Raw genomic sequence first — 43,461 nt, forward strand, 5'->3', positions numbered from 1 at the left:
GAATGCGATGTTAGCTCGCGGGTGGTAGCCCTCCACTCGCAGCCGCCACGCCGGCGCTGCTAGCATCCGCTCGCACCACCGGGCAAACTTTGCGCAGGAATACCAAGGAATACCGTTGCTAAAACCGGGGAGTACCTATTCTCATGAGTTCCACGACGCCGTCCGCCGCCGCTCCTAACCCCGCGGCTGTACCTGTCCCCGCGGCTGTACCTGCCCCCGCGGCTGCACCTGCCCCCGCGGCTGCACCTGCCCCCGCAGCTACGCATACCCCCGCGAGCGGGCCACATTGTTTTCTAGCCTTAGACATAGGGGGCACAAAAATTGCTGGCGGCCTAGTAGTTTTGCCGGCTCCGGACGTGCCCGAAGTACATCTACTCAGTTCGGTTGCCACGCAGGCAAGCCGCGGCGGGGCGGCAGTATTGGAAACCGTGGTGGATTTTGCGCAAGATCTACTCGTGCAAGCTCGGCAGGCCGGGCTAGAGCCGCAGGGCATTGGAGTTTCTTCCGCCGGAGTAATCGCGGAAGCAGACGGGGCGATCGCTTCGGCCACGGATACCATGCCCGGCTGGGCCGGCCAACCCCTGGGCGCGGCCTTGCGCGAAGCTTGCCACTTGCCCGTGGCGGTACTCAATGATGTGCACGGGCACGCATTAGGAGAGGCCAGTTTCGGGGCCGCACGCGGCGCTCGCACCGCGCTGGTTTTTGCCATCGGCACCGGCATGGGCGGGGCAGCCGTATTCGACGGCCAAGTACATCGCGGGGCGCGCGGAGTATCCGGCCATTTTGGGCACGTCTACCACCCCTTGGCCGCCGGGCTTACCTGTTCTTGCGGGCGCGAATCCCACATAGAATCAGTGGCCTCCGGCTCCGGCCTGGCCCGGCTCTGGGCCAAACGCGCCGCCGCGCAAGACCCGGCCGCACAGGACCCCGCCGCACAGAACCCCACTGCACAGGACCCGGCGAACGCTTTGGCCGCAGCGCCCTGGCGGGCCGCTAGCTATACCGGCCGCGCTGCGCCTGCTGAACCGGAGGCATCGGCTGAACCGGCCACCCCGCAGTCGAGTACCACGAGTGCGGCGCCTGAGCAGCCGGCACCCGAGCAACCGGTCCCTGGTCACCAGGCAGACTATCCGCGGGAAGTGAGCGGCGGGGGCGAAGTAGCGGCGCGAGCCGCTGCCGGAAGCAAGTTCGCAGCCGCGGTCTTACAGGATTCTGCCCGAGCTCTCGGGCAGGTTATTGCCGGTTTGGCAAACTGTTTAGATCCAGACGTAATCGTTCTATCCGGTTCGGTAACTCAAGCCGGCACGGTGTGGAGAGAGGCACTAGCCGCGGGCTTTGCCGAATCCGCAATGACTCCGGTGCGTGAAGTGCCTTTGGCACGCGGCACGCTCGGCGGCAAAGCGCCCTTGATTGGCGCGGCCATCCACTGCTACCAGCAGTATTTCCAGCATCACTAAAGGAGCAAGAAAATGCATCCAGTAATCGCGGCGATCAAAGGAAAACTCGTCGTTTCCTGCCAAGCCTATCCGGGCGAGCCCCTACGCCACCCAGAAACCATGGCCCAGATGGCACTCGCGGCAGAACGCGGCGGAGCGGCCGCTATTCGCTGCCAAGGCCTCGCTGATATTGCGGCAATCAAAGGGCAGGTGGAAGTACCCGTTATTGGCCTGTGGAAAGAAGGCCACGAAGGTGTTTACATCACTCCCAGCGTGCGCCACGCGCTGGCTTGCGTGAATGCGGGGGCCGACGTCGTCGCCATTGACGCCACCACCCGGAAACGCCCCGATGGTTCCACGTTCGCGGAAACTATCGCCCCCGTACACGCGGCCGGGGCGCTCGTAATGGCAGATTGCGGTTCCCTGGAAGATGCTCTATATGCAGCCGAATCCGGGGCGGATCTGCTTGGTACTACGCTGGCCGGCTATACGCCTTCCCGGCCGAAAACTTCCGGCCCCGATTTTGAACTTTTGGCGCAAATGGTGGAAGCCGTACCGCATTTACCCGTGGTTTGTGAAGGGCGTATCCATACTCCGGAAGATGCGCGCCAAGTGATGGCGGCCGGGGCGTGGGCGGCAGTGGTCGGCACCGCGATCACCCACCCCACCACGATCACCACCTGGTTCCGGGACGCTGTGGAAGGCTAAGCCCGCCTTCCACACACGCGCACCACAAAACGCAAAACATAAAACACAGACCACTAGGCCACCAGGCCACCAGGCCACCAGGCCACCAGGCCACCAGGCCACTAGACCACTAGACCACTAGGCCGCTAGACCATTAGACCACTAGATACATAGATACACGGAAGGGAAGTATCGCAGTGAAAATCGGAATTTTTGAAAGTGAACCAGCCGCTTCGCGGGCCGCAGCAGACCTTATTATTGAGCATTTCGCTGCCCACCCGGGCGCCACTTTGGGGGTGGCTACCGGCAGCTCGCCGCTCGGCATCTACCAGGTATTGCGCGAAGCACATGCGGAAGGGCGGTTCACGCTCGCCGATTCGCAAGCCTTTGCGCTAGACGAATACGTTGGCATTGCGCAGGACCACCCGGAATGCTATCGCAATGTGTTGCGCGCCCAACTGGTTGGGGAAGATAAAACCGGTTTGCGGGAAGAAAACCTGCACACCCCGGATGGGCAAGATCCAGATCCGCAGGCTGCAGCGGTCCGCTACGATGCGTCTATAGCGGAAGCTGGCGGAGTGGACCTGCAAATCTTGGGCATTGGCGCCGATGGGCATATTGCCTTCAATGAACCCGGTTCCTCCTTGGTTTCCCGCACCCACCACGAAGCCCTCGCCCAGCAAACCATTGCTGATAATGCGCGGTTCTTCGGCGGCAACCTCGACCTGGTTCCTACCTCGGCTCTCACCCAAGGGCTCGGCACGATTATGGAAGCTCGCAAAATCGTGCTCACTGCCTTTGGGGAAGGGAAAAAGGAAGCCGTAACGCAGCTCGTAGAAGGAGCGATTTCCGCGCGGTGGCCCTGCACTATCCTGCAACTGCATCCGGACGTAACCGTGCTTACCGACGCCGCCGCCGCTGCCGATCTGGAACTCACCGAGCTCTACCAGGCGCGGTGGGAAATGCGGCAAAAGCTCGGGTAGGAACTCATCCCGCGCGATAGTTTTTAGGCCGGACCGAGCTCCGGCCTAAGCTTCCCGACGCCTCTTGGTGCTTCAAGTGCCCTCGCCAGTTTTACGAACCGGCGAGGGTGACTACCTTAAATACCGTTGATAAGGCCTTCTAAGCTCGGCACAACTTCACAGCGGATGCTCTGCGCCCGCTCATAGGCCACCAGCAAATCCGTTGTTCCGGGCAGGTAAACGGCGTCCGCGTAACCAAATTCGCCGGGCGCAAAGCGATAGTGAACCCTACCCTCGTAATCAACCAGGGCCCCATTTTCCCGCGCTCCCAAAAGCTCGGAATTAGTTTCGGGTGGAGCCACCGCGGGGCCCGCCGGTTCGGGTGAAGCTACCGCCAAACCCGCAGGTTCGGGTGGTGCCGCCGCGGGAAGCAAGGAGCCGGATGGTTGGGGATCTCCCGCCGTGGACGCAGCCGGTTCGGGATGCGCCGATCCGGTTTCTGGGAATCCGGTGGTATGCGGGTGAATCAGTAATAGTGGCGCGCACGAACCTGAATTCGGCGCTGGGGCGAGCAAGATTTTGGCATTGCAACCCGGATCGGAAAGGTCGAGCGGGCGCGGCTGCGACCAGGAAAGCCCATCCCGGGAATACGCGACCCACCGGCCGCCCCGGCCCTGCGCCCGAAAATTAGCATGTACATATTCTCCGTCCCAGGCCAAAGTAGTTTCGTCGAGATAAATACCGGCACTGTTATCAGCAGTAATTGGGTCGCTAATCGCCCGGATTTTCCCTTCCTGCACATGCACAATCCGGATATGCGCTTCCGTTCCCGTGCGGACCACGTACGGGAGCAACGCCGTCGTCCCCATGCAAACCGTGGAACCAGAAGTGGCAAACAGGCCATCGCAACGCAATTCTGTATACAACTCGGTGGCTGGCATGTGCTGCAACTGCGTTACGGAAGGGCCGTAGGCGATATAGGGTTCCAAGCGCGGGCCTGCGTATTGGGAACCGAAATAACCGATTTCGGTGGAAGAACCATAAGCCAAGGTGAGGTTGTGCCCGTCGGAAGCGACGCACGCGTCTGAACAAACCGCGGGAGCGCCCGGCACCGGTTGCGCCGGCGTCCACCTCCCATCGTATGTGCGCACATTTTCATTTTCCTGCGCACTGAGATTCGCGCCCACAGCGGGCGGGCACGACGCCGTAACCGGTTCCGCTTCCGCCTGGCCCGGGGCAGCAAGCTCAAGTTCGCAAAATAGGATCCTATTCGGATTGGGCAGGTCATCCGCCATGGCGCCACCTGCGCCCAACCACCCCGAACCGGCGCGCGGATGTGGACGTTCGTCGAAGAAAGCTAATACCCGGCCGCGGTGATTAATCAACGCAGGAATGCGGTAATTATGCGTCGCGGTTGGGTGGGCAAGGTCGGCTACGTTATACCGGGGCGAATTGGCCATACCCAAAAGTATAGGAGAAGCACCGAAAGAATACCGGGGCATCGAAATAATGTTGGTTGCTCGAAAAGGAGCCGGGGCACGAGGCCGCACGCCGCCCTGCACCCCACCCCGCAGTATGTGGCGGCGGGTAGCGGCGACAGGCTATGACGGGCCCGGCGCGTGCGCAATAAATATGTGCACGCATGACGCGAATCTTACTCAGGTGACTTTTATCGCACCCGCTCCATCACCTTGCGCAACCCCCGAGTTTCCCTGGGTGAAATTTTGATTTCACCCTAGTAAACGTGACGATGTCACTTTTTTGCTTTATGCTGAATTTGACGTGTTCGTCAACACTTTCTGCCGCATGGGCATAATTTTCAAATAATTCGTGAGTAAAGAAGCTCACGCCTCACAGGCTTATTCGCACAATGTTAGGAATATTTATATATGTCAGATAGCTCGAAAGATGTGGCTGTCGAACCGGCCTCCGCGAAGGCTAATGCTTCGACGGCCCACCGAACAACTGGCGATCTTGTAAAGGCCGCGGTTTCAGGATGGCTCGGTACCGCGCTTGAGTTCATGGATTTCCAGCTCTATTCGCTTGCTGCCGCGCTGGTTTTCAAAGATCTCTTCTTCCCTGCCGGCGACCAAGCCACCGCAATTCTCGGCGCCATGGCAATTTACGGGGTTGGCTACATAGCCCGCCCGCTCGGCGCCTGGTATTTCGGCCGCCTCGGGGACCGAATCGGCCGCACAAAAATCCTTTACATCACCATCGCCCTAATGGGTGTTGCCACCACCTTAATTGGCTTCTTGCCTACATATCAGCAGGTAGGCCTGCTTGCACCCCTTCTTCTCGTGGTGCTCCGCCTAGCTCAGGGATTTGGTGCTGGCGCAGAAATTTCCGGGGCGTCGGTTATGCTGGCCGAATACGCACCCGAGGGCCGCCGCGGGCTTATTTCCTCCCTGGTTGCGCTCGGTACAAACTCCGGAACGCTCGGAGCTGGCCTTATCTGGGCAATCCTGTTGGGCGTTGTTGGCACCGATGGTGTAATTGCATGGGCCTGGCGTATTCCGTTTATCGGATCTATCGTACTTCTTGGACTAGCGCTCTTCGTTCGTGCGCACCTCAAGGAATCTCCCGTTTTCGTCAAGGTGCAGCAGGCGGGGATGGAAGAAGTCCTCAGCGATGAAGAGCTTTTGGAAGAATACGATAAGCCTCTTCCTTCCAAGAAGGAGCGCCGCGCCCAGCTTAAGGCTGACAAGAAGCGCGAACGCGAGGAAGCGAAGCGAGTGGCCGCGTCTGAGCGGATGAAGGTTAAGCGTTCGTGGAAGGCATTCCTTGCTGCCTGCTTGCTGCGCTTCGGTCAGTCCGGAAACTCTGGCATGGTCCAGACCTTCCTTATTACCTTCCTTACCGCTTACTGGCTAGTTTCGAAGGACGTCGCGTCAAACGTCGTCGTCTACTCCTCGTTAGTAGGTTTCATCACCGTCCCGATTATCGGAATAATTGGTGACAAGATTGGGCGCGAGCGTACTTACACGATCATCACCGGCATTGGACTTTTGCTCATTATCCCCTGCTTCCTGGCGATGATGAACAACCGCGGAGTGGCAGACACACCCGAATTGGTTGACGGAGTAAGCATTCCCCACTTCGGCAACCCAGACCTAATGTTCTTTATCGGTTACATAGTTCTCCACAACATTACGGTTCTGGCATTGTTCTCCCTTGAGAACATTTCGATGGCCGAATGCTTCGGCTCAGCCCACCGATACGAACAACTCGCTCTCTCGAAGGAAATCCCCAACCTCATCACCGCAGGTTTCGGCCCGCTAATCGCAGCATGGTTGGTGCAGCTATTCAACGGCTCCTGGATTGCCTGCGCAGTGCTGATGTTCTTCTATACCGGAGTGGTTTTTGTAACCTCAATCATCATGCCAGATGTGACGGATCGCGATCTCACTATCAAGGAGGATGCATTCTAATGAAAGCGATTCAAGTTAAAAGTGCCGATAATCTAGAAGTTGTGGAGCTTCCTGACCCTACAGCCGGCCCGGGCGAAGTCCGCGTCAAGATGGAATGGGGCGGAATCTGCGGCTCCGACATTGCCTACTGGCGCCACGGCGCCTCCGGTACCGCCGTCCTGAAAGAACCACTAATTCTTGGGCATGAAGTTGCCGGCACCATCGATCAAATCGGCGATGGCGTACAAGGATGGAACGTTGGTGACAAAATTACGATCCATCCGGCTACTTATGTAGGTGATTACACAGTTCCGGAACACCTTAAGGGGCGCGATAACTTGTGGCCAGAAGTACGGTATTTCGGTTCTGCCGCATTCTTCCCCCACGAACAGGGCGGTTTCTCCACGTATCGGGTTGCCCGCGCCGATCAGCTTCGTAAATTACCCGATAACGTCTCCACCAAAGAAGGCGCTATCGCCGAACCACTCGGCGTAGCTATGCATGCCGTCAACGTTGCAGGACCGCTGGAAAACAAGCGGATTCTGGTGAACGGCGCTGGACCAATCGGGGCTCTCACCGTAGGCGCCCTCAAACATGCCGGCGCAGAAGAAGTTTACGTATCCGACGTAAAGCAAAGCCCGCTGGAAATCGCCCGCGCGCTCGGCGCAGACCACCTAATCAATCGCGGCGAAGGGGAAGACCTGCCGGAAAACGTAGACATCACGTTTGAGGCCTCCGGCGCTCCCGCCACAATTGGCGACTGCCTGATGGCAACCGTACGCGGCGGATTGATGGTACAGGTCGGAAATCTTCCTGGCTCGCCCACTCCGATCAACCTTGGCCAGCTCGTTACACGCGAAATCACCTATAAGGGTTCGTACCGCTTCATCGATGAAATCAGCGACGCAGTTGCGGCCATAGCTTCCGGCCTTGACCTCACGCCGGTAATGACCCACGAATTTACGATCGACGAAGCGGCCACCGCCTTCCAAACCGCGGCAGACCGTTCTACCGGATCATCGAAGGTAATGATCAAACTATCGTAATTGAGCACCATCCATAAAGAAGCTCTTCTACGAAGCAGGCTCCTCAAGAGGCCTCCTTAGAACGAGCTCCGTAAAGTGGGCGGGAATCGATACGCAATTATCGATTCCCGCCCACTTTCGTCCACCCGATTCCTAGTTTGCACCTACAAATAACACTGCTTTATGCAACACTGTTTGCACATATTGCGCGGTTTTCAACGTCTGAAACAGCCATTTCTTGACGCCGTTTACGCAGTGTCTGCTTCACATACTGGGGCTTACACAACTGCACTGAAATAGTTACCTCAAAACAACATGGTTTACTCTTGCCGCTGGAAGGACAAGCGGTGGGCAACACGAACCCTTGGCGGTATGGCCTAGCATTTGCGATAAAACTGCACGTTCTTCGCGCGCCCACCAAGCAATCACAGACTTGTTGAATAATATTGAATCTGCTTATATGGGCTCAAGTTCGCGCTTTGGGAGAATAGTATAATTGTGCTCGACAACTCGATTGCTCGGGCTGGCATACCTATTGGAGTACCGGACGTAAGCATCAGAACGTGAAGCGGGTTGGCCACGCATGCCAAGGTAGCCACGCCAAATGCAACTACCTACCATTGGAGGGACCGCATGAATTGCACTGACATCAACCTAGACGAACCTGCTGTTATTTCAATGTCGATTGATCGGAGCGAGGACGCTCCCCTATATACGCAAATCACCAAAGCGATAGCCTCAAGTATTCGCTCCGGTGAGCTAGTTCCCGGCCAGCTTCTGGAAAATGAAGTTTCCCTAGCTGCTCGGTTGGAGGTATCGCGCCCTACGGTTCGACGCGCCTTTCAAGACCTAGTAAATATGGGACTAGTTGTTCGCAAACGCGGTGCCGGAACTCGTGTTACGCCCGAACACGTACGCCGCCCCCTTGGTCTTACATCACTTGATGAAGACCTGAAGGGTGCGGGATACACAACTTCAACCGAGGTGCTTTCTTATTCAGTAGCCCTTGCAGATGAAGAGCTCGCGCAGAGATTAAAATGCGATCCCGGAACTGAAGTGGTTACGATAGTTAGGGTACGTTTGGCGAACGGCACTAAGCTCGCGTTAATGCACAATATTCTCCCTTCATCCATAGCTCCTTCACTTACCGAAATTTCGTCCGAAGGTCTGTACGCAACGCTCCGGAAAAACGGCGTCGAGCTGTATTCGGCAATGCAAACGATCGGAGCACGTAACGCAACACCCGGAGAAGCAGAGCTACTCGACCTTGAGCCCGGGGCGGCGCTATTGACGATGCATCGAGATGCCTACGATTCGCAGGGAAACATTGTCGAAGTTGGCGATCACGTGTACGACGCATCGCAGTACACTTTTAACTCCTCACTCTACGCGTGAGAATTTGTCCAGTTGATGAAGCACACTCCGAAGATACGAAGACGGCGTTCGAACTGCTTCGCGATTACTCACTTGCAACACCAAGCCAAACACCGACCGAAAGGAAAACAATGAGCAAGGGCCGAATTCTGGTAACCGGAGCTTCCACCGGTATTGGCGAAGCAACCGCTCGCCGCCTGGTAAAAGACGGCTTCTCGGTTATTGCGACCGCACGTCGGGAAGAACGCCTCGCCAAATTGGCTGAGCAAATTGGTTGCGATTACTTCGCTGCGGATCTTACGGACCAAGAATCCGTAAACAACCTGGTTGAATATGCCTACAAAGATAGCGAACTGGCCGGGCTGGTAAACATCGCGGGCGGGGCACGCGGAGCCGATACCGTGGAAGAGGGCAAAGTAAATGACTGGGAGGTTATGTACAACATCAACGTCCTGGCCACCTTGCGCATCACGCAGCCGATTTATGAGCGCATGAAGGAAAAGGGCGGGGATATCGTCTTCCTTACTTCAACCGCCGCGCAGGAACTCTACCCGGGCGGGGCCGGTTATGTGGCCGCCAAGCACGGTGAACGTTTCATCAAGGATGGCCTGCGTTGGGAAGGAGTAGGTTCCCCAGTACGGCTAATCGAAATCCGCCCCGGCATGGTGATGACGGAAGAGTTCTCTCTCAACCGCCTCGGATCGGAAGACGCCGCAGAGAATGTTTACCGCGGCGTAGCTGAACCGCTCCTCGCCGAAGATATCGCGGACATTGTTTCTTGGACCCTAACCCGGCCCAAGCACGTCAACATTGACACCGTGACCGTACGGCCCGTAGCCCAAGCCAATGCCTGGGTTGTAGAACGCGCCGACGATTCCGTACAAGACCTGCCTGCCTCGGATCTCAAGTAGAGCTTCGGCAAAAAACCAATAATTGCGTGGCCCCGCCGGCAGCGCGCGTGCGTGAGAACTAGCAACGCGTGCGCGAAAACCGGCAACGCGCGTGCGTGAAGACCAGCAGCGCGCCTGCGGGAAAACCGGCAGCGCGCCTGCATGAAAATTAGCAGCGCGTGCGTGAATAATCGCGTGCTGCCGGCGGGGCCCGCAACTTTTGCAGTAGGGTATTCCCGATACCGTTTGCATCGTGAAAGTGGGCTTTTGTGGGCGAAGCAGTAAATAGCAATAACCAGGCATTACCCGAGCGCGCGCACAGCTCCAAACGGTCGGCGACTGCCGCGCCCAGCGCTACCAACGCCCCCGCCAAGCCCAGCACGGCCACAGGCGCAGCCAGTTCCCCCGCCAAGCCCAGCGCAGCCACAGGCGCCACCGCGGCCAGCGCAGCAAACTCACCGACCACGCCCAGCACAGCCACAGGCTCAGCAACATCCAGCTCCACCCCCGCCGTGCCTACCGCTTTCGATGCGGAAAAGTACATCCGCCTCCAATCTCAGGAAATCAAGGAGCGCCGCGATTCTATTGGCGGCAAGCTCTACCTCGAGCTGGGTGGCAAGCTCTTCGATGATTATCATGCTTCTCGCGTTTTGCCCGGGTTTGCGCCCGATCTGAAGATCCGCATGTTGGAAGAGCTGAAGGACGAGCTGGAAATCCTCGTCGTCGTGAACGCTAAAGACCTCAAAAATAAGCAGCGCGCCGATATTGGAATCACTTACGAAGACGAGGTACTCCGCCTTGTGGATATCTTTCAAGGGGCAGGATTCCTGGTACAAAACGTGGTGCTCACGCAGTATGAAGAGGGAAATCGGGAGGCGCGGAATTTCCGGCGTCGGCTCCAAAAAGCGGGCCTGCGCGCGCCCCGCCACCGGCGGATTGCCGGCTACCCTTCAGATACGAAACTGGTGGTTTCGGAAGAAGGGCTCGGCCAGAACGAATATGTGGAAACGGCTCGCGACCTCGTGGTGGTCACTGCGCCCGGGCCGGGTTCGGGCAAGCTCGCCACCTGCCTTTCTCAGCTGTACCACGATAATAAGCGCGGTATTTCTTCTTATTACGCGAAGTTTGAAACCTTCCCGGTCTGGAATTTGCCGCTCGACCATCCCGTGAATTTGGCTTACGAGGCCGCTACCGCCGATCTGGACGACGTCAATATGATCGACCCCTTCCACCTCGTGGCTTACGGAAAACAAACCGTAAATTACAACCGAGACGTCGAAGTCTTCCCCCTACTTTCCCTGTTATTGCGCGAAATTTCTGGGGAAACCCGGTACCAGTCCCCCACCGATATGGGGGTTAATATGGTCGGTTATTGTATTGCCGACGACGCCGCTTGCCAGGCCGCTGCCCGCGCGGAGATTTTGCGGCGCTATTACCGAGCTTTGGTCGAAGAAAAGAAAACTGAATCAGCGCCGCACGCTTCCGAGCGGATCGCGCTCATTATGGCCAAGCTTGGTTTGGAGCCGGGCATGCGGAAGGTAGTTCCGCCCGCTTTGGCGAAGGAGAAGGCCACGCATCAGCCGGCGGCGGCCATGCAGTTACCCGACGGCACGATTATTACCGGGAAAACTTCAAAACTGCTCGGCTGCTCTTCCGCCATGTTGCTCAATGCGCTCAAGGTTTTGGCCGGGATTGATGACCGCGTGAAGCTGCTTTCCCCGGAAGCGATCGCCCCGATCCAGAACCTGAAAACGGAACATTTGGGATCTTTGAACCCGCGTCTGCATACCGATGAAGTGCTGATCGCCCTAGCCGTTTCCGCTTCCACGAACGAGCTGGCTGCCAAAGCCCTCGCCCAGTTGCGCAACCTGCGCGGCTGCGATGTGCATACCACCACCATTTTGGGCTCGGTAGACGAAAGCATTTTCCGGAACCTGGGTATAAACGTCACTAGCGAGCCGAAATATCAGCGCAAAACGCTCTACCGCAAACACTAGGAACCAAAAGGGGCAAGCGCACTAGGAGAAGGCTAGCCACTGCGCGGCAATCAGCATCTCCGCCCGCCGGCTAGGTTTCCAACCGCGCCACCAGTGTTTCCAACCGCGCCACCAGTTTCGCGAGCGCGCCGAGCTAGGAGCGCTCGCGCGTCGCCCGCGGCGGTCCCACCTGGCGGCTTGGCCGGCCAACCGCCCTATATCCCGTAGGCCACTTCGAAGCGCACACCTTCGCCGATGTCGATAATATCGCCGTCGTGCAAAAGCACCGGACTTTCCGGGGCCACCCGCATCGGCTCGGTACCCGCTCGTAGCACGTAAGTGCCGTTATTCGAATCGCGGTCCACAATCACCGCTTCATTCCCGTCTACCCGCACCTCGCAGTGCACGCGAGAAATCTCCAGCGCCGGGCTGGGAACCATTACGAGTTGCGGAGCTTCGTGGCCCGGGCGTGCTTGCCCGCGCGGCTGCCTACCGATAACGACGTCGCCACGCAACTCCACCGTCCATTCCGGCCCGCGCAGCATTTCCTGGCTGTCCGTAAAACTATCTGCCTCGCCGTAAGTGCTCCCGGCCCCGCCGGTAGCGTTTTGCTCCGCACCCGCATTGCGTGCTGGGTCCACGAAGAATATCAAGAGGCCCAGGCGTCCGGTGTCAAAAGCCAGCGTGGGGCCCGTGGGATCAACCGCGCCGGCTCCGGCTGTAGCGGCTACTGCCGCGCCCGCCGCGGCGGCCGCAATCCACGTGGCCGAACGCCGGCCCGGCCTTTCCCCGCCCGCGCCGGATTCTGCGGGCGTTGCCGCGCCCGGAGTGGGGCTTTCCCCGGAAAGTACCTGATCGAAATCAGCTATTTGGTCGAAATCTGCCGGGCCCGGCTGCGGCGCGGGCTGGGCTTCCGCGACCGGTGCGAAACTCAAAATGGCGCCGCCGGCTTGCACCACGCCATCGGTGAGCGGCAGGACATTTGATTGCGAGCCGAGCTGGGCGGGCATAGGTTCTTCCCCGAAATACAGCTCCGTGCCGGCAGGAACCCGGGTTTCAGTCCAAGTGAAAGCTTGTGCGCCGTCGGCAATTATGGTGCCGGAAATATCCCACACCCGCATTCCGCGCGTAACCACTAACGTGGTTTCGCCGGCGGGAGCAGCGAGCGCGAAAACGCTGTTCGGGAGGCGTAACAGTTCGCCCAGCACGCTCGCAAAACCGACCGGGCCGTCGTGGAGGAGGCGCCACAATTCGGCCGCTTGCGTCGGTTCGGCGTGCGGCAGGAAGAGCACACCCGAATCGCTCGCCACCAAAAACCCTTTTCCGGCAAGCGGCATCACTCGTGAAACGGCCATTGTTCCCTCACTTCGCAATCTCGCTCTGTTCAACCACAATACTAGGTGAGGCAGGCCAAGCGATGGCAAAACCGGGCACCGGCGGACAAAGCGGGAACCGAAACGGCAAGCCAGCGCGAGAACCAAGCGCCGGCGGACACCGCGAGAACCAAGCGCCGGCGTGCAGTGGCTGCGGCCGGCACCCGCCAACTGCCCCGCCGGCTGTACATGTTCCCTGCCCTGCCGGCTGTACATGCCCGCCGCCCTTCCGGCTGCAGCTGCCAGACGTGCGTTCCGCCACCCGCTTTGCTCGTGCTTTAATCGCACATTGCGCACCGAACACCACAAAGCCTTTGGCCCGCGGCGGGCGCAGATCTGGAAGAATAACCCTATGTCGCTAATGAATTGGGCCCTCGATGTTGCGGCCCACCATCCAGAACTCCAAGGTGCGTTGGTAAACGCGGACGGCGAATGGCTCGATTTTCTGCTGCCCGATGGCCGTACCTTCCGTTTCCGTCCCTTCCAGATGATTCGCGAGGATGCACCGGAAGCCGAACGTAAAAAGCTTTTGGATAGGCTGATTTCAATTGGCATTTCGGGGGCGAAGCCGCCCGCTTTTGAGGAGACCTCAGTCCCGTCCCCGCACCCGGCCCAGGGTTCCGCGGAGGTGACCGCGACGTCGTCGGAAAGTGACCCCTTTGACGGTTCTACGCTCACCTTGCCGATCGTGCGTGCGGCGGATTATTTTATTCGCACACACGATGATTCGCAGGACGATTCGTTAATTTACATTCCACTCACGGATTTTGTGGGCGTAGGCCTGGCGCGCGACACGCCAGAAAACATTGTGCCCCTGTATTTTTCGGACCTGGGTTTGGATCGTTCCGCTACGGATCTCGGTGCGCATTTTGGCGAGTCGGTTAGTGCATTGCGCCAGCTCAACTACAATTTAGGCAAACGCGGTTTGGAGCTGGGGGTAACTCGCGAAGCTGGAGCTCGCGTCATGATTTTCACCGGGCCACCCAATTATGAAAGCTCGTGGTTTGCGGATTTGGACCTCATCCAGGCGGTGGCGCGCTCTTTGAGCGAAGAAAACCCGGAGACTTTCCCGCTTTTCATTCCCGCCACCCGTTCGCGGTTGCTAATTGTTATGGCAAATGATCCGTATCTGCCGAACTTATTCCGTACATTCCGGCAGACGGTCAATCAACGCGGCGTTATCTACCCGCTCCCGCACACGGTGGCGGCGGACGGCTGGGCAGAGTGGATCCCCCTCCCGGACGATCCTTCCTACCCGATCCTTTCCGAACTGCGCGGCACTTTCCGTGAACGTATCTACCGGAACCAGAAAAAGTACATGCAAAACTGGCCAAACCAGGATGGTACGCTCGCCGCTTTCTCCACTCACGAGGTGCGCGGGCGCACGATAACCACTACGCGGTGGTTGCGTTCCTACGAACACGGCTCGATCCCCGGGGATGCGGAGTATGTTTCGTTTACCGACGACGCCGCACCTGCCGGTTCGAACTCGACCGTTACTATCCGCCTGGATATTGCCCGCGATGTGTGGCCGGAAGGGATCCGGCCGGCGGAAGGCATTTGGCCGCCGCGCTACGAAATCCGGCAGTTCCCGGACGCGGCGACCATGGAAGCACTGCGCCAAGCATCAGACCGGCGGTTCTAAACGGGCGATTCGCTAGGCGCCCTTGCGGCTGCCGCGCCGGCGGGTTTGCGGCGCTACTTTGCGGCCCCACCCGCCGGCATAGAAGCGGGCCAGGGTTTCCTTTTTGAATTCTTCGTAGGTGCCGTTTTCCATTGCTTCGCGGATGCGTGCCACGAGCCGCACGGTGTACTGCTCGTTGTGGATCGTGGCTAGGGTGTTCGCCAATTGTTCTTTGGCTTTGAACAGGTGGTGGATATAAGCCCGCGAATAATTCGTGCAGGTGTAGCAGTCGCATTCCGGGGTGAGGGCCGAAAAATCGGCGCGGAATTGGGCGCGAGTGATATTGAAACGGCCGTCTTCTGAGTAAATAGCGCCATTGCGAGCCACGCGGGAAGGGTTCACGCAGTCGAAAGTATCCGCCCCAGATTCGATCGCGGCAAAGAAATCATCCGGTTCGGAAATGCCGAGCAGGTGGCGGGCGCGGTCTTCCGGTAATTCGTCGCAACACCAGGCCACGATTTCACCCAAGTTTTCTTTCTCGAGCGCGCCGCCAATTCCGAAACCGTCGAACTCTTGGCCGTCTATCCGCATGGCCGCCAAATCCCGGGAAGCCTTGCGCCGCAAATCTTCGTACTGGGCGCCCTGGATTACCCCGAAAAGCTGCTGGTAGGGTTTGCTGGCCCGTGCCTCGGTGAGCCGGCGATGTTCCCGTAGGCACCTTTCCGCCCAGCGCCGCGTGCGTTCCAAACTTTCTTCCTGATAGGCACGCGAATTGAGCAAAGTGGTGAGCTCATCGAAAGCGAACATGATATCGGCACCCAACTGGTGCTGAATCCCCATCGAAACTTCCGGGGTGAACCGATGTTTGGAACCATCCAGGTGGGAACGGAACCACACACCTTCTTCGTCCACGTTCGCAAGGCGTTCTTTATCCTTATTGCGGCCAGTTTTCGGGGCGACGCCGGAATCCGCCATGCCGGCATTCGCGCCCGCATATTCGGCAGAGAGAATCTTTTTATATCCGGAACCGAGCGAAAGCACTTGGAATCCACCCGAATCGGTATAGGTGGGCCCGTGCCAGTTCATGAAAGCGGCCAGCCCGCCTGCGGCGTCCACAATTTCCGGGCCGGGCTGCAAATACAGATGGTAGGCATTGGCAAGCACGGCCTGTGCCCCGGTAGCTTCCACCTGTTCCGGGGTAAGCGTTTTTACCGTGGCTTTAGTGCCAACCGGGATAAAAGCGGGAGTTTTGATATCCCCGTGCGGGGTGTGGATAACTCCGGTACGCCCTAAAGGTCGGCCGTTACGAGCCCCGCGCTTTACCTCCAGCCGCGACTGCACCGTAAAACCGCGATCCTGCATCGAATCCTTCCCGCTCAAATCTGGTCCCTCCCGTTCATACTTGTATGTCCTCGCGCGCATTCCTGGCTCCGGCGCGCCCAACTCTGTTTGCGCCCGCTCCGGCACGCCAAACTGCCCAACTCTTTGCTCGCCGGCTAGGCGATTCCTTCTACGCGTTTGACCCGGCCGACCACCGCGTAGGTTACCGGCAAGAGCACCACTTCCACCAGGATCTTGTAGATCCAGCCGGTAAGCGTCAGGTTCAAAATGGTAGCGAAGCTCAGGTTGCCGGCCAAGATTTCGGCGCCCCAGGCAATGAAGCAGAAAATAATTGTGTCTACGAGTTCGCCGACGATCGTGGAGGAAATGAGCCGTACCCACATCCGTTTTTCGCCGAATTTTTGTTTGATCCAAACCAGCACGTACGAATTCATGAGCTGGCCGAAGAGGAATCCGCACACGGAGGCGGCCACAAACCGCGGCACTACGCCAAGCACGGCCTCATACGCCTCCTGGTTCACGTATTCGGCAGCGGGCGGAGCGATTTGTACCAGCCAGAAACAGAAACTAGCCAGAACTTGGATACCAAAACCGAGCACGATTGTGCGGGCCGCCGCTTTGAACCCGTACACCTCAGAAAGCAAATCGCCAATTATGTAGGTGAGCGGGAAAAGGATTGCCCCGCCGTCGAACACAAGATCCAGATTCAAAGGCCCGATGTGTACGCCAATGAGTTTGGTAGCGCCGATATTCGAAATCAGGAGGAACGAAACGAAGAAAATACCAACGTAGTTATAAAGTCTCGAACCTTTGATATCGGCAAACCGCGCCTCCGGCGCGGTGGACTGCGCTTCCATGAGTTCCCTTCCCATATCAGTGCGATACGAGCAGGCAATACCTCTCCTGCCCGTACTGGAAATTCAGGTTTCGCGCGCCGCGCTCCGCTCTGTTTCGGCGGGTTCCCCCGTTTTTGGCGGATCTCGCTGTTTCGGCGAGTTTCCCCGTTTCGGCGAGTTTCGCCGTTTCGGCGAGTTTCGCCGCTTCATTTCAGCGGCTTTCGCACGCGCAGTTATTCCTGATGTCCGGCTCTGCCACCGCGCGGACCTTTCCATTTTAGAACGCACCGCCGCGAGCGCAAGTCGCGGCCTCGCCCGGTGCCTTCGGCTTCCTCTCACCTGGCACCAACTGCCGCAACTGCGGGAGCGCAGGTTACCGCACCGGGCATGAGGGCTACCGCACCGGGCATGAGGGCTACCGCACCGGGTATAAGGGCTACCGCACCGGCATATGGGCTGAGGTTGCGGGGTGTGCGGCCGGTAATAGTCACTCATCGGCTGCTAGCGCTTACCGATAGTCGCTAATACCTACTGATAGTCCGCTAGCACTTACTGACTACCAGTAGCACTTACTGGTAGTCAGTTAGCGCTTACCGATAGTCGCTAGTACTTGAGCGCGAGTACTTCCTCTTCGCCGCCCACAGCCTGGGCTTGGGAGATTTCCAGTTGCCCGGTTCCCGGAGCTTCCACGGTTTGTCCAGGCATGAGGGTAGCGCCGTCGTCGATAATGTAACCCGCAATGTTCACGAGGAGTTCGTACACGGCTTCGGCAGACTGTACGGATTGCGAGACCTGCAGGTCAAGGTGCCCGAAGAGGGGCAAGCCCACGGTTCTGCCGTACCGCAGATCGCCAGATACGACCGGAATGTAAATCCATAGTAGGTAGGGTGTGGGGCTCTCGGGGTCGAAGTTGGCGATTTCGTGCGCCGGGTAGGCGATGCCCAGTTCGCGGCGGACGATTCCGACGGCGGCCGCCTCGTTCATGAGGCTACGGGCGAGCGGCGTGTAAGCGCGGAAGAGGTTACGCATGGCGGCTCGACCTTCGAGCATGGCGGTATCGCTGAGAGTTGCCACAGCTTGTTGGCCGGCACGGGCGCGCCCCGCCGGGGTGAGCATCGTGATTTTGATGTGGAAACTGTGTTCGGGCAGGCGCGTTTCACCGGCCGGGAGCGGGCGCGAAAGCGGGGTAAGCAACACGGTGGTCCCCTCCGCTTGGTAGTGGTAAATCAGCGGACCGGTGGCAGACGCGGCCTCTTCCGGGGCGATTTCCCGCATTTCACCTTCTGCGGTGGCGGCGGAAATACCGATCTGCAGCGGCCTCCCGTCCGAATCGGCAAGACGCTGCAGAGCTGCCAAAACGTCGATCGGGGCGCTGAACAGCGCTTCCATGGTGAGGTGGTCTTGCGGGGTAGGATGAATTGCCGAAATCGGAACTTGAGCCATGGCAACCAGCGTACCGGTTTGGGGCGATTCCGGCTTAGGTGTGGTTCCGGCTTGGGCATCCTTCCGGTGCGGCGTCGCACCGGTTTGGTGTGGTACCCGTGCGGGTGGTGCCGGTGCGGCGTCTTATCACTGCCGAGGTCAAGCACGCAGCCAGGGGCGGCACCAAAAAGCCGGTCGCGCGCGAGGCGAGACCGGCTAACGCGGAGGGTGGGGGATTCGAACAAAACCGCCCAAACACGCCGGTTCGGGCGGCCCGTATCCCCGTACGTATCCCTACCAACTATGACCCGCCGCGCGTCTGGGTCAGCCACGCCCGATAAGCCTCCACGCACTCAGGCACTACCCCAAGCTCTTCCGCAATCAGGCAAATATTCGGCCCGTAAAGTTGCTCTGCTAGTGCGTATTCGGCCCCGCTGATTAGGAGCCGGGCCGCGGTGCGATCTACCAACGCCTCAACACTCGCAGGCTGTGGCCCGTCATCGCCACGCCACGCGTGCACAAGCTCATGAGCGAGCGTCCATATTTGCCAGCGGGGCGAAGTGCGAGAATCAACTACCACAAGCCCGGCCTCATGGTAGTAGTGGCCGGAAGCGCCGCTGATCGGCGCATAAACGACACACACACCGAGTTTATAAAGCTCAGCTACTAGCCGGTCTTCTGTTGCCGGTTTCAGGCTGATTGAAGGCATCACAACTACGCGCCGTCTTCGCGCTCGCGATCTGGTTGGGGCCGGTTCGCGGCTGCCCCGTACTCTTCTTGGCTTGCGGCTAACCGGGCCCGGGCTAAAGCTTCTTCCGTGTAGGTGATCGGGTCAATCCCATCGAGCGGCGAACCGGGAGCAGAATCGGCCAGTTCTTGCGGGAATCCCCAAGGGTTGCCGTGGCGGCGCATGGATTCGCGCTCAGCTTCCCGGGTGAGCTCTCCGGGCGTGCTTTGCAAGGCTTCCGCAATGGAAGCGAGCTGCGTTATGTATATGGGCCGTTTTTCCGTAAATAGCCGCGCAAGTGAAATGCGTGGAATACCGGTTTTATCTGCCAGTTCCTCGTACGTGAGGCCAACTTGCGCGCGCCGCGCGCGGAGGGCCGATGCCATGCAAGAGTTGAAGCCCTCATTATGGGCCTTGATATATGGAGACATGCTCAAACACTATCACGCGAGACATTTCCGTATCAAGCGTGAGTGAAAAACTATCCGATTGGACATTATTCGAAAACCGCGCTAGTGTATCCTCACAGACACGAAAGGTGTGGAAAATGGAACCCATCGAACTTTCCGGATACCTCGCGCGAGGCATTCGGACACTACTGAAAAGTGAGCGGTGCTCGACGCAACGAGCCTCGGAGAAAACCGGCATTCCCTACTCGACGCTTCACCGAAAACTTAGCGGGGTTGGCGATTTTCGTTATTCGGAAATCGCGGCGCTCGCGGCACTGCTCGAACTGACGCCCGCCAATCTAATCGCCGCCGCTACCGCCATTGGGCGCCCGCGGTGTGAAGCGAAAGCCGCCTAACAAGAAAGCAAGAAGAGGGTGAACCCATATGAGCACACAGACAGAAAATTTGCTTTCAGTAAAGCAAGTCGCAGAAAAAGTAGGGGTCCGTGAAGGCACGGTACGCCGTTGGCTACTCGCCGGCGACCTACAGGGCGTGAGGGCCGGCCGGCTCTGGAGAATCAGGCCCTACGACCTAGATAAATTTCTCGAATCTACGAGCAGGTAGCCCGATCGGAGCGAGCAGACAATGACCAGCGCACAACAACTCGCGCTACTCGTAGACGCTCCAGCCGAAAACCCGCAAACCGCTATCAATTCGGTAGCTCCACGGGTAGAAGACCTGGGCGAGCTCGAAAAATACGCATTCCTCTACACGGCCACCGCGGCCGGAAATAACAGCGGGGTCAGGTTCATGGCCACAGTGGAGGACGCCCGGAAGTGGTGTTCCTCTGACCTTTCGCGGGGCGTCATACACGGCACTCCCTGGGCCTACTTCTGGACCAGCGTCCCCGCATTCCTTGAATGCCATTGGGGTGAAGCCTATGGAGACCTACAACATTCAGCGACCGGAGTCCTGCGAGATGGCGCGATCTTGGATATGCGCCAAGCGGCCGATAGTGGCGAGTGGGATGAGCGGATCGCATCTACTGGATGCAGAAAAATCCCCTTTTCCGAAATGGGTAAGTTGCTGGCTCGGTTTGGGATTACTACGCGCCTGAAGGGGAAAACCTATGGGCCGGGCAAGTAAAAGAAAAAAAGGGAACCAGCACCAAAAAACAAGGTTTCTGGTACTGGTTCCACCCATAGCAATTACAAAGCAAGGATAACACATGCAAATTTTGAAACGCGATTTTGGGTATGTGCACGCCACCTACACAATCCCCATAGACGGGGTTCGGGCGGATATCCGCCGGGCCGTGCTCGCGCAATTCGCCGCCGCTATACGCGCCCGCGGCTACGTACCAAGGGGCGTGCCAAAGTACAGCACTCGCGGGACCGTGGCCGAATGTGGGGTTGCGGTCGAGAGTCAGGATTTCCGGGCTAAAACCGAAACCATCACGATCTTGCCGCTACCGGATGGTGAGGCTAAAAAGCTGGCTGAGACCCCGCCCGCGGCGCGGCTCGTACGCGTCCCTGAAAAGGCGGCTAAGGCGGCGGTATTCCCTTGCAAGGAGTGTGGGGCGGATACGCGGCCGGCCGGGGTGCCTGAGGCGGCCTACCCGGGCACCGTTCGGGCTGGTTGTCGGGGTATGTGTGGGTGGTGTTATCGGAAGTTTTTGCGGGACCGGAAGCGACCGGCCCGCCGGAAGAAAACGCCGGCAAAGAAAACGCCGGCGGTGAAGAAACCGGAACCGTCCCTAGAAACCACCACGCCCGGGGCCGGATCGCCATATTTCGCAGGGACATGCGCCCAATGTGGGGCGGTCATGCGCGCCCCCGGCATCCCTCAAGACCGGCTCCCAAATTCTCGCACCTATGGAGGTGCGGGCCAATGCAAAAACTGTGTTACTTCGGCGAAAGGAAAACACTAATGAATAAAACCAATACCCAGGATCAGCCACTCGGGGGATTCCTAGACGACCTGACGACCGCCCGGGGCGCTCTCGAAGCACTGCTCACGGCCTTCGGTCAGCAGAGAGCCGAAATCCTCGATTTCTTCGACGAAGAATACACCACTCAGTTGGAGCGGTCTTGTAGGGATGCACACCTCGATATCTGGGAAGCAATTTCCCTACTACGCAGACCCAGCAGGGTTGAGTCGGTAGCCCGCGCCTGGCTACTCGGAGACTAGGGGTAAACGCGGTGAACATGAATGAAAACAATCCTCTGGAACACCCACTAATGGGGCTGCTAGATGACTCGACGAAGACCCTGAGAGCTTTCGAAGAGCTGTGTAGGGCTTTCATCCGGCAGGGAAACAAGATAAGCGAGGCTTACGGCGAGGAATACGCCGCGCAGATGCGACTGCACTGTAGGGATGCGCTCGTCGATATTTGGATGGCGATGGGTCAGCTACGCAAGTACACCCGCATTGCGGATATGGCACGCGCACAGCTAGATACCGATGGGGGCAATTGTGATGAGCGTTGAAAAAATGGCTATTGGGTTAGCCCTGGATGCGTACGGCAGAAATATTTATTGGCTTCAGCGGGCGCAAGGCCTGGCAAAGGCTGCCAATGAATGCCTAGATGAGGCGGACATGTGCCTCACCAATATGAACGGCGTGATGAAGAAAAAGTTTACGGAAGCGGGTGAGCCGTTCTTGACCACCCAGCTAGGAGTTCGCGCTCTCACCGCTCGTAATGCGGCTTTCGAGCTTCGGGCCGGCCTGGAACGCGCGGCGCGCATCGCCTATGGGGAGGATCTGTTTTTAGCGGAGCGGGCCGCCCAACATGAACCTCTCGAGGCGGGGCGGCCAAGTTTACAGCGATTGGCAAGAAACAAGAAAAGAAGAAGGGGGTAATGCGTAATGGGTAAGAAGACTTCACCCCGCCGGCCTGACCTGACCTACCCGGCCATAGGCGGCCTAGTAGGCGGCATGGCATTCATGATCGGCGGCGCATACGCCGTAGGCGATCGATGGGAAGACCTCGGAGCGTGCCTACTCGCAGGCGTTTTAGGCATTTTGTTTTTCGGTTTTGGAATCGTGTCGGCCTACGTGATCGGCCGGAAGGACACACATCGACAGTTGCGTGAGGCTCAGCAACGCCGCCGGGCCCGGGGCCGGAAGCGGGCGGCCCGCCCGGCCCAAGAAATCAATATGACATGGCCGAAAACCACTAAGGAAGGAAACAGCGATGAGTAAATATGCTTTCACGCCACATATCGAGGATTGCCCACATATCGGGGAAATGCGGGGCTGGCTAGAACTGCAAATGCAGGAAACCGCGGCCAAGAAAATTCAGGGCCGGCGCGCGAAAACCACGCGCAAAAGGTGGCGGCCTTTCTTTACTCGCAGGCAGGCGGCATGAAAAATGAGTGACATCGTGTTTTCGCCGGGCCTGGTAAGGCTCAGATTCGCAATAAACGACCTCACCGATGATCGGAAGGCGTTGATTTATGAGGCCCGTAAAACCGCGCGGAGAATCGTGCGAGCAATGGGCTTCCTACCGAATGGTGAGAAAACAACATTTTTCGGAACCAGTCTCTATATGGACATTCGGGTGAAAAACCCTGATCACGTGCCGCCTATCGAGATTGCTGGATACGAATTTTTTGGGGAAGGAACAGAACTCCCCAAAATCGAAACTTTATAGGAGAAGAAAATAATGGCTGATCAGATCGAAATAACAAGCGTAGAACAAGCACTCGGAATTGTAGCGTTAGGGAAATTTGCGGAAAAAGCGGCCCTCACGGATGAAGCAAAAACCCTAGTAAAACGCGCCCGGATGTATTTGGAAGCGCACATGAGTCCCGGGGACCGGCGCGTAGTAGGCGACGACCTAGCTACAGTTTCCAGGCAAAAAACTTCAGAACGATATGTGATACGGGATGAAAAAGCTTTTGGCGACTGGCTAGAAGAAGAGCGAAAAGTCCCAGAAGTTTGGCAGATGCGCGTTCACAAGTCTTTTACTTCCCCTGCTTATCTAGCCTCATTGAAAACCTCGCTCGATGCCGAAGGGAATGGGGAAATCCCGCCGGGCGTCGAAATCGAAGAATCCGGCGGCTACGTCACTTCTCGCCTATCGGATAAGCAAATGAAAAATATGGAGGCCGCGGTCGAGTCAGCACGCCGGCTAAATGCGGCGTGGAGCGCGTTTAATGCGGAATTCCGGGCCATCGAAAGCGAAACCGAAAGCAATACCGAAAACGACGAAACCAGTGAAGAAGGTGAAACCAAATGAGCGAAACCGCAGGTAGTGTAGTTGAAATCAGGGAAGACCAAACCGAATTTAATACCGCTCAGATTACGGCGCTGGATTTGCAGGGAGCTTCCCGCGCCGATCTAGCGATCTTCTTCCACCAAGTTAGGCGTACAGGCCTGGACCCTTTCGCCCGGCAAATATATATGATCCCCCGCTCTACGTGGAACGCGCAAACCCGCCAGCGAGAAATGAAATATACGATTCAGACCGGGATCGACGGTTTCAGGGTGATTGCGCGGCGCGCCGCAAGCCAGGCCGGTGGTACTTATTCTTATTCTGCTACCGAGTATTGCGGGCCTAATGGGCAATGGCGAGATGTATGGCTAGATAAGGAGCCGCCGCTCGCCGCCCGCGTCACCGTATACCGGGACGGACAACCATTCCCAGCGGTGGCACTGTTGAGCGAGTATGCAGGGCGTACCGGTGATGGGCGGCTAACCACCATGTGGCGGACCAAGCCCGCGATCATGCTAGGCAAATGCGCCGAAGCACTAGCTCTACGGAAAGCGTTCCCACAGGACCTTTCCGGGCTATATACGGATGATGAGATGACGCAGGCAGATAATCCGGCCGTGCAGGACCACCAAACCGCGCCCCAACCGGCTCAGCCTACGGTACAGGTGGAAAACCCACCGGCCGCCCCCACCGCCCCGAACAGCGGCGCGGCCCCGCGTCAGACTCCCAGCGACGAAGAATACGAAGACGCCGAAATAATGCTCACCGCCACGCAGGTAGAAACCCTAGAAGCACAAGTTGAGGCGCTACGGCTCAGCTCTGGGAAAATGACCGCCGCCGTGCAATGGGCCTCCAGGCACCGTACCCGCCGCCTGGAAGAGCTAACCGAGGATGAGGCAGATCGGCTGATCGGTTTCCTTCATACGAAGGTTGAAGAGATCAACCAACAGGCACAGCAAGCGCAAGCACAGCAAGCGCAAGCGCAAGCGCAAGCGGGTGAAGGCAATGCTTAGACCGGTACCGGCGGCGTATGCGCGGCGCGATGACCCGGTGACCTCGTGGCAGGCCGCCGCATCACTCTCCGATGACGCAGTGAGCGGGTCCCGGCGGTGGGTGCTAGGCACGCTTCGTGAAAGCGGCCCTGCAACCGTAGAGCAGCTTTGCAGGGGTATTCCTCGCGAGGGCGGGTTCCCGAAATGGACAGAACAACGCATCCGGTCTGCTTGCTCAGAGCTAGAAAAATGCGGCCTGACCTTCCGGTATTCGGAAGATGGAGTTAGCCGGCGGGGCCGAAAATGCACCATATGGGCGGCTAGCGACCACCAGGAAAAGCTAACAGAAAGGAGGTGCGCATAGCGTGGCCGCCCCCGAAACAACCGATAACAATACGGCACGGCGCATAACTTTCACTGTTCCGCGGGAGTGGTGGATATCGGCCAACAGCAGGATGCACTGGGCTAACCGGGCCGCTCGGACGCGCACACTTCGAGGCTATGCCCGCCTGGAAACCAAAAGGCAAAACCTAGCACGCGTGAACCCGCCCGTGAGAGTGGTGGCGCATATCGGCTACCCAACCCGCCGAAAAGCAGACCCCGCCAACGCAAGCCCTACCGTAAAGGCCCTGATAGACGGCCTAACCGACGCCGGTGTGTGGCCTGACGACTCCTCGGAGTATCTGATCGGCCCCGATTTCCGACGAGACCCAGACCCGGCCAGGAAAGGCACCTACCAGGTACGGCTAGAAATCATCACCATAGACAAAGAGAAAGAGAGGGGGTGAGGGGAAATGCGGATAAGGACGATCAAGCCAGAGTTCTGGACCAGCGATGATATCGCGGCCCTATCTCTCGAAGCGCGGTTGCTCTATATCGGCCTCTGGAACTACGTCGATGACAACGGCGTAGGAGTAGATAAGGAACACCTCATCATCGCCTCACTGTTCCCTAAGGACTTTTACATGAGGCCTCAGGAAGTCTCAGTGAGGACTCACGGAGCACTCAGTGAGCTTGCACAACGTGGTTTGATAGTGCGCTACACGGTCGAAAATGAGCCATACCTGCAAATTCCTACATGGGATAACCATCAAAAGATCAACCGCCCATCGAAACCGAGATACCCGCAGTATGACGCCGAAACAGGAGCACTCACTGAGGACTCACTGAGTGCTCAAGAAAAATGCACTATAGGAACAGGGGAACAGGGGAACAGGGGAACAGGGGAACAGATATATATGCACACCGCGCCGCAAGCGGCGGGTGCGCCTGACTCTCAACCCGCTCTCAGCTCACTCCCGGCAGGCGATGAGCTCAGCTCATTCCCGGCACAGGATGAGCCAACACAACCGGAACCGGTTCAGGGTCAGCTTCCAGGAACCCAAACCGATCGGGCACGCGAGTACTCGGATGAGTTTGAAGAGTTCTGGGCGGCCTACCCGGTACGCAAGGGCAAAGCGCGAGCTTTCGAGGCTTTCAAAAAGGCCCGCAAAAAAGTAACCCAGCAGACCCTGGTCGAGGCGGCGGGGCGTTATGCCGATTGGGTCCAGGCCCGCGGCATAGAAAATCCGAAATGGGCGCAAGGCTGGCTAAATGACGAACGGTGGACCGACGAACTTGACACCGCGCCGGCCCGGCCGCCGTCGAGAGCGGCGCAATGGCTCGAGGCGGGCTACCAGCTCGCCGCCGAGCAGGAAGCGCAAGCCCGCGGGCCTGATCCGTGGGAAATCCCGATAGGAGAAATCGATCTGGAAGGAGCTGACCCGTGGGCGTCTCTACCGAGTTAGCGGCCACAATCCTCGCCTATGCCGCCGCCGTCGACAATCGGCAGGTGAGCCGTGAAGCAATCCTCGCGTGGGCATCGGCCCTACCCGATTGGCTCACTGCTGACCTGGCACGGGCCGCGATCGACGAACACCGGCGCACCTCGACCGAGTACCTGCAGCCGGCCCACATCGTGAGCCTGGCACGCACCTATCGCGACGAAGAACGCCGGGCCCGCGAGCGCGAGGAATTTAGGGCGGGGCGGAGGTTGATCGAGCAGGCCCCGGGGCGGCGGGGTTGCCCGCCGGAGATCAAGGCGCGAATGGAAGATTTGTTTGCTTCTTTGCAAACAGAAACAAAATAATCAATTATCAGGAGGATATGAAATGAGAAGTGTTTTTGTTGGAAATCTTGGGCAAACCCCCGAGGCATTCACCGTGAACAGCGGCGAAACGAAGACCCAGCTGAGCCTTGCGGTAACCCCACGCACGCGGGACCGCGAAACCGGCGAATGGTCGGATCTGGGCGCCCCGGTGTGGCTACAGGCCGATTTTTGGGGCAAAGACGCTAACGCGGTGCTCGACTACGACCTACAGCGCGGGCAACGCGTGGTGGTGAGTGGTGAGCTTGGACGGCGCGAATACCAGCGGCGCGACGGCACCCCGGGCGCAACAATGACCATCGAACGGCCCCGGCTGGAAGGTTTTCTTCCTCCTCGTTCGGCTTACGCCCCTCAATATGGGGGCCAGCAGGCCCGTGGAGCGGCGAACAGTGGTGCTCCTATGCAGGGGTACCAGGGCGGTGGTCAAAACGCGGCACAGGGCAATTGGGGCGGTTCTGGCGGGGTGGTGAATAACGCGCCCGCCGGTGGAAGCGCGGGCGACCCGTGGGCAACCCAACCACAACAGCAAGCGCAAGCACAGTCCCAAGGACAGCAACAACAACAGCCGATTTGGGATGAACAACCGCCCTTTTAGCCCCCACCGCTAAATGTATAAATATGCAAAAAATGTGGAAGCGCGGGACTGATCTCGAACATCGGTTTCAGCCCCGCGCCCCACCACCAAACCAGGGAGCGAGAGCAGGAAAAGGTAGGAGAATGGAACACGCGAAAACCGGGATTACGCCCGATCGGCAAGCCCGCATAACCCTAGAGCAGATCGCCGTACTGCTCACCGAAGCACAAGCCTCCACAGCGGAAATACACGCAAGCCTATACGGCCCCCGGGCCACTCCATCCCGGCCTATAGCCACTACCCCGCGCCCCGCCCCCGATCAGCTTCCATTCGGCCTAGACCGCGTAACCGACGACTGGGAAACCGGCCGCGTACGCACGCCCGCCGGGTGCATCGAAATCCTCGAAGAAGTGGCCGATGATTGGGCGGAAAACCTAGGCTACACGCGACCCACCACCACGCCCGTATGCGAGTGGCTAGCAGACACCACAGAACACGCCTACAACCGCTTAGAGCCGGAAGCGTGGGCGGCTACGGTCGGAGAAATACGGCGCGTCTACGCAATCGCCACCCGGCTCGCAGGCCTACACCCAGAAACCACAAACCACACATGCCCCAACGACGGAGTACGGTTACAGCGCTACCCGCTCGACGACGGATTCACAGACTGGGAAATATGCCCGGTATGCGGCACGCCCTGGACCCGGGCCACCTACACGAAAGCAGTAAACACACGCCTAAGGCTAGAGATGATCGGCACCCCACCAGACACCTGGGTAACCCGCGCGCAAGCCGCCAACCTACTCGGTATCCCCCGCGCCATACTCGACACGAACGTGCACCGCGGCCGGCTACAATCGAGAGCAGGAAAAATAAACTTGCGACAAGCCGCCCGGCTTGCACGCAACCAGAAGAAGTAGTGGATGTGTTATATTTCCAAGTGGGCAAGTGCACCCAAAACCACACCGAACAGGGCCAAGGATGCACTACCCACATACCTATCAAGGAAGGTATGCAAATGAAGCTAAAGACCCTAACCGCCGCTATCGGCATAGCAATCCTCGCACTAACCGGATGCGCAAAAGACCCCACACCCGGCAAAATCCGAAGCTACACGGTCATCGAAGAAAAATGCGGCACCCTCGACAACATGGAAATTCTCGAAGCAACACCAGAGAGACCAGGTGACGCGCTCGTATGGGCCGGCTACCCAAAATACAATGGAAAAAGTGAGCGCAACAACGAGGCCGAATGGCTCGATTGCTTTTTCATCTGGACAGGCGCCCCCGAATGGATACGGGAAGAAGTACGCCGCCCCCTTTGGAAAGGCCGGGACCGAATAGTACCCTACGCAGTAGACGCCACCTCACGGGAGTGGGAGGACTACTGGCTAGGCTGGTCAGTGGACAAAGACGGCATGATTACAATGCTCGCCAAATTCAAATAGACAGACCTTAGACCTAAAGAAAAACAAAACCAGAGCAAGCCCGGCCCGGTCCACACATCCCGGCCGGGCTTCTAGTATGCGGAGGCAGGTGAGACCACATGACCCGTCTCCTATCGGCGTGCAGGGTCCCAGGTTGCCCCACGCCCGCCCGCGGCGGCCTATGCAAAGCACACAAAGCAGAATACGAAAGGTCAAGGCCTTCAAGCACAGCGCGCGGTTACGACGCTACGCACAAGCGGCTACGTGCCCAGTGGGCCAGGCAGGTTGAAGCTGGAGGCGTTTGCTGTGCACGATGCGGCGGCCCAATCACACCAGGCACGCCATGGGACCTAGGACATACGGACGACCGGCGCGGCTACCGAGGACCGGAACACTCACGATGCAACCGTGCTACGATGGGCCGCGAAAGGCCAACAGGATTCAGCAACCAATAAACATAAACACTCATCGCCGTGTGTTAGACACCAGAGTGACCCAGGGGGGTTACCTAATTCCCCTAAGCAAGACTTCCGCCGGCGGGGAGGTAGAAAAAAGGAAAAGCGGGTTCAAACTTTCCGTAACTTATTCGTGTTGGTCGAACACTAAACGGGTGGAGGTGGTTCACTATGGCACGAGGTGGGGCGCGTAATCGGTCCGGTCCGGCCCTAAGTCCTACCAGTAACCGCACTCGTAATCGGCTGGACCGAGGTCAGCTACAGTTCAGGCAATTACCGCCGGAAGGTAGGGATGGACGTGCGCCGAATTTTCCGCTCCCTAAGCTCACCTCTACGGGCGAGCCGCTAAGTGATGGGGATGAATATGTAACTAAGCGCGAGCGGCAGATTTGGCGGCAATATTGGAAGACTCCGCAGGCGGTGGCTTGGGAAGAAGAACCATGGCGGTGGCTGATTGTCGCGCAGATGTGTAGGTGTGAGGCGCGGGCTGAATATTCGGGTAATGCCGCGCTGATTGGCCAAGTGCATCGGTATCATGATCAGCTGGGGCTTACCCCGGCGGGGATGCGTGAGAATGGGTGGGTTATCGGTGAGGCTGTGGAGGACGTGGAAGCGCCGCGGGTGGCCGGTGGGGCGTCTCCTGGTGGGGCGCGTGCGAGGTTGCGGGCGGTAGCCTCCGAATAAAGAACATTTTTCAGAGATAGGCGGGTATGGGGGTGGTGGTTTGTGGCTGTAGGAAGCTGGGAACCATCATGGAAAGTAAACTGGCCCACCCTCGGTTTTCTGTGGTCTGATTGGCTGGAGGCTCATGCTTGCGTACCGGGTGACCCGGATCGGCCGTTTATCCCGGTCGGCTGGCAGCTTTGGTGCTTGCTGAATCATGGGCGGGTTCGGCGGGGCGCGGTGCCTGATGAGGGGAAGAATAATTCCCAAGCTTTCCACTATCGCCGGTCTCTGATTGTGGGGCCGCAAAAGTCTGGGAAATCGCCGCTTGGTGCTGGTTTCGTGTTGGTCGAGGCTTGCGGGCCGGCCGAATTTGCAGGTTGGGCACGCAGTGGAGACTCCTACCGGTGCTCTGATTATGGGTGTGGGTGTGGTTTTGAGTATGTGTATGAGGCGGGTGAGCCGATGGGCCGGCCCCGCCCTAAAAATTTGATCCAGCTCATGGCTAACTCGCAGGATCAGGTAGATAACGTTTTTGACGCGGTTTATGACATGGCGGCGTTTGGTCCTTTGTCGGAGCAGGTGAAAATTAATTTCGACATGCTCCGACTGCCAAATAACGGGCGGATCGATAAGGTTACGGCGTCGTCTAAGTCGCGGTTGGGGGCGCGGATTAGTTTTGCGCTTGGTGATGAAGCGGGCCTATATACGCGCGATACTGAACGCACATGGGGGACCATGCGGCGGGGCCTTGCAGGTATGGGCGGCCGCTCGGTGGAAATCACTAATCCCTGGGACCCGATGGATAACAGCGCGGCTCAGAAAACCTATGAGGCTCATATGCCTGATGTTTTTATTTTCTATCGGAAACCGCCTGCGAATCTTGATTATTTGAATGATACTGATCGGCGGGCAATTCATGAATATGTTTACGCGGGGTCCCCGTGGGTGGATTTGGATGCGATTGAGGCGGAAGCGGCTGAAATTATGGTGCGTGATCCGACTCAAGCGATGAGGTTTTATGGGAATATGCTTGTGCAAGGTCAAGGTACATATTTGACTGAGGCGGTTATCGACGGTGCTGAGAGAGCCCTTGAGGTGCCGGAGGGGGCTGAGGTCACCTTAGGTTTCGATGGTTCTCAAACCGGTGACTGGACCGGGTTTAGGGCGTGTTGGTTGGGGCCGAATGGCGAGCGGCATACTTTCACTCCCACATATGGAGAAGACCGAGTACCCGCCGTGTTTGACCCGGCTACATTCCCTGATGGTCGTATCCCGTATGGGGAAGTTGATGCGGCTATGGACTCGATCATGCGCCGCTACCGGGTGCGCTTGGTCTATGCTGATCCGCATTTGTGGGAATCGCAGATCGAGGCCTGGCAAGTGAAATACTCACCAGAAATCGTGCAGGCATGGCCAACATTTTCGGTATCTAGAATGTTTCCTGCTTTGGTGCGCTATCGGGAGGATATGGCTAGCGGGCGTATGACACACTCCCCTGATGGCGTCTACAAGGTTCATGCGATGAATGCGCGCAAGGTCGCAAAAACGCAAGACCGGTTCATTCTGGGTAAGCCGGCCCCGCATATGAAGATCGATTTAGTAATGATGGACGTCCTGGCTTACGAGGCGGCGGCTAGTGCGTTGATGGCAGGATTGCAGGCTAAACCGGGCCGGCAGTATGAGGTTTCAACCGCCGTATTTTCATTCAGCTAAGTATTTTTTTGAGGGGTTGCGAGTGGTGGATTTTGAAGCTTTAAGGCTTGAAGGGGCATCCCGGCTGGGTGCACAGCGCCCCGATTTCGTAGAAGAAGAATCATATTTACGTGGTGAGCACCCCCGGCCGTTTGCGGCGGAAGGTTTAGGGCGTGAATATTATGCTTTGCAGGAGATGAGTGTAGCCCCGTGGGTTCGCCTCATCGTCAAGGCACCACTACAGCGGTTGCGCGTGGATGGTTTCCAGTCCGATCGTGACGCTGACGCGGACCGGGCCACCTGGCAAAACGTATGGCAAGGAAACCGGCTAGATTCGGCGCAACGCCGCGTGTACACCGATGGTTTCGTGCACGGGAGGGGCGTCGTGTTCGTTTGGGCTAACCCGGAAGATCCGGAAAGCCCGATCGTGAGGCATGAATCGCCGGCTAACGTGTGGGTCGAGTATGACCCGGTGGATTCGTATCGGCCGCTATGGGCGTATAAGGAATGGACCGAAACCACCTATGAACAGGCCGGCCGGAAAGTGCTCGTTCCCAGGTGCGCCGTATATACGGATGATGAGGTGGTTACCTTCATGAAGGGGCGTACTGGCAATTCCTGGGACCTCATCGAGCAGGTGGCTAATCCTTTGGGGCGGGTCCCGTTTGTGGAATTCGTACCCGATCGGGGCACTGATAATACGGCCCGGTCAATGATCCGGCCGTTGTTCCCGATGCAGCGCGCGATCGACACAATGAGGTTTAACCTCCTGATCGCGGCGCAATTTGCGGCCTACCGGCAACGTGTCGTTACGGGCTATGACCCGCGATTACGGGACGCCGATGGGGCAATCGTCTACCGTAAAGATGAAAACGGTGAAGCACTGCTTGATGATGCGGGTAACCCTATTCCGGTAATCGCATCCCCGGGCCGGCCGGGGGTTGATCGGTGGATCGTATTCCCCGGTGCAGATACCAAAGTATGGGATTTGGCGGAGTCCAACCTTAATAATTATGTGAATGTTATTAAAATGTTGGTGCAACAGCTCGCCGCAATATCCCAAGTACCACCGCAATATTTGCTAGGCGACATGGCCAATCTTTCAGGTGATGCGCTCGATGCGGCGGAATCTACACTAGGCTCCCTCGTCACCGATCTTAAACGTGAATTCGGTGATTCATGGGCCGAGGTAATGCGGCTCGCGTCAATCGCCGCCGGAAAACCGAAAGGTGAAGGCTACGCGACTGAGATCATTTGGGGTGATGGTGAGGCCAGGAGTTTCGCGAAGATCGTGGACGGCATCACCAAGTTAATCCAAACTGGTATGCCGCGATCGGCGGCATGGTCCATGCTCCCAGGCGCTACCACACGAAAAGTTGAACGGTGGGTTAAGGACGCTAACGATGAATCGATTGCGCAATACGCGACCGACTTAATCGCAGGAGGTACCGCTAGTGGAGGTTTCGAAGCTTGGCCCGGCTCAAATCTTGGGGATCAAGAGCCAGCAGGCACTATCTGACGACATCGGCCTAGTCAACGCCGCGCTCGCGGATGTATGGCGGCGTCAGGGGGATAATTTGGATGCGTGGCCGCCGCTTGCGGTTGAGGCTAACGCTTTGATTACGGCGGGTAAAGCTCGGACCGTGGCGAGGTCAGAAAAATATGTGGCTACCTCAATGCTAGTGCAGGGCGCTTCTCGCGAGACCGTAGCAAGCCTCGTGCCTAGTTCGTTTGTGGATATTTCGCTACGTACGGGCCTACCACTGCTCTACCACCTGCTGAAATCGGTGCCGATCGCAGTAAAAACCGCAATAGCTAACGGCAACGATTTTGAACAGGCTAAACAATCTGGGTGGCAAACGCTTTCGCGTATTGCGTCGAATGAGGTGGCTAGCGCTAATGTTCAGTCCACGCAGGCGGTTATAGCGTCAACCCCATCGTGTGGGGGTTATGGGCGAGTGCTACACCCGGGCGCGTGCGCAAGGTGCGTAATTTTGGTCGATATGGATAAATGGGATTTTCCTAGGCATCCTGGGTGTAGGTGCGGGATCGCGCCTATAGCCGGCGAGTGGGGCGATAATGAAGAATGGGCTGAACATGCGTTCGGTCCTCGCTACAGCTCGTACTCGTATTTTAATGCCCTTTCGCGGGAAGAGCAGGACCGGATTTTTACTAAGGGTGGTGCGCAGGCTATCCGCGATGGTGCGAATATGTGGGACGTGGTGAACGCGCGTCGGAGTGCACGGACTAAAGACGGTATGAGGATTACGTACGAATCCACTACTAGGCATGGCGCTTTCGCACATTTCAGGGAGCGGAATAGCCACTATTGGCACATGTGTGAACGCGTGTATGGCAAGAGCCGTATGCGTGATTTTGTGAAGGCCGGCGGCCGTCTTCTCCCAGAAGAAATATATAAGCACGCCCGGACCCGTGAGGAAGCACTACAGGGCTTGTGGGAGAACGGATATCTGAGAGTGCCCAATGATAAGTGGGGTCCGGATAATAAGAAGCCGTGGCTTATCGATCCGCCGGATTGGCTGGAATAAGGTTTTCCCAGGGCAGGCCTGGTGAGAGTAACCGCTCCTCTCTGAGCGGGGTAAGGAAATAGCAGACATGAGCGACAAGAATCTAGCTGAAAATCAGTCGGAAAAATTGGAAGCTGAAACCGGAAAAACCGAAGGCACTAACCCGGAAGTGGGCAAGCCGGAAGTTAAGGACCGTAAACCTAGCGAGAGCGAGAAAACGTTTACTCAAGCAGATGTGGACCGGATCATTAAAGGCCGGCTCGCGAAATACGAGAAAGCGGCCCTTGATGTTGAAAAGGTCCAGGCAGAGCGAGATGAAGCCATAGCTAAAGCTGTAGCTCAAGCTAAGGCCGAGGTGAGCGCTGAGTCTGCTCTACGAGTAGCGGAGGAATCCGCCCGTCTGGTTGCAACTCAGCTCAATTTCCATGATGCGGAAGACGCGCTAGCAGGCGTGTCTTTAGCTGAATATGTGGATGATTCGGGCGAAGTGGACCGGGACGGGTTGCGGAAAGCTTTCGAGAATCTTGCGCAACGTAAACCGTACCTCGTAAAACAACAGGGGTTCGGTGTGTCTGCACGCGATATCGGCCTAGGAATGCCCAATGTTGCAGGCGCTGGCTTGCACGGGGTGGATGCTATTGCCGATTCGTGGAATAAAGCTAACTAAAATTTTAGTGGAGGTAATATTATGGCGCTAACTATGGCGCAGGCCGCCGCCCGTGAAACGAAAAACCAGGTGCGGCGCGGTGCCCTGGAAATCGGGCATGCCGTATCGACCGTATGGGACCGCATGCCGTTTGAATCCATTCAAGGCAACGCTTATGCGTACGATAAGGACCGCGTATTGCCGGGTACTGCTTTCCGTACCGTCAATGAGGCTTATGTTGAGTCTACGGGCACGGTAAATCAGGCTACGGAAACCCTGGTCATTCTCGGTGGGGATGCGGATGTTGATCGTTTCCTAGAGAAGACCATGCCGTCCGATTTGGGTGTGCTCATGGCCGATCAGGTGAAAATGAAAATCGAGTCCGCTCAATCCACGTATGTCGACGCAATGTTTAATGGGGATACGGACGTGCGTGACCCTAAAGAATTTGATGGGCTACGTAAGCGACTCGTCAATGAACAGGTGATCGACGCGCAAGCAACGTTGGCGGATGACAAGTTCCTTGAGGACCTCGACCTGTTGTTTGAGGCCGTGAATGGCGGCCCGGATGTGGTCTACACAGGCCGTAAGTCGCTGGCAAAGCTGAAGGCTTTGGGCCGGCGTGCAGGTGGAGCCGAATATGTAAATTCGGAAATCACCGGCAAGCGTGAATGGACCTGGAACGGCGTATCTTTCGTGAACCCGGGTACCCATTGGAGCGGGCGGCCGATTCTCGACGATTCCGAGATGTTCGCGGTTAAGTTTGCGCAATCGTTCGGTGATGAAGGCGTAATGGGTATTACTAATGGCGGGTTGCAGGCCTACAAGATCGGCGAAATGGCTGAACGGCCGGCCTACCGTACCCGTATCGAGTTTTATTCTGGTCTGGTTGTGCAGGGTGGCCATGCGGCGGCCCGCTTGCGCAATATCCGCGCCCAATAAGCCGGGTTTTTGAGTGAATAGGAGTATGGATTCATGGCTAAAGGAACTACGCGGCTATCCGATGATGTAACGAAACCGCAACCGACGCAGGCCGGGGATGCGCCCGCTGATACGACGGACGCCACCGAGGAAGCAACCTCTGTGCGCCCGGATAAGGGGGCGGCTGCGAAAGCGGGTCACCAGACGGTTAATGCGGTACGTCCCGCCAAGACTAAGCGGGTGAAGAAAGCCGTAAACCCTGGTAGTCGTACGGAAACCTATACGGCGCATAAGCCGGATGGGACCGAGGTGCAGGTAACGCATGATTTGGAGACCGGGCAAACCACGGTGACCCCGGGCTAAAAATTTGTAGGTCGTGGCCTGCTAGTGGGGTACGCACGTGGGTCTACAAAACCAGGACGCTAATCTCTCTCGCTTTGAGAGAGTATGGGCGGTGCTGTGGGGCGCGGAAATCGGGCAAAGGGGGCTGTTGGAGGGTTTTACTTCTTCTCCCCTCCTAACAGCCCTTTGCGCCCGGTTTTGCGCCTTTTTGCCCTGGGTGGTCTTGGTTTTGTGTGCGTATTAAAGGGCAGGCGGCTTGAATGGCGGGCCTCAAAAGGACACTAAAAAAGGAGGGGGCTACAGACGGAGGGGTGTGGGGTTCGGTGGCACACTCCCTTTTTGTTTGTGGCGATTCCTTGAACCCTCCTTTTGGTTTGGTGCCTTTTGGGGCCTGCTACCCACCAACACGCACAAAAAAGGGTGGTGAGTTTTAGTGGCAGATGTTTTCCAGATCGAGGTTTCTGCTATCGCGGATGAACTCGGTAAAGATTTGACGCCTACACAGCGCCGGCAGGTACCGGTGTGGATTGAGCGCGCTACAGCACTACTCCGACGCCGCGTACCAACGTTGAAGGCCCGCGCTGAACGTGACCCTGAGCTAGCCGGTTTGGCCCGGTCCACGATCGCGGCGGCCGTAGTACGCACTCTCCGCAACCCCGAGGGGTGGCGGTCAGTCGGTTTGGATGATTTCCAGGGCGTACGTGACTCAGTGCTTTCAGCGGGCGAAATTGGTTTTACTGATAGCGAGATAGCCGCGCTCCAGCCGATCGAATACATAGCCCCCTCATACTCGGTGCCCTTAGGCGTGCCTTATTGGGGGGCCTAGAAAGGCGGGGTGAACTGTGGATTTAGGGCTAGATAGGATACTCGCGGCCGGCCGTGAAGTCGCGCTTTCACGTATGACCGATCAGTGCAAGGTTACCCGCGTGGTGATCATAAACCGCAAACCGGCTTATGCGGCGGCTAGGGAAAAGAAAACCATAACCGTGTATGAAGGTCCTTTCCGGGTGCGTGTAACCTCGCCTAATGCGGCCGTGATGCCCGATGCGGGCGGAATGACCGTAATGCAACAAGACGTGGCTTCATTTCCTATCGATGTGGTGTTACAGAAGGGTGACACGATCACGGTAACGGCCGGTGATCCTCAACTTGTGGGGGCATCGTTTACGGTGCGGGGCCGGTCCCCGGCATCGCAAGCCACGGCCGCTAAATACCAGGTAGAGAGCGTGATGTAATTGGTGCGAGCCAAGACAGATACTAGCGAACTGGACGCACTTGTGAATGATCTTGGGGCGGCCCCTGGTAGGGCCTTAGATGAGACCCGTAAGGTTATCGAAAAAGGCGCTTACAATATTAAAAATGATGCGCAAGACCGGGTACGTCGGTTTATGGCCCCGGCCCGCTCAAAAGTGCGACATTATCCGTATCTTGTTACTTATGATCTTGTGGCTGATCGGGGCGGTATTGGCGCGGAAATCGGCCCGGAAATTGGTGGTCAAGGGTCGCTAGGTCACTTGCTCGAATTTGGTACAGCTACTAGCGGGGCTATGCCTCATTTGATCCCGGCGTTTTTGGATGAGGCCCCGGTAGTAGAGCGCTATCTGAGTGAAGCCGCTAAACCGTGGTAGAAAGCAGGTGGATGTATGCCCCAGTATGAGGATCCTTTCTACTATCCGGAAAATGCGGCAATTCGCTTGATCGGGTCAGCTCTCGCCGCATGGGGCGATATTCAGCTTTACGATGGGCTACCGGATACGCGGCTAGAAGACCGCCCCGAGCGGCACGTGATCGTAAATGTGAGCGTGCCAGTGGTTTCGTCTAGAACTTTAGGCGGCCTAAATGAATCTGGACGGTTGTCGGTGCAGGTGCGGACTGTGGTGCGCACCGGCGGGTCCTATGAGACGTGGGAGGCGGCCCGTGAGGCTAGAGCGATTTCTAGGCGAATACGCGACAAGCTAACCCAGAACGCGATTTACAAAAACGTGAAACTACGACATGTCTTAGAGCGATTCCTTGAGGGCGCTCAAATCATGGCGTCACATGAGGCCGTCGTTTTAGTTTCGCAATATGAAGCCAATCTATAGAAAAAACATGTTTGTGGAGGTTGCTAGTGGAAAAGGTCCAAGTGTGGCGAAAAAATGGTGAGCGTATGCCGCCAATGCCCGCGGATATGGTGGCACTAAACCCGGATTTGACCACAACCCCGCCGCGCATTGAAATTGTTAGTGCGTGTTGTGGGTTGAGCGATATTGAGCGGCCTTGCCCTGAATATCGGGAGCAAGCCTCAACCGCCCGTGAGGCGGGTAAGGAAAATAAGGATACTCAAGGGCAGGAGCAAAAATAATGAGTTCTAAGCTAGTAAATACGGATATTGTTCGAATTGTTGCCGTGGTGGGTGGCTTGCGTGATCAAGCTAAGCCCACGGTTTCGGAGCTTGAGGGCGCGGTAGATATTACGTGTGCTATCGCCTCGGGTTATACGCTCGGAATGAATGCATCTGAAACGATTCAGGGCACCCAGACTTTGTGTGAGAAGGCGGCTTCTACGCGGCGTGGCCCGGCCAATTACGCGGGCGAGTTTACGTTCGTCCGTGAGGGAGATCGTAATGCGCAGGATACGACTTCCGCATTTTTGAAGGCCGCTAAGGTTTTCAAGGATCCGGATACGCGGGTAGATATTGTGCGCCGCGGTGGGGTCGCTACAGCGCCGGATTCGGCACTGCCTTATACGGAGAAATTTGCGGAAGGTCAGACCGTGGAGGTCTTTGGTTTTACTACTGATTATCCGCAAAATCGGCCCGATCAGAATGGCGAGGATGCGACTTATACGGTTGCGCTTTTGCCTACGGGCCAGTTCGAGCATGCGGTTAAAGTAACCGCAGGCTAGGTTTCGGAAATTGTTTTAGGGGAGGGTTGCAGGTGTGCTCCCTCCCCTATTATTCTTTTACACACATAAACATGAAGGAGTAACCAAATGACCACCGAACAAAAGGCCCCTGAGATGGACCCGAAAACTTTTGATCTTGCCGCTTTCATCGCCGGCGCGTCCCAAGAAACCCGGTTCGTAGATGTGTGTCAGGATCGACGGCTCCTAGCCGAAATCGACTATTTACGGCAAAAAGTTGAGCAATCGGGTAAAAAGTCCACTACTTTGGCGGGGTCGGAGGATGAGCGTGAACTTCGTAAGCTCACCGAAAAGGCCGCGTCGAAATGGGTACGGTGCGAGATCACGGCCCCAAACCGAGAATTGTATATTGCCGCGATACGCGAGTACTGCGATGAAGCCAGCCTTGATGCTGATGAGGTTATGGGCGGGGGCGGGATCCCGCCCGAAAAATATCTCGAATATGGGGCGGCCATGCTATCAAGGTTCATGACCTACCCAAGGTTACCCGCCCGGGAAGACATGACCAGGTTCCTCGAAGCTATCGGAGATATACAGGCGACAAAGCTTGTGGGCGAGTTTGAGAGCGCTACAGCCACCTCGCTCGCGTCGTTGGGGCCGGATAGCCCTTTTTGGCGCGTACCCTCGCGCAACCCCGATGGGCCGGAGTCCTAGCCGAATTGCAGGCCGCCGCCCGGTGGCAAATACGGCCCACAGAGTTTTTAGGCGTGTCACATAGTAGCGGGTGGAGTAATACCGATCGGCGGCTAGCGGCCGGCCTAGCGATCTATGAGGCGAGTATTTGCGGCGGGTGTGGTCTTTCCAGGCTCAGGACCGGCGAGAAGGGCATCGAAGGCCACTTGTCGGTTTCTGAATCTTGGTGTGAAGGATGTTTCCAGTTGGGTAAGCACCGCCGATTTAGTGGCGAACTACGGGACGGAGTACACCCGTACGTAGTTGATGATGGAGAGTAAAGGGGCCGCGTAGTGGTTGCTGATCGTTCAGTAAGTGTACGTTTAGGGGCTAATGTCTCTGATTTCGTGCAGGGTATGGAAAAGGCCGCGAAAGCCGCCGGCCAGGTCTCTACCACCACCTCGAAGGTTTGGGATGGAATCAAAAAAGGCGCGAAGACCGCGGGACAGGCGGCCGGGAACGCACTTAATGCGGTAGCGGCGGGTGGTACTGCTTTGGCGGTTGCTACGGTGAAGGCCGGCGTGGATTACAACCGTTTACAGCAGAATACGAAGACCGCGCTGGAAACTCTGCTCGGGTCCACTCAGGCCGCGGAAGAGCAAATGCGCCGCCTCGACACTTTCGCTTCAGGCTCGCCGTTCGGTAAAGACATGCTGCTTGAGGCTCAGCAGGTCATGATCGGGTTCGGGATTGAAGCCGAAAAAGTGGTGCCGATTCTTTCCGCTGTTCAGGATGCGACTGTGGCTACGGGCGGGTCCGCTCAAAAAATGAGCGAGATTGTGTTTGTGCTTTCGCAGATTCAAGCGGCCGGAAAAGTCACCGGTACCGACCTCATGCAACTAGGCCAGCGCGGGGTTAACGCCGCCGAAATGGTCGGGTCCCAGATCGGGAAAACCGGGGCCGAGGTCCGTCAGATGATCACGGAAGGCAAGCTTTCTGCAGAAGATTTCATTAATTATCTTACTGTGGGGATGAGTACTGCTTTCGGTGGGGCGGCGGCCGGCCTAAAACAGCAACTCGATGGCGCTGTGGACCGGGTGAAGGCGGCCCGGCGTGATATCGGCGCGCTCCTAGCAGAACCGCTCGTCAACCCCGATGGTGGCGGGCTCCTGGTTGATTGGGCTAACCAGGTGGCGGATGTTTTGCGGGCGTTGCAAGCACAGATTGCTAAATATCAGCCGCAAATGTCGAAAGCGTTCACGGAGTGGGTGGCGCCCGTATCGGAAGCACTAAAAAACTTGCGGGCAAACATCGAGAGCCTGTCGTTTAATACGATTTCTAAGGGCATGGAGTTTATTTCCCGCTATCAAGCCCCGCTTGCGGGGGTTGCGGCAAGTCTTTCCGCTATGGCTACCCAATCGGGGCCGCTCGCGAAACTTGGGCTTTCGATTAACCCGGTAGTAGCCGGGCTAAGCGCGCTGGCTATTGCTTCCCCTCAAGTGAGGGAAGCTTTCCGGGGTATTGGTGCTCAGGCAGGCCCGCTCATCGAAACCCTCAAACACCTTGCGATAACCGGCATGGAGCTGGTGAATCGGGTGTTGGAGAAGGCCGCCCCCGGGCTGGAAGCAGCAGGGGTCGCGGCCGTCAAGCTTGGTAATAGTTTTGCGAATCTTTTGCTTGCGGCAACCCCGCTCATCGAAAGCGTGTTATTGCCGTTGGTGGAGGTGGCTAGTACGCTCGCGTCCGCTCTAGCTGGTCTACCGGGCCCGGTATTGGCCGCCGGCGCGGCATTCCTACTTTTCCGCGGCCACATAACCAATCTCCTACCCGTGTTTAGCCGGGTAGGTAGTGGGATCAGTAGCCTAGCGGGCGGTTTCCGTGATTTCGCGGCATACATGCGCGTAACCGATTTCGGGGTTATGCCACTGGCTACGCGGATTAAGGGCGGGCTTGCACCGGCCGTGAGCAATGTCGGTGGGATTGCACGTAGTGCAGGCACGGCCCTTTTGGGTGCTTTTGGCGGCCCGGCGGGGCTTGCTATCTCTGGTGGGATTGCTCTAGCCACCTACGCTCTCGGGTCATATGCGGAGAAAACCCAAGAAACGAAAAACGCACTAGAAGAGATGAAGGCCGCCTACCAGGAAGCCGGCGGCGTGATGAACCAAAATGTGGCTGACACGATCAAGGCACAGATTGGGTACGAAAACCTCACTAGGGCGTCCCAAGCGCTTGGCCTATCGCAGAAAGAAATCATAGCCGCGGTCGATGAGGGCGGGCCTAAGCTCGCGGAAATCCTCAACCAACTTCGGAACCTCGAACCCGGCTACAAGGCCGTAATTGCTGGGTCGCACGGGTGGGCTGAAACCCTGGACGCTGGTACGAAATCGGCGCACGAAACGAGTAAGGCATATAGGGAAACCGCTAAAAGCCTCGAAGAAGTTGGTAAACGTACCCGCGAAAGCAAAGACACCGTTAGTGAAGAGACGCGGGCGCGGACTAGCGCCGCGCAAGCGGCACGCGAGCAAGCGGCGGCAATCCAGGCCGCAAATAAAGCCCGCGAATCGGAAGCGAGCAAGGCCCGTGCCAGGATTGATGCTCTCTACGCGGAAGCTGACGCGCGTAAGGCGGTGGGTGAGCTTTTCGCTAGTGGGTCGCAAATTAAGTTTGATGCGGCGGGGCGTATTGATGTGCTCGGTTCAGCCAAGGAACAAGTACAGGCACTGACTCAGGTGGCGTCGTCGCAAGCCCAGGTGCTCACGAATATGAGGGATCAAAAGAAATCCCAAGAAGAAATTAATAACCAGATTGCTGAATATGAAAAGTATTGGCAGGGTTTGGCTGATACGTACGGGTGGAATTCTGAACAACTCGCGAAAATCAAGCAAGACGTGGGCTATTTAGCGTCTATGGACGCGGTGGCTGTAACGATCGACGCGGATGATGTTAACGCGCGGGCTACAGTGCAAAACTTCTTGGATGGGGTTCGGGAAAACCAGGACGGCATTATAAAGATTAATGCTGATGGGGACCCGGCCATGAGCAAATTCCTAACACTCCTAGGCGTCGTCGAGAATAGCGATGGCACGTTCCAGCTGAACGCTAACGATGAGCCGGCTGTGGCCACTTTGCTTGCCATGATTTCGGCGGTGGACTCGGAAAGCGGGACCATCGCCCTACTCGCAGACCCGGCTAACGCGAACAAAACTTTGGCGGAACTTCTGGGTGATGTTGAAGCGTCTAAGGCGGCCGCGAAGATTCTCGGTGACCGGTCGATGGCAGATAAGACTGTTGAAGAGTTCGTTTCAGAAGTGCGCCGCCGGGACGACGTGCGAGCACAACTAGGACTAGATACCGATAAGGCTATCGCAGCGGTTAATGACGTGATCAATTATGCCCGGAATAATCCGGCCCGCCAATCCCTGGATATCTTCGTGAATCAACACCAGAACATTTTCACTAGGAAATGGACTGTAGATGAATCCGGGACCCCGGTCCAGGGCGTCCGTTCACGGATGTATGCATCCGGTGGGTGGACCGGGCCGGGCCATAAATACCAACCGGCCGGAATCGTCCACGCCAATGAATTTGTGTTCCCGTCCGATGTGGTCAGCAAATACGGTGCGTCATATTTCTACCAGATGCTTACAGCTTTGCGGGGCTATTCGAGCGGCGGCCATGTCGAACCGGTCCCGTCTCTACCGGCCCCTATTCCGGTGGTCGCATTCCCTGATCGTTTCGAGCTGGTTGGTGGCGAGATTAGCGGGACAATCGGGGTGGACGGGCGGCTTATTGATGGGCGTATTTCTGGTGCGCTCGCGGCCCGGGACCGTGCCCAAAAACTCGCACAAAGATAGGAGGTGCTACAC

General features: G+C 57.5%; 46 protein-coding genes. 38 read left to right on the forward strand and 8 right to left on the reverse strand.

The features are described 5' to 3' along the window. Positions 1–143 precede the first annotated feature (143 nt). The 3 genes from H8274_RS09210 (at position 144) to H8274_RS09220 (ending at position 3,106) form a co-directional block, all read left to right on the forward strand. Positions 144–1,457 carry an ROK family protein gene (locus H8274_RS09210; RefSeq protein ID WP_185934371.1) on the forward strand — a complete coding sequence of 438 codons (1,314 nt, stop codon included), beginning with the start codon at positions 144–146 and terminating at the stop codon, positions 1,455–1,457. Positions 1,458–1,469: 12 nt separating this feature from the next. After that, positions 1,470–2,144, forward strand: coding sequence for an N-acetylmannosamine-6-phosphate 2-epimerase (locus H8274_RS09215; RefSeq protein ID WP_065414818.1), 675 nt, complete (start codon positions 1,470–1,472; stop codon positions 2,142–2,144). 176 nt (positions 2,145–2,320) lie between these two features. Continuing rightward, a complete protein-coding gene (locus H8274_RS09220; protein ID WP_185934372.1) occupies positions 2,321–3,106 on the forward strand; it encodes a glucosamine-6-phosphate deaminase in 786 nt (261 codons plus the stop codon). Between the two features lie 116 nt (positions 3,107–3,222). On the opposite strand, the gene H8274_RS09225 is transcribed toward H8274_RS09220, so the two are convergent. Next, positions 3,223–4,545: a sialidase family protein gene (locus H8274_RS09225; RefSeq protein ID WP_185934373.1), complete on the reverse strand. Its 1,323-nt coding sequence runs from the start codon at positions 4,543–4,545 to the stop codon at positions 3,223–3,225. A gap of 429 nt (positions 4,546–4,974) precedes the next feature. Between H8274_RS09225 and H8274_RS09230 the strand changes: the two genes are divergently transcribed. From H8274_RS09230 to H8274_RS09245, 4 genes are all read left to right on the forward strand, one after another. Next, a complete protein-coding gene (locus tag H8274_RS09230) occupies positions 4,975–6,516 on the forward strand; it encodes an MFS transporter (protein ID WP_185934374.1) in 1,542 nt (513 codons plus the stop codon). Beyond that, positions 6,516–7,541, forward strand: coding sequence for an L-idonate 5-dehydrogenase (locus tag H8274_RS09235; RefSeq protein WP_185934375.1), 1,026 nt, complete (start codon positions 6,516–6,518; stop codon positions 7,539–7,541). Before H8274_RS09230 ends, H8274_RS09235 begins: the two co-directional genes overlap by 1 nt. Before the next feature lie 612 nt (positions 7,542–8,153). Then, positions 8,154–8,915 carry a GntR family transcriptional regulator gene (locus H8274_RS09240; protein WP_185934376.1) on the forward strand — a complete coding sequence of 254 codons (762 nt, stop codon included), beginning with the start codon at positions 8,154–8,156 and terminating at the stop codon, positions 8,913–8,915. Positions 8,916–9,025: 110 nt separating this feature from the next. Next, positions 9,026–9,805, forward strand: coding sequence for an SDR family NAD(P)-dependent oxidoreductase (locus H8274_RS09245; protein ID WP_185934377.1), 780 nt, complete (start codon positions 9,026–9,028; stop codon positions 9,803–9,805). 148 nt (positions 9,806–9,953) lie between these two features. Here the strand turns inward: H8274_RS09245 and H8274_RS09250 are convergent, their stop codons facing one another. Beyond that, positions 9,954–10,289 carry a hypothetical protein gene (locus H8274_RS09250; RefSeq protein WP_221884795.1) on the reverse strand — a complete coding sequence of 112 codons (336 nt, stop codon included), beginning with the start codon at positions 10,287–10,289 and terminating at the stop codon, positions 9,954–9,956. Between the two features lie 7 nt (positions 10,290–10,296). Between H8274_RS09250 and H8274_RS09255 the strand changes: the two genes are divergently transcribed. Next, a complete protein-coding gene (locus tag H8274_RS09255; protein WP_185934379.1) occupies positions 10,297–11,781 on the forward strand; it encodes a DUF1846 domain-containing protein in 1,485 nt (494 codons plus the stop codon). Positions 11,782–11,975: 194 nt separating this feature from the next. Here the strand turns inward: H8274_RS09255 and H8274_RS09260 are convergent, their stop codons facing one another. Next, positions 11,976–13,115: an FHA domain-containing protein gene (locus H8274_RS09260; protein ID WP_185934380.1), complete on the reverse strand. Its 1,140-nt coding sequence runs from the start codon at positions 13,113–13,115 to the stop codon at positions 11,976–11,978. Between the two features lie 370 nt (positions 13,116–13,485). On the opposite strand from H8274_RS09260, the gene H8274_RS09265 reads away from it, so the two are divergent. Beyond that, entirely contained in the window at positions 13,486–14,778 is a 1,293-nt protein-coding gene (locus H8274_RS09265; protein WP_244924594.1) for a hypothetical protein, read from the forward strand. Positions 14,779–14,790: 12 nt separating this feature from the next. On the opposite strand, the gene tgt is transcribed toward H8274_RS09265, so the two are convergent. From tgt to H8274_RS09290, 5 genes are all read right to left on the reverse strand, one after another. Beyond that, positions 14,791–16,119 carry a tRNA guanosine(34) transglycosylase Tgt gene (gene tgt / locus H8274_RS09270; protein WP_185934511.1) on the reverse strand — a complete coding sequence of 443 codons (1,329 nt, stop codon included), beginning with the start codon at positions 16,117–16,119 and terminating at the stop codon, positions 14,791–14,793. 134 nt (positions 16,120–16,253) lie between these two features. After that, positions 16,254–16,955, reverse strand: a complete 702-nt coding sequence (locus H8274_RS09275) for a queuosine precursor transporter (RefSeq protein WP_185934381.1) — start codon at positions 16,953–16,955, stop codon at positions 16,254–16,256. Positions 16,956–17,537: 582 nt separating this feature from the next. Further along, entirely contained in the window at positions 17,538–18,377 is an 840-nt protein-coding gene (locus H8274_RS09280; protein WP_185934382.1) for a DUF4261 domain-containing protein, read from the reverse strand. A 280-nt stretch (positions 18,378–18,657) separates the two neighbouring features. Then, entirely contained in the window at positions 18,658–18,999 is a 342-nt protein-coding gene (locus H8274_RS09285; protein ID WP_185934383.1) for an ImmA/IrrE family metallo-endopeptidase, read from the reverse strand. A 71-nt stretch (positions 19,000–19,070) separates the two neighbouring features. Continuing rightward, positions 19,071–19,514 carry a helix-turn-helix domain-containing protein gene (locus H8274_RS09290; RefSeq protein ID WP_185934384.1) on the reverse strand — a complete coding sequence of 148 codons (444 nt, stop codon included), beginning with the start codon at positions 19,512–19,514 and terminating at the stop codon, positions 19,071–19,073. Positions 19,515–19,916: 402 nt separating this feature from the next. Between H8274_RS09290 and H8274_RS10065 the strand changes: the two genes are divergently transcribed. The 29 genes from H8274_RS10065 (at position 19,917) to H8274_RS09435 (ending at position 43,449) form a co-directional block, all read left to right on the forward strand. Further along, a complete protein-coding gene (locus H8274_RS10065; protein ID WP_185934385.1) occupies positions 19,917–20,096 on the forward strand; it encodes a helix-turn-helix domain-containing protein in 180 nt (59 codons plus the stop codon). Between the two features lie 21 nt (positions 20,097–20,117). Then, positions 20,118–20,618 carry a hypothetical protein gene (locus tag H8274_RS09300; protein WP_185934386.1) on the forward strand — a complete coding sequence of 167 codons (501 nt, stop codon included), beginning with the start codon at positions 20,118–20,120 and terminating at the stop codon, positions 20,616–20,618. Between the two features lie 783 nt (positions 20,619–21,401). After that, positions 21,402–21,662 (forward strand): hypothetical protein, encoded by a 261-nt coding sequence (locus H8274_RS09305; protein WP_185933922.1) that lies wholly within the window; start codon positions 21,402–21,404, stop codon positions 21,660–21,662. 17 nt (positions 21,663–21,679) lie between these two features. Beyond that, positions 21,680–21,961 carry a hypothetical protein gene (locus H8274_RS09310; RefSeq protein WP_185933921.1) on the forward strand — a complete coding sequence of 94 codons (282 nt, stop codon included), beginning with the start codon at positions 21,680–21,682 and terminating at the stop codon, positions 21,959–21,961. Next, positions 21,951–22,334: a hypothetical protein gene (locus H8274_RS09315; RefSeq protein WP_185934387.1), complete on the forward strand. Its 384-nt coding sequence runs from the start codon at positions 21,951–21,953 to the stop codon at positions 22,332–22,334. The genes H8274_RS09310 and H8274_RS09315 overlap by 11 nt, the downstream gene beginning before the upstream one ends. A 6-nt stretch (positions 22,335–22,340) precedes the next feature. Then, positions 22,341–22,676 (forward strand): hypothetical protein, encoded by a 336-nt coding sequence (locus H8274_RS09320; RefSeq protein ID WP_185934388.1) that lies wholly within the window; start codon positions 22,341–22,343, stop codon positions 22,674–22,676. Further along, on the forward strand, positions 22,669–22,842 hold the full coding sequence (locus tag H8274_RS09325) for a hypothetical protein (RefSeq protein ID WP_156181409.1): 174 nt from the start codon (positions 22,669–22,671) through the stop codon (positions 22,840–22,842). Before H8274_RS09320 ends, H8274_RS09325 begins: the two co-directional genes overlap by 8 nt. Positions 22,843–22,845: 3 nt before the next feature. Next, positions 22,846–23,127: a hypothetical protein gene (locus H8274_RS09330; RefSeq protein WP_185934389.1), complete on the forward strand. Its 282-nt coding sequence runs from the start codon at positions 22,846–22,848 to the stop codon at positions 23,125–23,127. Positions 23,128–23,139: 12 nt separating this feature from the next. Then, positions 23,140–23,715, forward strand: a complete 576-nt coding sequence (locus tag H8274_RS09335; protein WP_185933917.1) for a hypothetical protein — start codon at positions 23,140–23,142, stop codon at positions 23,713–23,715. Then, positions 23,712–24,704: a phage recombination protein Bet gene (gene bet, locus H8274_RS09340; RefSeq protein ID WP_185933916.1), complete on the forward strand. Its 993-nt coding sequence runs from the start codon at positions 23,712–23,714 to the stop codon at positions 24,702–24,704. Before H8274_RS09335 ends, bet begins: the two co-directional genes overlap by 4 nt. A gap of 773 nt (positions 24,705–25,477) precedes the next feature. Then, entirely contained in the window at positions 25,478–26,470 is a 993-nt protein-coding gene (locus tag H8274_RS09345; protein WP_185934390.1) for a hypothetical protein, read from the forward strand. Further along, complete coding sequence (locus H8274_RS09350; protein ID WP_185934391.1) at positions 26,449–26,811, forward strand: hypothetical protein; 363 nt, start codon at positions 26,449–26,451, stop codon at positions 26,809–26,811. Before H8274_RS09345 ends, H8274_RS09350 begins: the two co-directional genes overlap by 22 nt. Before the next feature lie 22 nt (positions 26,812–26,833). Beyond that, entirely contained in the window at positions 26,834–27,424 is a 591-nt protein-coding gene (locus H8274_RS09355) for a single-stranded DNA-binding protein (RefSeq protein WP_185934392.1), read from the forward strand. Between the two features lie 122 nt (positions 27,425–27,546). Then, positions 27,547–28,323: a hypothetical protein gene (locus tag H8274_RS09360; RefSeq protein ID WP_185934393.1), complete on the forward strand. Its 777-nt coding sequence runs from the start codon at positions 27,547–27,549 to the stop codon at positions 28,321–28,323. Positions 28,324–28,421: 98 nt separating this feature from the next. Next, positions 28,422–28,850, forward strand: coding sequence for a hypothetical protein (locus H8274_RS09365; RefSeq protein WP_185934394.1), 429 nt, complete (start codon positions 28,422–28,424; stop codon positions 28,848–28,850). A 605-nt stretch (positions 28,851–29,455) separates the two neighbouring features. Beyond that, positions 29,456–29,968 carry a hypothetical protein gene (locus H8274_RS09370; RefSeq protein ID WP_185934395.1) on the forward strand — a complete coding sequence of 171 codons (513 nt, stop codon included), beginning with the start codon at positions 29,456–29,458 and terminating at the stop codon, positions 29,966–29,968. 219 nt (positions 29,969–30,187) lie between these two features. Next, positions 30,188–31,663 carry a hypothetical protein gene (locus H8274_RS09375; protein ID WP_185934396.1) on the forward strand — a complete coding sequence of 492 codons (1,476 nt, stop codon included), beginning with the start codon at positions 30,188–30,190 and terminating at the stop codon, positions 31,661–31,663. A gap of 22 nt (positions 31,664–31,685) precedes the next feature. Continuing rightward, a complete protein-coding gene (locus H8274_RS09380) occupies positions 31,686–33,161 on the forward strand; it encodes a phage portal protein (RefSeq protein WP_185934397.1) in 1,476 nt (491 codons plus the stop codon). Next, entirely contained in the window at positions 33,097–34,191 is a 1,095-nt protein-coding gene (locus tag H8274_RS09385) for a hypothetical protein (RefSeq protein WP_185934398.1), read from the forward strand. Before H8274_RS09380 ends, H8274_RS09385 begins: the two co-directional genes overlap by 65 nt. A 67-nt stretch (positions 34,192–34,258) precedes the next feature. After that, complete coding sequence (locus H8274_RS09390; RefSeq protein ID WP_185934399.1) at positions 34,259–34,837, forward strand: hypothetical protein; 579 nt, start codon at positions 34,259–34,261, stop codon at positions 34,835–34,837. Positions 34,838–34,858: 21 nt separating this feature from the next. Beyond that, complete coding sequence (locus tag H8274_RS09395) at positions 34,859–35,758, forward strand: major capsid protein (RefSeq protein ID WP_185934400.1); 900 nt, start codon at positions 34,859–34,861, stop codon at positions 35,756–35,758. A 33-nt stretch (positions 35,759–35,791) separates the two neighbouring features. After that, on the forward strand, positions 35,792–36,100 hold the full coding sequence (locus tag H8274_RS09400; RefSeq protein WP_185934401.1) for a hypothetical protein: 309 nt from the start codon (positions 35,792–35,794) through the stop codon (positions 36,098–36,100). 412 nt (positions 36,101–36,512) lie between these two features. Next, positions 36,513–36,905 (forward strand): hypothetical protein, encoded by a 393-nt coding sequence (locus H8274_RS09405; protein WP_185934402.1) that lies wholly within the window; start codon positions 36,513–36,515, stop codon positions 36,903–36,905. Between the two features lie 16 nt (positions 36,906–36,921). Further along, entirely contained in the window at positions 36,922–37,314 is a 393-nt protein-coding gene (locus H8274_RS09410) for a DUF6093 family protein (protein ID WP_269429225.1), read from the forward strand. 3 nt (positions 37,315–37,317) lie between these two features. Beyond that, the gene (locus H8274_RS09415) at positions 37,318–37,707 is read left to right on the forward strand and encodes a hypothetical protein (protein ID WP_185934403.1); all 390 of its coding nucleotides are present in this window, start codon (positions 37,318–37,320) and stop codon (positions 37,705–37,707) included. 15 nt (positions 37,708–37,722) lie between these two features. After that, entirely contained in the window at positions 37,723–38,163 is a 441-nt protein-coding gene (locus H8274_RS09420) for a hypothetical protein (protein ID WP_185934404.1), read from the forward strand. 259 nt (positions 38,164–38,422) lie between these two features. Beyond that, positions 38,423–38,965 (forward strand): phage tail tube protein, encoded by a 543-nt coding sequence (locus H8274_RS09425; RefSeq protein WP_049619603.1) that lies wholly within the window; start codon positions 38,423–38,425, stop codon positions 38,963–38,965. An 87-nt stretch (positions 38,966–39,052) separates the two neighbouring features. After that, entirely contained in the window at positions 39,053–39,637 is a 585-nt protein-coding gene (locus tag H8274_RS09430; RefSeq protein WP_185934405.1) for a hypothetical protein, read from the forward strand. 311 nt (positions 39,638–39,948) lie between these two features. After that, positions 39,949–43,449: a tape measure protein gene (locus H8274_RS09435; protein ID WP_185934406.1), complete on the forward strand. Its 3,501-nt coding sequence runs from the start codon at positions 39,949–39,951 to the stop codon at positions 43,447–43,449. Positions 43,450–43,461 lie beyond the last annotated feature (12 nt).

Source organism: Actinobaculum suis (genome assembly GCF_900618115.1).
GTDB classification, from domain to species: Bacteria; Actinomycetota; Actinomycetes; order Actinomycetales; family Actinomycetaceae; genus Actinobaculum; species Actinobaculum suis.

Excerpts from the sequence above, each read along its gene's own strand:
- H8274_RS09355 (WP_185934392.1), top strand. The coding sequence starts at position 26,834 with ATGAGAAGTGTTTTTGTTGGAAATCTTGGGCAAACCCCCGAGGCATTC.
- H8274_RS09305 (WP_185933922.1), top strand. The coding sequence starts at position 21,402 with ATGAATAAAACCAATACCCAGGATCAGCCACTCGGGGGATTCCTAGAC.
- H8274_RS09310 (WP_185933921.1), top strand. The coding sequence starts at position 21,680 with ATGAATGAAAACAATCCTCTGGAACACCCACTAATGGGGCTGCTAGAT.
- H8274_RS09280 (WP_185934382.1), bottom strand. The coding sequence starts at position 18,377 with ATGGCTCAAGTTCCGATTTCGGCAATTCATCCTACCCCGCAAGACCAC.
- H8274_RS09225 (WP_185934373.1), bottom strand. The coding sequence starts at position 4,545 with ATGGCCAATTCGCCCCGGTATAACGTAGCCGACCTTGCCCACCCAACC.
- H8274_RS09325 (WP_156181409.1), top strand. The coding sequence starts at position 22,669 with ATGAGTAAATATGCTTTCACGCCACATATCGAGGATTGCCCACATATC.
- H8274_RS09230 (WP_185934374.1), top strand. The coding sequence starts at position 4,975 with ATGTCAGATAGCTCGAAAGATGTGGCTGTCGAACCGGCCTCCGCGAAG.
- H8274_RS09275 (WP_185934381.1), bottom strand. The coding sequence starts at position 16,955 with ATGGAAGCGCAGTCCACCGCGCCGGAGGCGCGGTTTGCCGATATCAAA.
- H8274_RS09215 (WP_065414818.1), top strand. The coding sequence starts at position 1,470 with ATGCATCCAGTAATCGCGGCGATCAAAGGAAAACTCGTCGTTTCCTGC.
- H8274_RS09265 (WP_244924594.1), top strand. The coding sequence starts at position 13,486 with ATGTCGCTAATGAATTGGGCCCTCGATGTTGCGGCCCACCATCCAGAA.
- H8274_RS09330 (WP_185934389.1), top strand. The coding sequence starts at position 22,846 with ATGAGTGACATCGTGTTTTCGCCGGGCCTGGTAAGGCTCAGATTCGCA.
- H8274_RS09315 (WP_185934387.1), top strand. The coding sequence starts at position 21,951 with ATGAGCGTTGAAAAAATGGCTATTGGGTTAGCCCTGGATGCGTACGGC.
- H8274_RS09235 (WP_185934375.1), top strand. The coding sequence starts at position 6,516 with ATGAAAGCGATTCAAGTTAAAAGTGCCGATAATCTAGAAGTTGTGGAG.
- H8274_RS09395 (WP_185934400.1), top strand. The coding sequence starts at position 34,859 with ATGGCGCTAACTATGGCGCAGGCCGCCGCCCGTGAAACGAAAAACCAG.
- H8274_RS09210 (WP_185934371.1), top strand. The coding sequence starts at position 144 with ATGAGTTCCACGACGCCGTCCGCCGCCGCTCCTAACCCCGCGGCTGTA.
- H8274_RS09335 (WP_185933917.1), top strand. The coding sequence starts at position 23,140 with ATGGCTGATCAGATCGAAATAACAAGCGTAGAACAAGCACTCGGAATT.
- H8274_RS09345 (WP_185934390.1), top strand. The coding sequence starts at position 25,478 with ATGCGGATAAGGACGATCAAGCCAGAGTTCTGGACCAGCGATGATATC.
- H8274_RS09260 (WP_185934380.1), bottom strand. The coding sequence starts at position 13,115 with ATGGCCGTTTCACGAGTGATGCCGCTTGCCGGAAAAGGGTTTTTGGTG.
- H8274_RS09400 (WP_185934401.1), top strand. The coding sequence starts at position 35,792 with ATGGCTAAAGGAACTACGCGGCTATCCGATGATGTAACGAAACCGCAA.
- tgt (WP_185934511.1), bottom strand. The coding sequence starts at position 16,119 with ATGCAGGATCGCGGTTTTACGGTGCAGTCGCGGCTGGAGGTAAAGCGC.
- H8274_RS09290 (WP_185934384.1), bottom strand. The coding sequence starts at position 19,514 with ATGTCTCCATATATCAAGGCCCATAATGAGGGCTTCAACTCTTGCATG.
- H8274_RS10065 (WP_185934385.1), top strand. The coding sequence starts at position 19,917 with ATGAGCACACAGACAGAAAATTTGCTTTCAGTAAAGCAAGTCGCAGAA.
- H8274_RS09360 (WP_185934393.1), top strand. The coding sequence starts at position 27,547 with ATGGAACACGCGAAAACCGGGATTACGCCCGATCGGCAAGCCCGCATA.
- H8274_RS09240 (WP_185934376.1), top strand. The coding sequence starts at position 8,154 with ATGAATTGCACTGACATCAACCTAGACGAACCTGCTGTTATTTCAATG.
- H8274_RS09425 (WP_049619603.1), top strand. The coding sequence starts at position 38,423 with ATGAGTTCTAAGCTAGTAAATACGGATATTGTTCGAATTGTTGCCGTG.
- H8274_RS09300 (WP_185934386.1), top strand. The coding sequence starts at position 20,118 with ATGACCAGCGCACAACAACTCGCGCTACTCGTAGACGCTCCAGCCGAA.
- H8274_RS09245 (WP_185934377.1), top strand. The coding sequence starts at position 9,026 with ATGAGCAAGGGCCGAATTCTGGTAACCGGAGCTTCCACCGGTATTGGC.
- H8274_RS09390 (WP_185934399.1), top strand. The coding sequence starts at position 34,259 with ATGAGCGACAAGAATCTAGCTGAAAATCAGTCGGAAAAATTGGAAGCT.
- H8274_RS09370 (WP_185934395.1), top strand. The coding sequence starts at position 29,456 with ATGGCACGAGGTGGGGCGCGTAATCGGTCCGGTCCGGCCCTAAGTCCT.
- H8274_RS09420 (WP_185934404.1), top strand. The coding sequence starts at position 37,723 with ATGCCCCAGTATGAGGATCCTTTCTACTATCCGGAAAATGCGGCAATT.
- bet (WP_185933916.1), top strand. The coding sequence starts at position 23,712 with ATGAGCGAAACCGCAGGTAGTGTAGTTGAAATCAGGGAAGACCAAACC.
- H8274_RS09430 (WP_185934405.1), top strand. The coding sequence starts at position 39,053 with ATGACCACCGAACAAAAGGCCCCTGAGATGGACCCGAAAACTTTTGAT.
- H8274_RS09320 (WP_185934388.1), top strand. The coding sequence starts at position 22,341 with ATGGGTAAGAAGACTTCACCCCGCCGGCCTGACCTGACCTACCCGGCC.
- H8274_RS09365 (WP_185934394.1), top strand. The coding sequence starts at position 28,422 with ATGAAGCTAAAGACCCTAACCGCCGCTATCGGCATAGCAATCCTCGCA.